The organism is Ottowia flava (genome assembly GCF_008017535.1).
GTDB classification, from domain to species: domain Bacteria; phylum Pseudomonadota; class Gammaproteobacteria; order Burkholderiales; family Burkholderiaceae_C; genus Ottowia; species Ottowia flava.
In genome coordinates, this window is record NZ_VRUA01000008.1 from 56,116 (window position 1) to 113,786 (window position 57,671).

At 67.6% G+C, this 57,671-nt stretch carries 41 protein-coding genes and 1 pseudogene (2 of these 42 only partly in view); 19 read left to right on the forward strand and 23 right to left on the reverse strand.

All coding sequences use genetic code 11. The features are described 5' to 3' along the window. Both FVQ98_RS09995 and FVQ98_RS10000 read right to left on the reverse strand, forming a co-directional pair. Nucleotides 1–99 carry the 5' end (the start) of a 2Fe-2S iron-sulfur cluster-binding protein gene (locus FVQ98_RS09995; RefSeq protein ID WP_147913295.1) on the reverse strand. It extends 1,026 nt beyond the left edge of the window, so 99 of the gene's 1,125 nt are visible here — the first part of the coding sequence; its start codon is at nt 97–99; its stop codon lies off the left edge, out of view. A gap of 194 nt (nt 100–293) precedes the next feature. Then, nucleotides 294–1,391 carry a DUF1566 domain-containing protein gene (locus FVQ98_RS10000; protein WP_147913369.1) on the reverse strand — a complete coding sequence of 366 codons (1,098 nt, stop codon included), beginning with the start codon at nt 1,389–1,391 and terminating at the stop codon, nt 294–296. 447 nt (nt 1,392–1,838) lie between these two features. On the opposite strand from FVQ98_RS10000, the gene FVQ98_RS10005 reads away from it, so the two are divergent. Beyond that, entirely contained in the window at nt 1,839–2,471 is a 633-nt protein-coding gene (locus FVQ98_RS10005; RefSeq protein ID WP_370512946.1) for a LuxR C-terminal-related transcriptional regulator, read from the forward strand. A gap of 63 nt (nt 2,472–2,534) precedes the next feature. Then, the gene (locus FVQ98_RS10010; protein WP_255507725.1) at nt 2,535–4,658 is read left to right on the forward strand and encodes a sensor histidine kinase; all 2,124 of its coding nucleotides are present in this window, start codon (nt 2,535–2,537) and stop codon (nt 4,656–4,658) included. A 152-nt stretch (nt 4,659–4,810) separates the two neighbouring features. Here FVQ98_RS10010 and FVQ98_RS10015 read toward each other — a convergent pair whose 3' ends face one another. Both FVQ98_RS10015 and FVQ98_RS10020 read right to left on the reverse strand, forming a co-directional pair. Continuing rightward, nucleotides 4,811–5,284, reverse strand: a complete 474-nt coding sequence (locus FVQ98_RS10015) for a cyanophycin metabolism-associated DUF1854 family protein (protein ID WP_147913297.1) — start codon at nt 5,282–5,284, stop codon at nt 4,811–4,813. Next, on the reverse strand, nt 5,281–7,605 hold the full coding sequence (locus FVQ98_RS10020; RefSeq protein ID WP_147913298.1) for a cyanophycin metabolism-associated ABC transporter: 2,325 nt from the start codon (nt 7,603–7,605) through the stop codon (nt 5,281–5,283). Before FVQ98_RS10020 ends, FVQ98_RS10015 begins: the two co-directional genes overlap by 4 nt. Nucleotides 7,606–7,835: 230 nt before the next feature. Here FVQ98_RS10020 and FVQ98_RS10025 point away from each other — a divergent pair, with 230 nt between their 5' ends. Then, complete coding sequence (locus tag FVQ98_RS10025; RefSeq protein WP_147913371.1) at nt 7,836–10,007, forward strand: cyanophycin synthetase; 2,172 nt, start codon at nt 7,836–7,838, stop codon at nt 10,005–10,007. Between the two features lie 50 nt (nt 10,008–10,057). Then, entirely contained in the window at nt 10,058–12,730 is a 2,673-nt protein-coding gene (gene cphA / locus FVQ98_RS10030; RefSeq protein WP_147913299.1) for a cyanophycin synthetase, read from the forward strand. A gap of 293 nt (nt 12,731–13,023) precedes the next feature. On the opposite strand, the gene FVQ98_RS10035 is transcribed toward cphA, so the two are convergent. The 8 genes from FVQ98_RS10035 to FVQ98_RS10070 all read right to left on the reverse strand — a co-directional run bounded on the left by FVQ98_RS10035 (nt 13,024) and on the right by FVQ98_RS10070 (nt 22,756). Continuing rightward, complete coding sequence (locus FVQ98_RS10035; protein WP_147913300.1) at nt 13,024–14,316, reverse strand: hypothetical protein; 1,293 nt, start codon at nt 14,314–14,316, stop codon at nt 13,024–13,026. A 237-nt stretch (nt 14,317–14,553) separates the two neighbouring features. Then, on the reverse strand, nt 14,554–15,510 hold the full coding sequence (locus FVQ98_RS10040; protein WP_147913301.1) for an NAD(P)H-dependent flavin oxidoreductase: 957 nt from the start codon (nt 15,508–15,510) through the stop codon (nt 14,554–14,556). Nucleotides 15,511–15,628: 118 nt separating this feature from the next. Next, complete coding sequence (locus FVQ98_RS10045) at nt 15,629–17,407, reverse strand: acyl-CoA dehydrogenase (RefSeq protein WP_147913302.1); 1,779 nt, start codon at nt 17,405–17,407, stop codon at nt 15,629–15,631. A gap of 114 nt (nt 17,408–17,521) precedes the next feature. Beyond that, on the reverse strand, nt 17,522–18,454 hold the full coding sequence (locus tag FVQ98_RS10050) for an electron transfer flavoprotein subunit alpha/FixB family protein (protein WP_147913303.1): 933 nt from the start codon (nt 18,452–18,454) through the stop codon (nt 17,522–17,524). Nucleotides 18,455–18,577: 123 nt separating this feature from the next. Beyond that, nucleotides 18,578–19,327: an electron transfer flavoprotein subunit beta/FixA family protein gene (locus FVQ98_RS10055; RefSeq protein ID WP_147913304.1), complete on the reverse strand. Its 750-nt coding sequence runs from the start codon at nt 19,325–19,327 to the stop codon at nt 18,578–18,580. 149 nt (nt 19,328–19,476) lie between these two features. Beyond that, complete coding sequence (locus FVQ98_RS10060; RefSeq protein ID WP_255507727.1) at nt 19,477–20,859, reverse strand: mechanosensitive ion channel family protein; 1,383 nt, start codon at nt 20,857–20,859, stop codon at nt 19,477–19,479. After that, nucleotides 20,838–21,647 (reverse strand): enoyl-CoA hydratase, encoded by an 810-nt coding sequence (locus tag FVQ98_RS10065; protein ID WP_147913305.1) that lies wholly within the window; start codon nt 21,645–21,647, stop codon nt 20,838–20,840. Before FVQ98_RS10065 ends, FVQ98_RS10060 begins: the two co-directional genes overlap by 22 nt. A gap of 155 nt (nt 21,648–21,802) precedes the next feature. After that, nucleotides 21,803–22,756: a histone deacetylase family protein gene (locus FVQ98_RS10070; RefSeq protein ID WP_187265692.1), complete on the reverse strand. Its 954-nt coding sequence runs from the start codon at nt 22,754–22,756 to the stop codon at nt 21,803–21,805. Nucleotides 22,757–22,807: 51 nt separating this feature from the next. Here FVQ98_RS10070 and FVQ98_RS10075 point away from each other — a divergent pair, with 51 nt between their 5' ends. From FVQ98_RS10075 to mltB, 4 genes are all read left to right on the forward strand, one after another. Beyond that, the gene (locus FVQ98_RS10075; RefSeq protein ID WP_147913307.1) at nt 22,808–23,728 is read left to right on the forward strand and encodes an AAA family ATPase; all 921 of its coding nucleotides are present in this window, start codon (nt 22,808–22,810) and stop codon (nt 23,726–23,728) included. Between the two features lie 776 nt (nt 23,729–24,504). Then, the gene (locus FVQ98_RS10080; RefSeq protein WP_147913308.1) at nt 24,505–25,488 is read left to right on the forward strand and encodes a DUF58 domain-containing protein; all 984 of its coding nucleotides are present in this window, start codon (nt 24,505–24,507) and stop codon (nt 25,486–25,488) included. Then, the gene (locus tag FVQ98_RS10085) at nt 25,482–27,560 is read left to right on the forward strand and encodes a transglutaminase family protein (protein WP_147913309.1); all 2,079 of its coding nucleotides are present in this window, start codon (nt 25,482–25,484) and stop codon (nt 27,558–27,560) included. The genes FVQ98_RS10080 and FVQ98_RS10085 overlap by 7 nt, the downstream gene beginning before the upstream one ends. Nucleotides 27,561–27,568: 8 nt before the next feature. Then, nucleotides 27,569–28,666 carry a lytic murein transglycosylase B gene (gene mltB / locus FVQ98_RS10090; protein ID WP_147913310.1) on the forward strand — a complete coding sequence of 366 codons (1,098 nt, stop codon included), beginning with the start codon at nt 27,569–27,571 and terminating at the stop codon, nt 28,664–28,666. Between the two features lie 438 nt (nt 28,667–29,104). Here the strand turns inward: mltB and FVQ98_RS10095 are convergent, their stop codons facing one another. Continuing rightward, the gene (locus FVQ98_RS10095) at nt 29,105–30,094 is read right to left on the reverse strand and encodes a hypothetical protein (protein WP_147913311.1); all 990 of its coding nucleotides are present in this window, start codon (nt 30,092–30,094) and stop codon (nt 29,105–29,107) included. A gap of 559 nt (nt 30,095–30,653) precedes the next feature. Between FVQ98_RS10095 and FVQ98_RS10100 the strand changes: the two genes are divergently transcribed. The 10 genes from FVQ98_RS10100 (at nt 30,654) to FVQ98_RS10145 (ending at nt 45,318) form a co-directional block, all read left to right on the forward strand. Further along, nucleotides 30,654–32,177 (forward strand): hypothetical protein, encoded by a 1,524-nt coding sequence (locus FVQ98_RS10100; protein WP_147913312.1) that lies wholly within the window; start codon nt 30,654–30,656, stop codon nt 32,175–32,177. Nucleotides 32,178–32,360: 183 nt separating this feature from the next. Beyond that, entirely contained in the window at nt 32,361–34,130 is a 1,770-nt protein-coding gene (locus tag FVQ98_RS10105; protein WP_147913313.1) for an alpha/beta hydrolase, read from the forward strand. 29 nt (nt 34,131–34,159) lie between these two features. Beyond that, nucleotides 34,160–35,995: an alpha/beta fold hydrolase gene (locus FVQ98_RS10110; RefSeq protein ID WP_147913314.1), complete on the forward strand. Its 1,836-nt coding sequence runs from the start codon at nt 34,160–34,162 to the stop codon at nt 35,993–35,995. Between the two features lie 340 nt (nt 35,996–36,335). Continuing rightward, nucleotides 36,336–36,701, forward strand: coding sequence for a hypothetical protein (locus FVQ98_RS10115; RefSeq protein ID WP_147913315.1), 366 nt, complete (start codon nt 36,336–36,338; stop codon nt 36,699–36,701). A gap of 120 nt (nt 36,702–36,821) precedes the next feature. Further along, a complete protein-coding gene (gene dinB, locus FVQ98_RS10120) occupies nt 36,822–37,994 on the forward strand; it encodes a DNA polymerase IV (protein WP_147913373.1) in 1,173 nt (390 codons plus the stop codon). 49 nt (nt 37,995–38,043) lie between these two features. After that, a complete protein-coding gene (locus FVQ98_RS10125; RefSeq protein WP_147913316.1) occupies nt 38,044–39,036 on the forward strand; it encodes a 2-hydroxyacid dehydrogenase in 993 nt (330 codons plus the stop codon). An 82-nt stretch (nt 39,037–39,118) separates the two neighbouring features. Beyond that, a complete protein-coding gene (locus FVQ98_RS20115) occupies nt 39,119–42,256 on the forward strand; it encodes a class I SAM-dependent DNA methyltransferase (RefSeq protein WP_187265693.1) in 3,138 nt (1,045 codons plus the stop codon). A 66-nt stretch (nt 42,257–42,322) separates the two neighbouring features. Then, nucleotides 42,323–42,574: a hypothetical protein gene (locus FVQ98_RS10135; protein WP_147913317.1), complete on the forward strand. Its 252-nt coding sequence runs from the start codon at nt 42,323–42,325 to the stop codon at nt 42,572–42,574. A 46-nt stretch (nt 42,575–42,620) separates the two neighbouring features. Then, on the forward strand, nt 42,621–44,039 hold the full coding sequence (rmuC, locus tag FVQ98_RS10140; RefSeq protein ID WP_147913318.1) for a DNA recombination protein RmuC: 1,419 nt from the start codon (nt 42,621–42,623) through the stop codon (nt 44,037–44,039). 76 nt (nt 44,040–44,115) lie between these two features. Further along, nucleotides 44,116–45,318, forward strand: a complete 1,203-nt coding sequence (locus FVQ98_RS10145; RefSeq protein WP_147913319.1) for an MFS transporter — start codon at nt 44,116–44,118, stop codon at nt 45,316–45,318. A 112-nt stretch (nt 45,319–45,430) separates the two neighbouring features. Here FVQ98_RS10145 and ntrC read toward each other — a convergent pair whose 3' ends face one another. The 6 genes from ntrC to FVQ98_RS10175 form a co-directional block, all read right to left on the reverse strand. Then, a complete protein-coding gene (gene ntrC / locus FVQ98_RS10150) occupies nt 45,431–46,957 on the reverse strand; it encodes a nitrogen regulation protein NR(I) (RefSeq protein ID WP_147913320.1) in 1,527 nt (508 codons plus the stop codon). A gap of 71 nt (nt 46,958–47,028) precedes the next feature. After that, nucleotides 47,029–48,051, reverse strand: a complete 1,023-nt coding sequence (glnL, locus tag FVQ98_RS10155) for a nitrogen regulation protein NR(II) (RefSeq protein WP_147913374.1) — start codon at nt 48,049–48,051, stop codon at nt 47,029–47,031. A 134-nt stretch (nt 48,052–48,185) separates the two neighbouring features. Then, nucleotides 48,186–48,716: a hypothetical protein gene (locus tag FVQ98_RS10160; protein WP_147913321.1), complete on the reverse strand. Its 531-nt coding sequence runs from the start codon at nt 48,714–48,716 to the stop codon at nt 48,186–48,188. Between the two features lie 150 nt (nt 48,717–48,866). Beyond that, entirely contained in the window at nt 48,867–50,282 is a 1,416-nt protein-coding gene (glnA, locus tag FVQ98_RS10165) for a type I glutamate--ammonia ligase (RefSeq protein WP_147913322.1), read from the reverse strand. 233 nt (nt 50,283–50,515) lie between these two features. Beyond that, entirely contained in the window at nt 50,516–51,340 is an 825-nt protein-coding gene (locus FVQ98_RS10170; protein ID WP_147913323.1) for a competence/damage-inducible protein A, read from the reverse strand. A 222-nt stretch (nt 51,341–51,562) separates the two neighbouring features. After that, entirely contained in the window at nt 51,563–52,432 is an 870-nt protein-coding gene (locus FVQ98_RS10175; protein ID WP_147913324.1) for an EI24 domain-containing protein, read from the reverse strand. A 132-nt stretch (nt 52,433–52,564) separates the two neighbouring features. Here FVQ98_RS10175 and FVQ98_RS10180 point away from each other — a divergent pair. Continuing rightward, a pseudogene (locus FVQ98_RS10180) lies at nt 52,565–54,112 on the forward strand (MATE family efflux transporter). Between the two features lie 228 nt (nt 54,113–54,340). Here FVQ98_RS10180 and FVQ98_RS10185 read toward each other — a convergent pair. From FVQ98_RS10185 to FVQ98_RS10200, 4 genes are all read right to left on the reverse strand, one after another. Further along, nucleotides 54,341–55,258 (reverse strand): bestrophin family protein, encoded by a 918-nt coding sequence (locus FVQ98_RS10185; protein ID WP_147913326.1) that lies wholly within the window; start codon nt 55,256–55,258, stop codon nt 54,341–54,343. 199 nt (nt 55,259–55,457) lie between these two features. Further along, nucleotides 55,458–55,832: an iron chaperone gene (locus FVQ98_RS10190; RefSeq protein WP_147913327.1), complete on the reverse strand. Its 375-nt coding sequence runs from the start codon at nt 55,830–55,832 to the stop codon at nt 55,458–55,460. Between the two features lie 48 nt (nt 55,833–55,880). Beyond that, nucleotides 55,881–56,891 carry a sterol desaturase family protein gene (locus tag FVQ98_RS10195; RefSeq protein ID WP_370512947.1) on the reverse strand — a complete coding sequence of 337 codons (1,011 nt, stop codon included), beginning with the start codon at nt 56,889–56,891 and terminating at the stop codon, nt 55,881–55,883. A 4-nt stretch (nt 56,892–56,895) separates the two neighbouring features. Continuing rightward, nucleotides 56,896–57,671, reverse strand: the 3' portion of a protein-coding gene (locus tag FVQ98_RS10200; RefSeq protein ID WP_147913329.1) for a polysaccharide deacetylase family protein. Its footprint extends 31 nt past the window's final position; 776 of the gene's 807 nt are visible here — the last part of the coding sequence; its start codon lies beyond the right edge, outside the window; its stop codon occupies nt 56,896–56,898.

Sequence of the window (57,671 nt, forward strand, 5' to 3'; positions counted from 1 at the left end):
GAACGGCGCATCGATCCCGACGCGCAGCAGCGCGTCGAGCACGGTTTCACCCTCCCACGGCTCGACCGATTGGCCCCCGAAGTTCAAAGAAGCAGGCATGGCACCTCCCACAGGTCAACAGTGACAGCCTTAAATATTAGTACTTTCGTATTTATTTACAGTCAGGGTTTGACCTGTGTCACCCAGCAGGACGACGTATTGCACTGGCAACGAACGCATTTCGCCCGCGCGACCGGGCTGCGCCCCGCCCAGCGCGCAAGCGGCCACGGTCGGCGTCTGCCCCGAGCGCTGACTCAAGCGCGTGCGCGGCGGCGCATGCCCAGGGCACCCAGTGCCGCAGCCAGCAGCCCGGTCAGCATCAGGCCCCATTCACCCATGGTCGGCACCGCCACGGGCGCGACCGCCGCAAAGCGCGCCGACACGGTGACATTGGAAGTGACGGCCGCCACGCTGCAGCTGGCGCTGGTGCCAGACGCAGCACAGGCGTCGCCCCAGCCGGCCAATTGGTAGCCGGCAGCGGGCGTGGCCGTGCAGGCGAGCGGCTGGCCGTCGCTCACGGTCGCGGGGCAGTTGATGCTACCGTTGGTCGGCGCAGTCACGTTCACCAGCCAGACGCCTGGAATTTGCTCAAACGCCGCCTCGACGGCGCAGCTGGCGGTCGGCTCGCGCACCGTGATCGCCGTTCTCGACGCATTGGTGCTGACGCCGCTGGACGAAGCGCCGCAGCTGCCGCCGACGGCGCTGACCAACCGATAGCCCGGCTGCGGGCTGACCGTGACATAGCCTGTGCCGCCCGAACTGGCAGTTTGCTGCGACGCCGGACTGACGCTGCCGCGCCCGGCCGAGCCGGCTGCCACGCTGGCGCTGATGGTCAGCGTACTGCCGGCGGCGCCTCCGCGCACCAGGCGGACGTTGTAGTCGCCCCGCCCAAATAGCCCGAGCGTGGGGTTACCGGTGACGAAATCGATCGCCATCGGAAAAATCATGGTGGGCGGCTGGCTGGCTGTCCAGAATGTGCTCGCCGGCGCACCGGGAAACGCCGTCGCGTTGATCGCGGGCGTGCTGCCAGCCTCCACCAATCCCTGCAGTTCCTGAAAACTGGGCACGCGCCAGTCACTGAAGCCGCCCAGCGCATCGGCGTTGGCTTCTGCCGCCGTGGCGAGCGCCACTGTCCAGGAGTTGTAGACGGCGGCGGTGCCAGTGCAGGTTGCGCCGTCCCAGCTTTGGCCCAGGGCGCAACGCTGCCAGATCATCTGCGTGGCACCGTCCGTCACCACTGCCCCGTTGGGCGTAAAAGGCGCAGCCCACGCAGCGCTGCTGACCAGGGCGGATAGGCCCAACAGGGCGATGGCGACAAATTGGCGCAGCGAGGAAGGTGCGTTTGGCATCATGAAGTTTTTCGATAAAAGTGCTGTCAGCCTTACAAGGACGTGCGCGGACAGCTATGGTTTCAGGATCGGCGGCATCACGCACCGCAAGTGCCTGATGACTGGGAGAAATCGAATGTTCTGCTTACTAAGCGTGTCGATTAAACCGACTCGCCGCCGATGTTCATATCCCTGAAACTGGGTATTTTTCGGAGATTCATGCCCAGCGCGCGGCGACCGGGGCGCGCGGCGGCTGGCCCGGATGCGTGACTTCTGACCTGCGGGCCGGTGTGCATTGGGCCGGCAGCCCCTGGCGTTCGCCGATCCCTCACATACCCCGCGAAATACCTGAGTTCAGGGATGTTCAAATCGGGCGCGTTGCCGCAAAGTCGCGCTATCTTTCTACTGATTGGCCCGCCCTCCCAAGTGAACCCACCCCTCCTTTCCGCCGAAACCACCCTGCCCGCCCCCGTGTTGGTGGTGGAGGACGAGCCGCTGATCCGCCAGCGCCTGCGCGATGTGCTGCTGGGCCTGGGGTATGCGCCCGATGCGCTGAACTTCGCCGCATCGCTGGCCGAGGCGCGCGGCTTCATGGCCACCGAGCCGGTGGCGTTGGCGCTGGTCGACCTTGGCCTGCCGGACGGTAGCGGCATTGACCTGATCGCCGAGTGGCGCGCGGGCGATGCGGCGCTGCCGATTCTGGTGATTTCGGCCTGGAGCACCGAAGACGCCATCCTGGCCGCGCTGCGCGCCGGGGCGACGGGCTATGTGCTGAAGGAGCGTGACGACCTGGAGGTCAGCCTGTCGATCCGCAGCGTGCTGCGCGGCGGCGCGCCGATCGACCCGTTCATTGCGCGCCGCATCATCGCGGAGCTGCAGCCGGTGGCGAGCCCGGCCGCGCAACTGGACGAGCCGCTGAGCGCGCGCGAGCAGCAGATCCTGTGCATGGTGGCCGATGGCATGAGTAACCGCGAGATCGCAGACGGGCTGAACCTGTCGCGCCACACGGTGGAATGCCACGTCAAGCACGTGTACCGCAAGCTGGCGGTGAACTCGCGCGTGCGGGCGATCAGTGAAGCGCGCAGCCGCGGGCTGCTGGGTTGAAGCCAGAATGCCGGGTGTGCCCGGCGTGGCGCGCCCGGCGATATTTTCAATGAAATTGGCAATTTGCCCTACAACCACCTGCGCTGGCAGCTATTGTTTTTGATGCGCATGGTGTCGATGTTTTGCTCGTTGTCCCGCCTGTTCGGCGGGCAACGCCTGGCGGCGTTCGCAGGCGTCGCTGGGCCGCGGCTGTGCGGCGCGGCAGCGCTGGCCTGGGCGGGGATGGTGGTTCTTGCGGCGCTGCTGCACACCCTGCCAGCGCAGGCGCAGGGTGCCCATGGCTCGGGTACCGCACCTCGCACGGCCCCGCAGGCCAGCGGCGCGGCCGCAGGCTGCGCGCCGCAAATCACCGACGTGCACGCCGTGCGCGGGCAGGACCCGGGCGACGTGCGCCGCGGACCGCCCACCCGCCTGCCTGCTTCGGCCTGGACGCCCGTCACGCTGCCCGATCGCTGGAGCGACCCGCACCGCTGGCCGCATTTCGACGGCGAGGTCTGGTACCGCATCGACTGGCGGCTGCCCTGCCCGTCGGCGCCCGGTGCAGCGGCGACCGATGTGGCGTTGTCGCTCGACTCCCTGAACATGGCGGGCGAGGTGTGGCTGAACGGCACCTTGCTGTGGCGCGACCGCCACCTCACGGAGCCGCTGTCGCGCAGCTGGTTCATGCCGCGCTACTGGCTGCTGCCGGCGCACCTGCTGCGGCCAGACGCCAATGCCGTGTGGGTGCGCGTGCTGGGCCTGCATGTGCAGTCGCCTGGCCTGGGCGGTGCGCAGATCGGTCCGGCCGACGGCGTGTTCGCGGCGTACCAGAATCTTCTGTGGCGCCAGCGCACGCTGCTCACGCTGAACCTGGCGGTGTCTGGCACGTTGGGCGTGCTGTTCTTCTTCGCCTGGGCCATGCGGCGCAGCGAAAAGGCCTATGGCTGGTACGCCCTGGCGGCGTTCACCTGGGTGCTGTATGCCGCCAGCCTCCTGGCCACCGAGACTTGGCCATTCCGCGATTCGGTGATGGCCGCGCGCGCGAATATGACGGCGCTGGTGCTGTACGTGGCGGCCTTCAGCGTGTTTACCGCGCGCTTCGCCGCCCGCCCTACGCCCAGGATGGACAAGGCGCTGGCCCTGCTGGTGTTCGCCATGGTGGCCATGGTGTGGCTGTGCACGGTTTCCGCCCTGGACCATGTGCTGCTGGCCGCCTTCCTTGGCGCGGCCCTGATCTACCTGTTGGCCTGCCTGCGCTTTGTGGTGTGGGCGCTGCAGAGCCGCCAGGCCGACCAGCTCATGCTGGCCGCCTGCCTGACGGTGTTCGCCGTGGTCGGCGCCCACGACGTGCTGATCCTGGTGCGCCTGCTGCCCGACGCCGTGCCGTGGACGCCCTACAGCAGCCTGGCCGTCACGCTGTGCATGGCGCTGGTGCTGGGCTGGCGCCTCGCGCACACCATGCGCCGCATCGAGCGCTTCAACGTCGAGCTGACCCACAGCGTGGCGCACGCCCGCGCCGAGCTGCAGACCACCATGGCGCGCGAACACGCCCTGGTGCTGCGCAACACCCGCCTGAACGAGCGCCTGGGCATCGCCCACGAGCTGCACGACGGGCTGGGCGGCTCGCTGGTGCGGTCGATCGCCATGGTGGAGCAAGCGCGGGCGCCGCTGGAAAACCGCCAGGTCCTGTCAATCCTGAAGCTGCTGCGCGACGACCTGCGCCAGATGATCGACAGCGGCTCCAGCACCGGCGTGACGGTGCCCGCCACACCTCAGCAGTGGCTGGCGCCGCTGCGCCACCGCTTCACGCGCCTGTTCGACGAGCTGGACATCCGCTCCAGCTGGCACTACCCGCCCGACTGGCAGCAGCCGCCCAACGCCCTGCAATGCCTGGCGCTGACGCGGGTGGTGGAAGAGGCGCTGACCAACGTCATCAAGCACAGCCGCGCCAGCCAGGTGGACGTGACGCTGGCCCATGGCGACGACCAAGACGTGGTGCTGCGCATCGAGGACGACGGTGTGGGCTTCGACGTGAACGCCGTGCAGGCCGCTGGCGTCAGCGTGGGCATGCGCAGCATGCAGGCGCGCATAGCGCGCGTGGGGGGCGAGCTGTACGTGCAGTCGGTGCCCGGTGGCACCGTGCTGACGGTGCACCTGCTGCCCGCCCTGATGCCGGACAGTGCGCCGGCGCCGCTGTATCGCGATTGAACGGCGGCCGCATGGGGGTGCGATTCCCCCGTTTTTTTGCTACCTAAAGAATAGCTGTCCGCGCAGATGGCTGTAGGACAAAAAGCCAAAAACACCAAGAATCAGACCTGGAAGCCGGCCCAGGGCGTCTGGCCACCGTCGGCCAGCCCCTGTCACAGGAAGCGGTCGAGCAGCTTGCGGCTGTGCCGATCCATCGCCTGCAGGTCGCGAATCAGGTACTGCACGCCGTGGTTGTCGTTGACGATCAAGAGGCCGGGGCCCAGGCGGCGGATGTCTTCCTCGCCTTTCAGCACGAAGCTGGTGGCACCGCGGTCGGTCTCGACGTCCCAGGTGCTGGGCGTGCCGAAGCTGCTGACGCTTTTCAGGCGCTGCAGCACGGGCATGAATTCGCGCTGCTCCAGCGCCTGGGCGACCAGGGCGCGGGTCGGCTCGGGCAAGGCGGACAGGCGCTCGACCCAGGCCAGCTCGTGCCCGTCGACGTCCAGCAGGCTGATGCCTTCGTCCGGCGCGGCAATGGGGAAGGCGCGCACGGCGACCACGCCTTCGTGGCGCTGGCCCTCGCCGTCGGTCAGCACGAGACGGCCGAAGGCGTCGCGCTCCAGATCGAACACGGTGTGCACGCTCATGGCTGGGTCTCCTCGGCGGCGTCGGGTGCGCCGGGCTCGGCGCGGTGGCTGTGGGGCATCGGGGGTGGCGCTGGCGCGGGCTGCAGGCTGGCGTCGTCCACTTCCAGCATGCGGTCGCGCTCGGCCTTTTCCTGGCGCGCCTGCGCTTCGTACAGGCGCCAGTAGGCGCCGCGCCGGGCGATCAGCTGCTCGTGCGTGCCCTCTTCCACCTTGTCGCCCTTGTCCATGACGACCAGGCGGTCGGCCTTGCGCAGCGTGGACAGGCGGTGGGCGATGGCGATAGTGGTGCGCCCGCGCACCAGGTTGTCCAGCGCCTTCTGGATCTCGCGCTCGGTTTCGGTGTCGACCGAGGCGGTGGCCTCGTCCAGGATCAGGATGCGCGGGTTGATCAGCAGCGCCCGCGCGATGCTGATGCGCTGGCGCTCACCGCCCGACAGGCCCTGGCCACGCTCGCCCACCAGCGAGTCGTAACCCTGCGGCAGGCGCAGGATGAATTCGTGCGCGTGGGCGGCGCGCGCGGCCGCCACGATCTCTTCGCGCGTGGCGTCGGGTTGGCCGTAGGCGATGTTCTCAGCGATGGTGCCGAAGAACAGGAACGGCTCCTGCAGCACCAGACCGATGTTGCGGCGGTAATCGGCCACGCGCACGTCGCGCAGATCCACCCCGTCCACCAGGATGGCGCCCTCGGTCACGTCGTAGAAGCGGCAGATCAGGTTGACCAGCGTGCTCTTGCCCGAGCCGCTGTGGCCCACCAGGCCGATCATCTCGCCCGGCTCGATGGTCAGGTTCAGCCCGCGGATGACCGAGCGGTTGCCGTAGCGCAGCGCGGCGTCTTTCACTTCGATGCGGCCTTCCACATGCCCCAGCGGGACCGGGTTTTTGGGCTCGGGCACGCTGGAGACGTGGTCCAGGATCTCGAAGATGCGCTTGGTGCCCGAGGCCGCCTTTTGCGTGACCGAGACGATGCGGCTCATCGAATCCAGCCGGGTGTAAAAGCGCCCGATGTAGGCCAGGAACGCGGTGAGCACACCGACGGTGATCTGCTGCTTGCTGACCAGCCAGATACCGCAGGCCCAGACCACCAGCAGGCCGATTTCGGTCAGCAGCGTGACGGTGGGCGAAAACAGCGACCACAGCTTGTTCAGCTTGTCGTTGACGGCCAGGTTGTGGCGGTTGGCGTCCTTGAAGCGGCCCGCCTCGCGGTCTTCCTGCGCGAAGGCCTTGACCACGCGGATGCCGGGGATGGTGTCGGCCAGGACGTTGGTCACTTCGGACCAGACGCGGTCGATCTTCTCGAAGCCGGTGCGCAGACGGTCGCGCACGACGTGGATCATCCAGCCGATGATGGGCAACGGCACCAGGGTGACCAGCGCCAGCGTCGGGTTGATGGTGAACAGGATGATGGCCGTCATCACGATCATCAGCACGTCGGTGGCGAAGTCCAGCAGGTGCAGCGACAGAAAGACGTTGATGCGGTCGGTTTCCGAGCCAATGCGCGCCATCAGGTCACCCGTGCGCCGGCCGCCGAAGTACTCAAGTGAAAGCTTGAGCAAGTGTTCGTAAGTTGTTGTTCTTAAATCGGCGCCGATCCGTTCGGACACCAGGGCCAGGATGTAGGTCTTGGCCCAGCTGAGCACCCAGGCCAGCAGCGCCGAGCCCAGCAGGCCCGCCAGCAGCATGGCGACCAGACCGGTGTCGATCTGCTGACCGGCCTGGAACGGGATCAGCACCTTGTCCATCAGCGGCATGGTCAGGTACGGCGGCACCAAGGTCGCTGCCGTGGCCGCCAGCGTCAGCAGGAAACCGGCCAGCAGCTGCCAGCGGTACGGGTGGGCAAAGCGCCACAGGCGAAACAGCGTCCACGTCGAGGGCGGCTTGTCCTCGACAGCGGTGTCACCATCCTCGATCAGGGCGGCCGGCAGGTCGGCCGCAAGCGCGGGTGTGGCGAGAGCGGCCGCGGCCGGGTCGGCCTGGAGCGCTTCAAACTGGTTCAAAAGGCGCAGGGCGGCCGGGTTCTGCCCCAGCGTGAAGCGCCAGACCGCCAGCTGGCCGTCTGAGTCGCGCAGCGCCAGGGCGCCGACGCCGGCGTGGTCCGTGTGCGAGAGGGTCAGCCCAGGGCGCAAATCCCAGCTTTGCCACCCTGTTTCATCCGGAAACCGTGAAATAAGCCGTTGATTTGTAATGAGCACGGCGCCGCTGCCAAAGCGCAGTTGCGCGTCCAAGTCAACTTCTAGCACCCCCAGCACGTTTTCAGAGGGTCGCAGCGGCGCTCCTTCTGCCAGTGCTTGTGTCATCGGGAAGGGGGAAATCTGTTGCGACATGGAATGCATACGTAGCGGGCCGAATACCTCTGGGCAATTCGGCCCCGATCACCAGAAATTCAAGGAAAGCGAGCGCACTCCCCATGAGGCGAATCGATCAAAGCGAGCGTGTCGCCACCAAAGGTGGCGGATTGTATCCGCGGCCTTTGCTGGCCTCGACACTGGCATCAGCCGACAACGGCGTCGAATCCACGCCGGCGCCCGCCGCCGTCGCACGCACCTTCCCCGACATGGTGATCCGCCAGATGACCCACCTGCGTGGGCCCAACATCTGGACCTACCGCCCGGTGATCGAAGCCATCGTCGACATCGGTGAGTTGGAAGACTTCCCCTCCAATACCCTGCCCGGTTTTTACGAGCGTCTGACCACGTGGCTGCCCGGCCTGATCGAGCACCGCTGCAGCGTCGGCCGCCGCGGCGGCTTCCTGATGCGCTTGCGCGACGGCACTTGGCCCGGCCACATCCTGGAGCACGTGGCGCTGGAGCTGCAAACCCAGGCCGGCATGAAAACCGGCTTTGGCAAGGCCCGCATGACGCACGAGCACGGCGTCTACAAGGTGGTGATCCGCACGCGCGATGAGGTGATTGGCCGCCTGGCGCTGGAATCGGCGCGCGATCTGGTGATGGCCGCCATCAACGACCGCCCCTACGACCTGGCCGCCACGCTGGCCAAGATGACCGATCTGGTTGACCGCCGCTGCCTGGGCCCGAGCACCGCCTGCATCGTGGACGCCGCGGGCGAGCGCGGCATCCCGTCCATGCGCCTGAACGAAGGCAACCTGGTCCAGTTGGGCCAGGGCGCCGCCCAACGCCGCATCTGGACGGCCGAGACCGACCGCACCAGTGCCATCGCCGAAGGAATTTCGCGCGACAAGGACCTGACCAAGCAGCTGTTGTCGGCCGCTGGCGTGCCCGTACCCGAGGGCCAAACGGTCGAAAGCGCCGACGAAGCCTGGGACGCAGCCGAAAGCGTGGGCCTGCCCGTGGTGGTCAAGCCGTCGGACGGCAACCATGCGCGCGGCGTGTCGCTCAACCTGAAAACCGAGCAGGAAGTGCGCGACGCCTTTGTCGCGGCGGAAAAAGAAGGCTCCGAGGTCATCGTCGAGCGCTTCATCCCCGGGCACGAACACCGCCTGCTGGTGGTGGGCGGCAAGGTCGTTGCGGCGACGCGCGGGGAGATCACCCGCGTCAGCGGCGATGGGCGTTCCACGATCACGGAGCTGGTGCGCACCCAGGTCAACACCGATCCGCGCCGTGGCGAGGAAGAGCAGTTTCCGCTGGACGTCGTACGCATGGACGATGCCGTCGTCCTGTTGGAACTGACCCGCCAGGGCCTGACACCCGACAGCGTGCTGCAGCGTGGCCAGTCGGCCGTGGTGCAGCGCACCGGCAACATGGCCAACGACGTCACCCAACAGGTGCACCCGGACAACGCTGAGCTGATGGGCCTGGCGGCGCGGGTGGTGGGTCTGGACATCGCGGGTATCGACCTGGTGGTCGAGGACATTTCGAAGCCCATGGAGGCGCAGGGCGGTGCCATCGTTGAAGTCAACGCCGGCCCTGGCCTGCTGATGCACCTCAAACCGGCCGTGGGCCGCGCCCAGCCGGTGGGCGACGCGATCGTCAACCACCTGTTCCCTGCCAACGAGTCCGGCCGTATTCCCATTGTCGGCCTGCTGGGTACGGGCGACAGCTCGCTGGCGGCCCGGCTGGTGGCTTCGATGCTGCAGCTACACGGCTGGCAGACCGCCCTGGCATGCCGCGACGGCCTGTTCGTTGGCGCGCGCCAGCTGTCCACCAGCGACGCCCGCCGCTACGACGATGGTGAGCGGATGCTGATCAACCGCACGGTGCAGGCCGCCGTCCTGGAGACCACACCGCGCCAGATCCTGACCGAAGGCCTGCCCTACGACCGCTGCCAGGTGGGCGTAGTGATGGCCATGCCGGGCGCCGATGGCCTGGCGGACCTGTACATCACCGAAGCCGACCAGCTGCCCAACATCGTGCGCACCCAGGTCGACGTGGTGCTGACCGGCGGCGTGGCGGTGCTGAACGCCGACAACGCCGAAGTCGCCGATCTCGCCGATTACTGCGACGGCGAAGTGCTGTTTTATGGGCTGGACCCGGAAAACGAGACGCTGGCCGCCCACCGCGCCCGCAAGGGCCGCGCAGTGATCGCGCGCGACGCCAGCATCGTCCTTGCCTCCGGCCCGGACGAAACGCCGCTGATCAACCTCTCAGCGCCCATTTTTGCGCCGATCACCAACGAACCCCCAGCGGACGTCCGCCCCCAAGTGCTGGCGGCCGTGGCGGCCGCTTGGTCACTGGGTGTTTCAGCAGACCTGATTCGAGCGGCTTTGTTGCGTTTTGGCGAAGCTCATCACAACTTGGCTGTCCACTGATTTCGCCCGCGGCACGTTAGTCACTTCGTATTCCCACTTCAGGACCATTCATGGAAGTCACCCGCATTCGCGCGCTGCGCGGCCCCAACCTCTGGAGCCGCCACACGGCCATCGAAGCCGTGGTCACTTGCGACGGGGCCGAGCGCGACCTGCGTGCCACCCCGGCGTTCGAAAAGCGCCTGCGTGAGCTGTTTCCTTCGGTCGGCGCCCTGCACGCCAACAAGCCCAGCACCCCGATTTCCATGGCGCACGCCCTGGAGCTGGTCGCACTGGCACTTCAGGCCGAAGCCGGCTGCCCGGTGACTTTCAGCCGGACGACCGAAACCGAGATTCCCGGCACCTTCCAGGTCGCCGTGCAGTACACCGAAGAAGCTGTCGGTCGCCTGGCCTTGGAAAAGGCCGAGCAGCTGTGCGCTGCCGCCGCGGCCGGCGCCGATTTCGACGTGCCCGCCACGCTGGCCGAACTGCACGAGCTGGACGAGGACGAGCGCCTTGGCCCGTCCACCGGCGCCATCGTGGACGCGGCGATCGCGCGCGGCATCCCGATCAAGCGCCTGACCAGCGGCAGCCTGGTCCAGCTGGGCTGGGGCAGCCAGCAGCGCCGCATCCAGGCCGCCGAAGTGGACGGCACCAGCGCCATTTCCGAATCGATCGCGCAGGACAAGGACCTGACGAAGAAGCTCCTGCACTCGGCCGGCGTGCCGGTGCCGCTGGGCAGCCCGGTGACCGCGCTGGAAGACGGCTGGGCCGTCGCACAGGAGATCGGCTTCCCGGTGGTGGTCAAGCCGCAGGACGGCAACCAGGGCAAGGGTGTCACCGTCGGCATCACCGACCGCGCCCATTTCGAGATTGCCTACGAAGCCGCCGCCAAATACGGCGTGGTGATGGTCGAGCGCTTCCTGCCCGGTCACGACTTCCGCCTGCTGGTGGTCGGCAACCGTCTGGTGGCCGCCGCGCGTCGCGACCCGCCGCTGGTCATCGGTGATGGCCAACTGACGGTGCGTGAACTGGTGGCCGAGGTCAACAAGGACCCCCGCCGCGGCGAAGGCCACGGCACTTCCCTCACCAAGATCCGCATCGACACGATCGCCGAAGCCCGTCTCGCCGCCCAGGGTTTGACGCCCGATTCGGTGCCCGAGCTGGGCCAGCGCGTCGTGCTGCGCAACAACGCCAACCTCTCGACCGGTGGCACCGCCACCGACGTGACCGACAGCGTCCACCCTGAAGTGGCCGCCCGCGCCATCGAAGCCGCCCAGACCGTCGGCCTGGACATTTGCGGCGTCGACGTGGTGTGCGAAACCGTCATCAAGCCGCTGGAAGCGCAAAACGGCGGCATCGTTGAAGTCAATGCGGCGCCTGGCCTGCGCATGCACCTCAGCCCGTCGTTCGGCAAAGGCCGCGACGTCGGCGGCGCGGTGATGGACCTGATGTACCCGAACGGTGGCAACGGCCGCGTGCCCGTGGTCGCCGTCACCGGCACCAACGGCAAGACCACCACGGTGCGCCTGACCGCCCACCTGTTTAAGGCCCAGGGCCTGCGCGTCGGTATGACCAACACCGACGGCGTGTACGTCAACGGCCGCCAGATCGATTCGGGCGACTGCTCCGGCCCGCGCAGCGCGCGCAACGTGCTGGCCCATCCCGACGTGGACGCTGCCGTGCTGGAAACCGCCCGCGGCGGTCTGTTGCGCGAAGGCCTGGCCTTTGACCAGTGCGACGTGGCGATCGTCACCAACCTGGGCGCTGGCGACCACCTGGGCCTGAACTACATCACCACGCTGGAAGACCTGCTGGTGCTCAAGCGCGTGATCGTGCTGAACGTGGCGCCCACCGGCACCGCCGTGCTGAACGCCGCCGACCCGGCCGTCGCCCGCATGGCGCCGCACTGCCCGGGCAAGGTCACCTTCTTTGCCCAGGACGGCAACCACCCGGTCATCGAAACCCACCGCGCCCAGGGCAGGCGTGTGGTCTACGTGGACCGTGGCGACATCGTCTGCGCCGAAGGCGGCTTTATCAAGCGCTTGCCGCTGTCCCGTGTGCCGCTGACCCGCCAGGGCCAACTGGGCTTCCAGGTCGAGAACGCCATGGCTTCGGTCGCCGCCGCCTGGGCCGTGAACGTGTCTTGGGACGCCATCCAGAAAGGCCTGGCCAGCTTCATCAGCGACTTGCACGGCGTGCCCGGCCGCTTCAACGTGTTCGACTACCGCGGCGCGACGCTGATCGCCGACTACGGTCACAACCCGGACGCCATTGCCGCCCTGGTCGGTGGCGTGGAAAACATGCCCTCGGTGCGCCGCTCGGTCGTCATCAGCGGCGCCGGCGACCGCCGTGACGAGGACATCACCGCGCAGACCCGCATCCTGGGCGCGGCGTTCGACGACGTCATCCTCTACCAGGACGCCTGCCAGCGCGGCCGCGCCGACGGCGAAGTGCTGGGCCTGCTGCGCGACGGCCTGAAGGGCGCCACCCGCGCCCGCCACGTCGAGGAGATCCACGGCGAATTCACCGCCATCGACCACGCGCTGGAGCGCCTGAACAAGGGCGACCTGTGCCTGATCCTGATCGATCAGGTGGAAGAGGCCCTGGCCCACATCCGCCAACGCGTGGAGCAGGCCAAACCCGCAGCGCCCCGCCGCACCCGTGCGGCCGCCAAGCGCACCAAGACGGCCGCCGCCAAGCGCGAACCCGCGCTGGCCGGCGAACGGCAGCACGCGCACTGGTAAGCCGTGGCTTCAGTGGCAGCCCCAGCGCCGGCCACCGCCTAACGTCTGCCTACTTGCCCAACAAAAAAGCCCGCCCGGCATTCGCCGGCGGGCTTTTTGCTATTCAAACAGGAGCTGGCTGCGCAGCACCATACAGGGCCACGGCACGATTAAGCTCGCAAAAATAGAGTGCACCTTTCGGCGCCCAGGCAGGTCTATCGCCAAGCTGTGCAGATCGCTACGGCCGTGTCCTCACCCAGCCGTTACGAATCTGCACCAATGGCTCCTGGTTCATTGGCAAAGGACAGCCGATCTCATTTCACCGCTTTGGCCAGCGTTGGCGCCTTATTCCCCGATACGACGAAGGTCGAGGTCTCATACATGTTCTTGATCGCGGCGCCCTTGGTACGGATGGTGGTGACCACGTCAAACTGCGGCACCGGCGCGTTTGCAGGGCCAGCATTGGCAAGGGTGCTGATCTCCGCATCCACGTTGAGCTTGGCGCCCACCCCTTTGGCCGAAGCATCTTCTACGTTGAAGTAGACCGTGGGCAACCAGGCGCCACCAAAATTGGGGTGCCGGGCACTGTGGTACGCCACCACGTTGAATTTCGCGATGAACTGGTGGGTGTGCCACCACTTGTCGCCACGCTGGAAACGCACCGACACCGATTGGCCGCGCTGGGCGTTGCCGTAGTTCAGCGGGTTCTTGTCGGCCACCGCCAGCACCGAGGTCTTGGCGCCTCCCACGTCGGTTTGCGGCGCGCCGTCCTTGATGATGTCCCACAGCATCTTGGAGGCATGGATCGCCAGATCGTATTGGTTGGTGCCTGCCGCCGCCTTGGTGCCCGCTCCGCTCACATAGCCTGCGACGAAGGCGGTCATCGACGTCCCTGCTTGCGCGCTGCTGTAGGCCACGCGCATGTCGTTGAACGTGTGCTGACGCCCTGCCATAGTGTCCAAAAAAACGCGCCAACTCAGGCCGTTGGCCTGCACTGCAGCCAATAGACCGGCTTCGTTGGTGCCCGCAGCCTCCACGAAAGTGCTGACTTGCCGCTCGGCCTCTTCCTGGGCCGCAAAAAAGGGCACATCGTCCAGCGTTTCGTAGAAATCAACGAAGCTGGCCATGCTCATTCCGCTGTGCTGGTAGGCGGCGTAGATCTTCGGAACCATCTGATCGAAGTCGTCGATGGCGTCGACCAACATCGACGCAGTAGCTTCCAGCCCGTGGCGCTGCTTCAGCGCGTTCCAGAGCTCGGTGTAGAAGGCCTTGGCAATCGCTGGGTCGATCTGCTGCGCCGCTGACGCAGAGACCAGGTTGCTGTCGTACACCTTCAGCGATTCGGTGATCGGGATCAGGGTCCCAGGTACGGTGCTGGCGTCTTCGGCCGACACCAATTCGCCCTTGGCCGACACGGCATACAGCACGTCGTCGCGTTCCATGACCAGTTTGTCGTCCACCATCATGGTGGTGGTCAGCGTGTCGCCCGCGCGCTGCGCAGACGCGTCGGTGCGGTCGTCATCGCCGCCGCCGCAGGCGGCCAGCAGCAGGCTGGTGACAGCCAGGGCGGTGCGGGTTTTGGCATGTTTGTTGGCGGAATGGCGCACGGGAACTCCTTTTTAAGATCGTTGGTTAGTGGCTCGCCCTGCTCGCCGCCCAACTGACCTGCTGGCCCGGTTCGACTTCGGTCACAGAGAGGACCCGCCTTGATTGGAGGTTTTTCGTGTCAATTTGCATATCCCTGAAACTGGGTATTTCGCACCCCAGAAACAAAAAAACCTGCTCAAGCTGAGCAGGTTCTCAAGGCGCCCCGGTACGCCAGGACCCAGTGAGACCGACAGACGCTACAGCGCCAGCCGCGCCCGCGCTTCGGCGTACTCGCGCTTCAGCCGCGCGATCAGCTCGGCCGCCGGCATCACCTCCTTCACGGCGCCGATGCCCTGGCCACAGCCCCAGATGTCCTTCCAGGCCTTGGCGGTGCTGTCGCCGCCAAAGTTCATCTTGCTGGGGTCACTCTCGGGCAGGTTGTCCGGGTCCATGCCGGCGTTGCGGATGCTGCCCTTGAGGTAGTTGCCGTGCACGCCGGTGTAGAAGTTGCTGTAGACGATGTCGTCGGAATTGCAGTCGACGATCATCTGCTTGTAGCCTTCCACCGCCCTCGCCTCTTCGGTGGCGATGAAGGCTGAGCCGATGTAGGCGAAGTCGGCGCCCATGGCCTGCGCGGCCAGGATGGCGCCGCCGCTGGCGATGGCGCCCGACAGCGCCACCGGGCCGTCAAACCACTCGCGGATCTCCTGGATCATGGCGAAGGGGCTCTTCACGCTGGCGTGGCCGCCGGCGCCAGCCGCGACCGGGATCAGGCCGTCGGCGCCCTTCTCGATCGCCTTGCGGGCAAACACGTTGTTGATCACGTCGTGCAGCACCACACCACCCCAGCTGTGCACGGCCTGGTTGACGTCTTCACGCGCGCCCAGGCTGGTGATGATGATCGGCACCTTGTACTTGGCGCACAGCTGCATGTCGTGCTCCAGCCGGTCGTTGCTCTTGTGCACGATCTGGTTGATGGCAAAGGGCGCGGCCGGGTTGTCGGGGTTCGCCTTGTCCCAGGCGGCCAGGGCTTCGGTGATTTCGGCCAGCCACTCTTCCACCTGCGAGGCCGGGCGAGCGTTGAGCGCCGGCATGGAGCCGACCACGCCCGACGTGCACTGCGCGATCACCAGCTTTGGGTTGCTGACGATGAACAGGGGCGATCCGATGACGGGAAACTTCAGGCGCTGGAGCACCGGGGGCAACTTGGACATGCGCAGGCTCTTTCAGGAACGTGAATTGGGGAATTTGAAAGAAATCAGGCCGCAGCCCTACGCCCATCTGCGCAGGCAGCTACGGTAAAGATAGCAATCAACCGATGAAGCGCGAGCGTCAGAACGCCTCGGGCGCCAGCGCGGTGACGCTGGCCGCGCCTTCGACGATGGCGTCGCGCAGGCCAGGGGCGCGCGTCAGGATGTGGTCGGCGTAGAAGCGCGCGGTCACGGCCTTGGCCTTCATGAAGGCATCGTCGCCGGCGGCTTCGGCCACCAGCAGCGCACGGCCCAGTTGCCAGCCGGCGACCAGGTTGCCGGCCAGCAGCAGGTAGGGCACGCTCCCCGCGTAGGCGGCGTTGGGGTCGCTCTTGGACTGGGCGGCGATGTACTCGGCCGAATCGACGAAGGCCTGGCGCGCGGCGGCCAGGCGTTGGGCCACGGCCTTGGCGTTGTCGGTGCCGGACGCGGTCAGGGCCTTTTCGGTCGCGGCGATCTGCTCGGCGATGGCCTTGGCGCCCTGCGCACCATCGCGCGCGGTCTTGCGGCCGACCAGGTCGTTGGCCTGGATGGCGGTCGTGCCTTCGTAAATGGTCAGGATCTTGGCGTCGCGGTAGTACTGGGCGGCGCCGGTTTCCTCGATAAAGCCCATGCCGCCGTGCACCTGCACGCCCAGGTCGGTCACTTCCAGGCTCATTTCGGTGCTGTAGCCCTTGACCAGCGGCACCATGAATTCGTAGAAGGCCTGGTTTTGCTTGCGCACCTCGGCGTCCGGGTGGTGGTGCGCAGCGTCGTAGGCGGCGGCGGCGGTCAGCGCCATGGCGCGGCAGCCTTCGGTCAGCGCGCGCATGGTCATCAGCATGCGGCGCACGTCGGGGTGGTGGATGATGGTGGCGGCGCCCTTCACGCTGCCGTCCACCGGGCGGCTTTGCACACGCTCCTTGGCGTAGGCCAGCGCGTGTTGGTAGGCGCGCTCGGCGATGGCGATGCCCTGCACGCCCACCGCGTAGCGGGCCGAGTTCATCATGATGAACATGTATTCCAGCCCGCGGTTTTCTTCGCCCACCAGGTAGCCGGTGGCGCCGCCGTGGTCGCCAAACTGCAGCACGGCCGTGGGCGATGCCTTGATGCCCATCTTGTGTTCGATGCTGACGCAGTACACGTCGTTGCGGTCGCCCAAGGCGCCGTCGTCCTTCAGAACAAACTTGGGTACGACGAACAGGCTGATGCCCTTTACTCCCTCGGGCGCGCCAGCCACGCGCGCCAGCACCAGGTGGACGATGTTGTCCGCCATGTCGTGCTCACCGTAGGTGATGAAGATCTTGGTGCCGAAGACCTTGTAGGTGCCGTCGGGCTGCGGCTCGGCCTTGGTGCGCACCAGCGCCAGGTCGGAGCCGGCCTGCGGCTCGGTCAGGTTCATGGTGCCGGTCCATTCGCCCGACACCAGTTTCTCGAGGTAGGTGGCCTTCAGTTCGTCGCTGCCGGCGGTCAGCAGCGCCTCGATGGCGCCATCGGTCAGCAGCGGGCACAGGGCAAAGCTCAGGTTGGCGCTGTTGAGCATCTCGATGCAGGCCGCGCCGATCGCCTTGGGCAGCCCCTGGCCGCCGAAGTCCGTCGGGTGCTGCAGGCCTTGCCAGCCGCCTTCGGCGAACTGTTTGAAGGCCGCCTTGAAGCCCGGCGTGGTGGTGACCACGTGGTCCTTCAGGCTGGACGGGTTCAAGTCGCCCGGCACGTTCAGCGGTGCGACCACGCCTTCGTTGAACTTGGCGCACTCTTCCAGCACCGCCTGCGCGGTCTCCAGGCCCGCGTCCTCGAAACCGGGCATCTTGGCCACTTCTTCGATGCGGGCCAGGTGCTCGATGTTGAACAGCATGTCCTTGACGGGGGCTTGGTAGCTCATGGGCTGACTCCTGAAAACGGGCGGGTATGACGTGAAAAAGGGCATCGCGCGCGATGCCCTTGCGTGGAGCGCTCTCCTAAGTAGAGCAACTCCGTCGATTACAGGGCGCGGCGCTTACAGCGCCTTGACCAGCTCCGGCACGGCCTGGAACAAATCGGCCTCGAGGCCGTAGTCGGCCACGCTGAAGATCGGCGCTTCCGGGTCCTTGTTGATCGCCACGATCACCTTGGAGTCCTTCATGCCGGCCAGGTGCTGGATGGCGCCGGAGATGCCGGCGGCGATGTACAGCTGCGGCGCGACGATCTTGCCGGTCTGGCCGACCTGCAGGTCGTTGGGTGCATAGCCCGCGTCCACCGCGGCGCGGCTGGCACCGATGGCGGCGCCCAGCTTGTCGGCCAGCGGCGTCATCACTTCGTTGAACTTCTCGGCGCTGCCCAGGGCACGACCACCGGAGACGACGATCTTGGCGGCGGTCAGCTCAGGACGGTCGTTCTTGGCGATCTCGGCGCCGACGAAGCTGCTCTTGCCACTGTCGGCGGTGGCGGTGACGGTTTCGACGGCGGCGCTGCCACCCGTGGCGGGCGCGGCGTCAAAGCCGGTGGTGCGCACGGTGATGACCTTGGTGCCGTCGGCACTTTGCACGGTGGCGATGGCGTTGCCGGCGTAGATCGGGCGCTCGAAGGTGTCGGGGCTGTCGACCTTGGTGATATCGCTGATCTGGGCCACGTCCAGCTTGGCGGCCACGCGCGGGGCGATGTTCTTGCCGCTGGCGGTGGCCGGGAACAGGATGTGGCTGTAGTTGCCGGCCAGCGCCAGCACCTGGGCGGCCACATTTTCGGCCAGGCCGTGGGCGAAGGCTTCGCTGTCGGCGTGCAGCACCTTGGCCACGCCCGCGATTTGCGCGGCGGCCTGGGCCGCGGCGGCGGCGTTGCTGCCGGCCACCAGCACGTGGACGTCGCCACCGCAGGCAGCGGCGGCGGTGACGGTGTTGAGGGTTGCGCCCTTGATGGCGGCGTTGTCGTGTTCGGCGATGACGAGTGCAGTCATGGTTTGTGTCCTCGGAATTTCTGTGGGCAGACCTGCCTTGCCCAGGGAACCTGCGGAGCTGGCTTGGCCAGGCTGCTGGGTTCGTCCCCTGGGGGAAGGCGGCCGTAAGGCCGACTCAGGGGGTCAGATGACCTTCGCTTCGTTTTTCAGCTTGTCGACCAGGGTGGCGACATCCGGCACCTTGATGCCGGCCCCGCGCTTGGGCGGCTCGGCCACTTTGAGGGTCTTCAGGCGCGGCTTGGCATCAACGCCCAGGTCCTCGGGCTTGACGGTGTCCAGCTGCTTTTTCTTGGCCTTCATGATGTTGGGCAGCGTGACGTAGCGCGGCTCATTCAGGCGCAGGTCGGTCGTGATGACGGCAGGCAGGCTGATGGACAGGGTTTCCAGGCCGCCGTCGACTTCGCGCGTGACCTTGGCCTTGTCGCCCTCGACTTCGACCTTGCTGGCGAAAGTCGCCTGCGGAAGGTCGGCCAGCGCGGCCAGCATCTGGCCGGTCTGGTTGGCGTCGTCGTCGATGGCCTGCTTGCCCAGGATGATCAGTTGGGGCTGTTCCTTGTCGACCAGGGCTTTGAGCAGCTTGGCGACGGCCAGGGGCTGCAGCTCTTCGCTGGTTTCGACCAGAATGCCGCGGTCGGCGCCGATGGCCATGGCGGTGCGCAGGGTTTCCTGCGCTTGCGTGGGGCCGCAGGAGACGGCGATGATTTCGGTAACGACACCTTTTTCCTTCAGACGGACGGCCTCTTCGACGGCGATTTCGTCAAAGGGGTTCATGCTCATCTTGACGTTGGCGATGTCCACGCCAGTTCCGTCGGACTTCACGCGCACCTTGACGTTGTAGTCCACCACGCGCTTGACCGCGACGAGTGCTTTCATTCCTGGATCTCCTGTTGTAAACGGCTCCCACACCTGGCGGCCTGGCCGCCGGCGGGGTCAAAAATGATTCTAGTGCACCGCAGCACCTGCCAAGGTCGCGGCCGGCACAGGCCTGGGCGGCCCGCGTGCAGTCCGGCTGAGCAAAAAAATTATAGGGGCCCCGTCGCCGATCCTTCCCCCTCTCCCTCTGGGCGGGCTGCCGGTGCGGGGGTGGTCGACGCCGCCGTGTGGACCACGCGCTGCGGGAACGGGATATCGACGTTGTTGGCGCGCAAGGCGGCCAGGATGGCGGTGTTGACCTCCGAGCGCAGGCCCAGCTGGCCGGCCTCAGGCTCGTTCATCCAGTAACCCACGGTGAATTCCAGCGCATCCGCGCCGAACGCCGTCAGCATGGCGGACGGTGGCGGTTGGCGCATGACGCGCTCGCAACTGAAAGCGGCGTCGCGCAGCAGCTTCTTGACCAGCTCCACGTCGCTGTCGTAACCCACGCCGACTACGGTCGACTGCCACACGCGGCGGTCGGCCAGGGACAGGTTTTCGATGCGCTGCGTCACCATCATCTCGTTGGGCACGATGGATTCGCGCCCGGTGGAGCCGCGGATCACGGTGTAGCGCGCCCGAATGTCGCTGACCTGCCCCTCAAACCCGTCCACCCGCACGATGTCGCCAATGCGGATGGCGCGCTCGGCCAGCACCACGTAGCCCGACACGTAGTTGGACGCCAGCTTCTGCAGGCCCAGGCCGATGCCCACGCCAATGGCGCCGCCCAGCACCGACAGCGCCGTCAGGTCGATCCCCACCGCCGACAGCGACACCAGCACCGCGATGAACATCAAAATGGCGCGCAAGCCGTTGGCCACCATCTTGCGCATCGACAGGTGCTCGCCCACCGCGTGGCGCAGCAGGCGGGATTCGATGGCGGACGACAGCCACAGCGCCAGCAACAGGGCCACGCCGACGTTGACGCTGCCTTCGATGATCGCGCGCAACGTCAACGACACCCCGCCCACTTTCCAGCGCACCGTTTCCGACTCTTCCAGCAGCACCGGCAACAGGCCGCTGATCCAGAGCACGGCAATGATCCAGATGCCCCAGGACAGCGAGCGCTCCAGTACGCTGACGCCCTGCGCGTCCGGGAAGGCCGAGCGCAGCACGCGCGCGCCCAGACGGATCACCAGCAGCGCGATCAGCGCCGGCAGCGCCACCCGAAACAGCGGGATCGGCAACGCCATGGCCAGCAGGATCTGTCGCCCGGCCACGGCCAACATCAGCCACAGCGCGGGAAACAGGGCGCCGTCGTAGCCGTGATTGCCAAAAATGATCGACTTGTTGGGTGGCAGCTTGTGCCATCGGCGCGCTCCCGCGCGCGACAGGAACCAGGCCAGCACGCCGCTGACCACGATCGCCACGATGGCGGCCAGCGCTGTCGGCTGGGTCACGGCGGCCCACCAAGCCTCCCAGTCGTCGATGCGCAGGCCGGCGCTGCGCGTCAGTCGCGCACCGGCTTCGCTCAGGGACGGGGCGTCCGCCACGATGGCTCGCGTTTCTCGATGAAGGCCTGCACGCCTTCCTGCGCCACGTCCAGCACCATGTTGCAGGCCATGCTCTGGCCAGCCAGCTGGTAGGCCGCTTCCATGCCCAGTTCACGCTGCTGGTAGAACAGCTGCTTGCCCATGGCCACGGACTGGCGCGGCTTGGTCAGGATGGCGTTGACCAGCCGATCGACTGCAACGTCCAGTTCGGCCTCCGGCACGACATGGTTGACCAGGCCGCGCTGCTGCGCTTCCTGCGCGCTGATAAAGCCGCCGGTCAGCAGCATTTCCATGGCCTGCTTGGCGCCCATGTTGCGCACCAGCGGCACACTGGGCGTGGCGCAGAACAGGCCGACGTCGATGCCGTTCACGCCAAAACGCGCGCTGTCCACCGCCACCGCCAGGTCGCACTGCGCCACCAGCTGGCAGCCGGCCGCGGTGGCCAGGCCCTGCACACGGGCGATCACCGGCACCGGCAGTTTCTGGATCGACAGCATCATCTTGCTGCACTGGGCGAACAGGCGCTGGTAATAGTCCAACTGCGGGTGGGCCTTCATCTGCTTCAGGTCGTGCCCGGCGCAAAAGGCTTTGCCCTCAGCCGCAATGACCAGCACGCGCGCGCCCTCGTCGCCGGCGATGGCGTCCAGCTGGCGCTGCAGCTCGGCCAGCGCGGCTTCGCTCAGCACGTTGAAGGCCTTGGGCTGCGCCAGCGTGAGGCGGTGCACGCCACGGGCGTCGCTCTCGTGGCGCACGGGCAGTTCGGTGTCGGCAGGAGTGGCTGTGTTCATCGTGGCAAAACGGGTAGCGGGTACACCAACGGCGGGTCAGACGGTGTTTTCTACCTGGCCCAGTCGGCGCCTGATGACTATGATTTCAGTAGCTGCTTGCGCTGATGGTTGTAGGGCTTGAGGCCAATTTTCCTTGAAATCGACCAGCCCAGCCGTCAGACGTCGGCCAGCACGCGTACGTGCGCTTCCACGCTGCGCGCCAGGGCGTTCAGGTTGTAGCCGCCCTCCAGGCAGCTGACGATGCGGCCCTTGGCAAAGCGCTGGGCAATGTCCTTGATGCGCTGCGTCATCCAGGCGTAGTCCTGGTCGTTCAGGCCGAGCTGACCCATGTCGTCTTCGCGGTGGGCGTCAAAGCCGGCGCTGACCAGGATCAGTTCGGGCTGGTGGGCTTCCAGGCGCGGTATCCACATCATCTCGACCAACTCGCGGATGTCCATGCCCTTGGTGTAGGCCGGCACCGGCAGGTTGACCAGGTTGTTGTCGGTCCTGGTGGAGCCGCCTTCCGGGTAGAACGGGTGCTGGAAGAAGCTGACCATCAGGATGCGCTCGTCGCCGGCGACGATGTCTTCCGTGCCGTTGCCGTGGTGCACGTCGAAGTCGACGATGGCCACGCGCTTGACGCCGTGGCGCTCGCACGCGTACTTGGCGGCCACCGCCACGTTGCTGAAAAAGCAGAAGCCCATGGCCTGGTTGCGTGTGGCATGGTGGCCGGGCGGGCGGGTGCAGCAGAAGGCGTTTTCCAGCTCGCCGGTCATCACCGCGTCGACCGCGTCGATGGCCGCGCCCGCCGACAGCAGGGCCGCGCGGTAAGTGTGCTGGTTCATGGACGTGTCGGTGTCCAGCGAATAGTGGTCGGGGCCACCGGCCTGCATCTCTTCGATCAGAATGTCGTTCAACCCGCGCAGCGCGGCGACGTGGCGGCGGCCGTGCCCCAGCAGCAATTCGCCCATGGCGGCGGGGGTGGGTTCGCGCCGGTCCAGCGCGTCGGCCACGCCGGTGATCAGCAAACGGTCCTCGATCGCGTCCAGCCGCTGCGGGCATTCCGGGTGCCCCGCACCCATGTCATGCTTGCGGCAATCGGGATGTGTGAAATACCCGGTTTTCCCCACGCTTGTCTCCTGTTTCGCCATACGGTATCGAATATCCGTTACCTTCCTTGCATGAACGTGACACAGAAAATCAAGACCGTTCTGGATCAGCTTAACACGGTGATGGTAGGCAAATCGACCCAGGTGCAGGACGGCGTGGCCTGCCTGCTGGCCGGCGGCCACCTGCTGATCGAGGATGTGCCGGGCGTCGGCAAAACCACGCTGGCGCACGCCCTGGCGCGCACCTTCGGGCTGCAGTTTTCGCGGGTGCAATTCACCGCCGACCTGATGCCCAGCGACCTGTCCGGTGTGTCGGTGTACGACCGCGGGCAGGAGCGCTTCGTGTTCCACCCCGGCCCCGTCTTCGCCCAGGTGCTGCTCGCCGACGAGATCAACCGCGCCAGCCCCAAGACGCAAAGCGCGCTGCTGGAGGCGATGGAAGAAAAGCAGGTCACCGTGGAAGGCGAAACCCGCCCCCTGCCCTGGCCCTTTTTCGTGATCGCCACCCAGAACCCGCACGACCAGCTGGGTACCTACGCCCTGCCCGAATCGCAGCTGGACCGATTTCTGATGCGCATCAGCCTGGGCTATCCCGAGCGCAGTGCCGAACGCGAGCTGCTGTCGGGCAACGGCCGCCGCGACATGCTGGAGACGTTGCCAGCCGTGCTGTCGGTGCAGGATTTGACGGCACTGCAACACGCCGTGGGCGCCGTGCACGTCGCGCCGCCGCTGCTGGACTACGTGCAGGATTTGATCGCCGCCACGCGCAACGGCCGGTGGTTCCTGCAAGGCCTGTCGCCACGCGCCGGCATCGCCCTGATGCGCGCCGCGCGCGCCCAGGCCCTGATCGCCGGGCGCGATTACGTCGCCCCCGACGACGTGCAAGCCATCCTGCCGCAGTGCGTGGCGCACCGCATGGTGCCGGTGAGCGATGCCGGGCGTGGCGCGGTGGAGCAGGTGCGGGCGATGATTGATGCGGTGCCGCTGCCTTGATCTTCGCGTTGCAGCGGGGAATTTTTTGAGAGGAATACGGCTCTGGCCCTTATGGAGATTGCGCGGTCAGCTATGCAATTGGTAGTTTTGGGGGCCATGGTCAAAGGTCGCTGGCCGGGTCTCGGCCCGGCGGCCGAGGTACTTTTCTTTGCTTCGCCAAAGAGAAGTACCCAAAAGAAAGGCGACCCCACGTCTGCGACCCCTGCGCGGTGGGCAGGGGCAAACCTGCGTCGCGGCTCTGTCGGGGTGGGCCGCAGAACTCACTGCGCGCTCTTTGAGCGCTCCGTTCAAACAGCCGCGGCCAGTCAGAGCACGAAGCGGCTGCATGCTGCGCTGCAGCCGCCACCCCGCCAGAACCGCACCGCAGGCGCAGCCTCAAGGGGTGTTGAACAGCCACACAGGCCATCGCTGCGCTCGGCCCTTGGGTCCCCAGGGCCGAGCGCAGCGATGCCCCGACTCGTCTTCACTCCCCTGTGGACGTGCCGAGAAGCGCAGAGCGGGCGGTGGGCGCGGGCACCGAAGGATGACCGCGCTTTGTGCTCTGACTCGCTGCAGTTGTCTGAGCGGCGCTGCGCAGCAGCAAAGCGAGTTCTGCAGCGCCACCGCCCGATCGAGCATCGCAGGTTGCCCCGCAGCGCAGCGAAGGGGACACGTCCAGTGGGGTCGGCTTCTTTTGCCGCCGGGCGCACGTCCCGGCCTCTCACGCCAGCCAGGCACGCGCCGCACCATTCAAAAGAAACCGTCTCCCGGCCCTACAGCCACCTGCGCCACCAGCTATGAAACCCGAAGCACTCCCCCTCCCCTGGTGGGCCTGGCGCGCCAAGGCGCGGCGGCGGGTGCAGGCCTGGTGGCACCAGCGCATCCCGGCGCTGGACACGCGCACGCTGACGCAGCGCTGCGTCTACATCCTGCCCACGCGGGCGGGGTGGATGCTGGCATCCACCCTTGTCGTGCTGTTGATCGGCTCCATCAACTACCAGCTCAACCTGGGCTATCTCCTGACCTTCCTGCTGGCCGGCTGCGCCGCCGCCGGCATGGTCGTCAGCCACAGCACCTTGCGTGGGCTGACCGTGCAATTGGTGCCGCCGCAACCGCTGTTCGCCGGCGCGCTGGCCACGCTGGACGTGCGGCTGATCAACGCCCGGCGCACGCCGCGCTACGCCATTGGCGTGGCGCTTCTGGACAACGACGCTTGGTCCTGGGCCGATGTGCCGGCGGGCGGCCAAAGCACGGTGCAAATCAGCTTTCAGCCGCCGCGCCGCGGCCTGCACCCGGTGCCGCTGATCCGGGCGGAGACGCGCTTCCCGCTGGGCACCTTCCGCGTCTGGACGGTGTGGCGGCCGGCCTCGCAGATCCTCGTCTATCCCCAACCCGAAGCGCTGCCGCCGCCGCTGCCGCCGGGCGAGCCGCGCGCCGGCACGGGCGTGGCCGGCAACGCGCGCAGCACCGGTGAATTCGACGGCGTGCGCGCCTACCAGCGCGGCGACCCGATGAAGCTGATCGTGTGGAAGAAGTTCGCCAAGTCGGGCGAACTGGTGTCGCGCGACACGCAGCACATGCAGCGGCAGGAGCTGTGGCTGGACTTTGCCCGGGCCGGTTCGCTGGACGTGGAAGCGCGCCTGTCGCGCCTGACGGCCTGGGTGCTGGCGGCTGACGCGCAGGACCTAGACTACGGCCTGCGCGTGCCCGGCATCGAAATCGCCCCAGCGCACGGCGCCGCGCACCGCCTGCGCTGCCTGGAGGTGCTGGCCACATGCTGAACGCTCCTGCCGCTGGCGCCAGAGCGCGCCGCCCGTCCTTCTTGGCGCGCCTGCAGCACCTGCCGCGCGACACGCGCGACACGCTGTTTCTGCTGGTCGTGATCGGCTGGGTCATCCTGCCGCAAATCGCGCATTTGCCGACCTGGTGCGTCGGCTTGGCGGCTGGCGTGCTGGTGTGGCGCGGCTGGCTGGCGCTGCAGAACAAACCGCTTCCTTCGCGCTGGTGGCTGGCCGGGCTGCTGGTCGTCACGCTGGTGGCGACTTGGGCGTCGCACCGCACGCTGCTGGGGCGTGACGCGGGCGTCACGCTGGTGGTCGTGCTGCTGGCGCTCAAGACGCTGGAGCTGCGCGCGCGGCGCGACGCGCTGGTGGTGTTTTTCCTGGGCTTCTTCGCGATGCTCACCAACTTCTTCTATTCGCAGTCGCTGTTGACGGCCGCGGCGATGGTGATCGCCCTGCTCGGCCTGCTGACGGCACTCATCAACGCGCACCGCCCGGTGGGCCAGCCCAGCCTGCGCGAATCGGCGCTGATGGCCGGCAAGATGGCGCTGGCCGGCGCGCCGGTGATGCTGGCGCTGTTCGTCTTCTTCCCGCGCTTTGCGCCGCTGTGGGGTCTGCCCAGCGACGCTCTCACGGGCAAGAGCGGCCTGTCGTCGCAGATGGAAGTGGGCGCCATGGCCAAGCTGGCGCTGGACGAGCGCGTGGCCGCGCGCGTTAAGTTTGACGGCGCCCCGCCGGTGCAAAGCCAGCTGTACTTCCGCGGCCCGGTGCTCAGCCACTTCGACGGCCGCAACTGGACGGCCAACGGCACCGCCGACGGCATGGCCGCCACCATCGCCCCCGGCCCGGGCGACCTGCAGGTCAGCGGCGAGCCGATCCGCTACCAGATGACGATCGAGCCCAGCCAGCAACCCTGGCTGCTGACGCTGGACGTCGCGCCCAAGGCGCCCGAATTGCCCGGCAACCAGCGCGCCCGCATGACGGCCGACATGCAGTGGCTGGCCTACCGCCCCATCACCGACCTGCTGCGCTACCGCACTGAAAGTTATGCCGACTTCCAATACGGCCTGAAGCGCTGGGATGGCCGCCCGGCCGACATGCGCGAATACCTGCGCCTGCCCAGCGGCTTCAACCCGCGCACGCAAGCCATGGCCGACGATCTGCGTGCGCGCCTGGGTGATGCCGACGCCATGGCCTACGTGCGCGCCGCGCTGGAGCGCCTGCGCACCGGCGGCTACGAATACACGCTGGAGCCCGGCGTGGCCGGCCGCGAAACGGCGGACGAATTCTGGTTCGACACCAAGGCCGGGTTTTGCGAACACATTTCTTCGGCCTTCGTCGTGCTGATGCGCGGCGCCGGCGTGCCGGCCCGCATCGTCACCGGCTTTCAGGGCGGCGAGATGAACAACGTCGACGGCTACTGGACCGTGCGCAACGCCGACGCCCACGCCTGGGCAGAGGTCTGGACGGCCGAGCGCGGCTGGGTGCGCGTCGACCCGACAGGCGCCGTGTCCCCCGGGCGCGTCGGCCAGTTCCAGCGCCTGCGCGCGCCCGACGGCATGGTCGCCGGCGCGCTGGGCACGCTCAGCCCGACGCTGCTGGCCCAGCTGCGCGCCACCTGGGAGGCGGTCAACAACCGCTGGAACCAGTGGGTGCTGAACTACACGCAAAGCCGCCAGTTCGACCTGATGGAAAAGCTGGGTATCTCCAATCCCAGCTGGGAAGACCTGGCCAAGGTGCTGGCCGGCCTGCTGATCGTCGCTGCGTTGGGCGGCATGGTCTGGGCGCGCTGGGAACGCAGCCAGCACGACCCGTGGCTGCGCCTGCTGCACAAGGCGCGCCAGCGCCTGGCAGACGCCGGCGTCAGCGCCCCGCCCCAGGCGCCCCCGCGCGAGCTGATGCGCGCCGTCGAGGCCAGCGCGCTGGCCGATCCGCTGCGCGCCGAACTGCTGCGCTGGCTGCAGGCGCTGGAACGCCAGCGCTACGCGGCCGCCGGCAGCAAGGGCGCGGCGACCAGCCTCGCTACACTTGGCCGCGAGTTCCAGCAAATGGCGTGGCCCCGCCCCGCCTGACCCCGATCATGCGCAGTCTGTCCCGCCGCGGTCTCTCCGGCCTGGCCTTGTCCACTCTTTTTTTGGTAGCTGCCGGCGCAGTTCCCTCTAGGGCCGCAGCCCAGAATCGTTCCAGGCGCCGCAGCGCAGACCTGCCGGACGAACCCTACGCCCTGCGCCCTGAGGCCATGCGTTTCGCCGACGACCTGGCCGCGCGCCGCGGGCTGGACCCGCTGTGGGTGCGCGGCGCCATTGGCCAGGCCGTGTTCCTGCGCAACGTGCCGCGGCTGATGCTGCCGCCCGCGCGCGGCACGGCCAAGAACTGGCGCGTGTACCGCAGCCGCTTCATCGACGCCGTGCGCATCCGCGCGGGGGTCGACTTCTGGCAGCGCAACGTCGCCAACCTGGCGCGCGCGCAGGCGCAGTTCGGCGTGCCGCCCGAAATCATCGTCGGCATCGTCGGTGTGGAAACCATCTACGGCCGCAACGTCGGCAACATCCGCGTCATCGACGCGCTGGCCACGCTGACCTTCGACTTCCCGCGCCAACACCCGCGTGCCGAGGCGCGTCAGGCCTTCTTCCAGGACGAGCTGGAACAGTTCCTGACCCTGTGCCAGCGCACCGGCATGGACCCGATGGCGCCCTTCGGCAGCTACGCCGGCGCCATGGGCCTGCCGCAGTTCATGCCCTCCAGCTGGACCAAATACGCGGTCGACTTCGACGGCGACGGCCGCGTCGACTTGTGGAGCAGTGAAGCCGACGTCATCGGCTCCGTCGCCAATTACTTCAAGGGTTACGGCTGGCAGCCCGGCCTGCCCACACACTACCCGGTTCGCCTGTCGCCCGAAGCGCAGATGGACGCTCTGCTGGCGCCCGATATCCTGCCCAGCTTCACCCCCGCGCGCTTCGTAGAACTGGGCGCCCTGCCCGTCGGCGGCACCAACCACCCGGGCCAGCTGGCGCTGGTCGAGCTGCAAAACGGCGACCCGTCCGTGCCCGGCAACGAGCCCGAATACATCGCCGGCACCGAGAACTTCTACGTCATCACCCGCTACAACTGGAGCAGCTACTACGCCATGTCGGTGATCGATTTAGGCAATGAGGTGGCGCGAGCGATGGGGCGGTGAAGGGGCAGCTCAGACGTACCTGAAGGCAGACGCCGGCAAGGGGCGTGCTGTCGATCCATTCCAATGGTCTCGAACGCCTGCGCGCTGGCGGCGTACCCGTCTGTCATCTGCTCGGTCGGTGCAAAAAAGCCGGGCGCGGCGCGCATCGGCATCGGTGAGTGCGCAGGACCGGTGCCGGCCGCGGCCTCAGGCTTCCAAAACTTCTGTTTCAATAGCTGGCAGCGTCTGCTCTGCAAGGGCTGGAGGCCTAAAAGGCTTCAAAACCTCGTCGATCAGACCCGCCGCGCCGCCGCCAGGCGGAGCGGCTGTTTCAGCTCCGTTCCTGGCCGGTTCGGCGCTCGTGCCGGGCGACGGTTCGATCCCGCCGCCCCTGGGGCCGCGCGCCCAACGCCGCTGCGTGGAACGCCCGACTGGATCCCGTGCCCGACCTGCCTGCAGTCAAGACACGGGGGTAGGCCAAGCACTCAATCGCTGCGCGTGATGGTGGCGGTTCTGGCGTCTGGGAGGTCCCGGGCGATATTGAGGCTCACTATCAAGGCCTGAGTGCGTCGTCGGAGCAGGTCCTGCATGCGGAGATACGCCAATTGCAGAATCGAGTCCAGGCTGTCGATCATCGCCTTGGCCCTGGTGGCCATCGTCTCCCCAAAACGGCTCTCGGCGGCCCCCGTGCAGTCGATGTTCAAATGCCATGCACAGTAGGTGCGCCAGCGCTGGTCGTCCCAACCGTTCTGCGCCAGGGCCTGATTCCAGGCGGCGGTGCGTGCCATGTTCGCCTTGATGGCATCCTCCACAGCCCTGATGTCCGAGTCCAGTCGGTCCATGCGCTCCAACTGCACTTGCGTTGTTGGCAAAGGCGGGCATCTCGTCCAGCAGGTCGTAGAACGCGAGGTATTGAGGCAACGTCACGCCTGAGGCGTCCACGTCGTCCATGAGGTCCACGACGCGCCCGTCCAGGTCGTCGATCTCAGCCAGGATGGCCTGTGGGTCGCGCGTGCCTTCGCGCTCGGCCACCGCGTCCCAGAGCTGCTGGTAGAACTCGACCTGAATCCGCTGGAGCTTGGTCGGGTCGAGGATCTTTGCCTGCTCCTGCGGGGCAGCCAGCGTGTCGGAGCGGCGGCCATCCCGCTCGACGAACTCGAGAATCGGCACGCGCTCGCCGGCCAGCAGGTCGGGCTGGTCGCTGTCGACCAGCGCCCCTTGGGGCGTCACGCCGTAGACCACATAGTGGCTCACCTGGCTGCCGCCTGCCAGCAAGGGTGTTTCCGTGGCGAACTTCTCACCCGGACGCATCTCACTGAGGGGCGTGACGGCGGCACCTCCATCTCGATCGCCGTCGCCACCGCAGCCCGCCATGGCCCCCGCCACGAGCGCTGCCGCGCACCAATTGGCCCACCGCGCCATGCTGTCACCTTTTGCCATGAAGTTCATGGCAAGGCGATTGAAACCAAAACGGAATGCCCTGCCTATCCCTGAAACTAGGTAATTTGCGGGCGGCGCTGCGAGGGTGAAGCGAAAGTAGCCGCGTGCCGATCAGGTCAGTGCGATCTGCATCCCACCGGCCAAGGCCAAGGGGCCGGCCCCTGAGCTGCACGGGTATCCCGTGAGCCCCGGCGCGTGGAGCGCCAAGGCCCAAGTTCAGCCTAAGACGGGGCCTGCGCGTGAGGGTGTGAATGGCTTTCTGAACCGCCCACCAAACATCTTCAACACGACCGAAAGCAGCCGCGCGTTCGAATTCGACGCTTTGGGCACCGCCCACAGTTGCGGTGAACGGACGAGGCTGACGTGGGCACTGCCGCACCATCTTTTCGCTATCTTTTCAGAAGCTACCAGCGCATATGCAGGCTGCCTTCAGAAGCGTTTTTAGCCTGAATTTCCGCACAGGTGCACCGCGGCAAAATACCCAGTTTCAGGGATATGCAAAGTCACCAATAAAACATCCAATTACCTCTCTGCCCCAATGTTCATCTGTTTTTAGGTCCTTTGCCCCATGTCCCTTGCTGCCCGCCCCGCCCACCATGTTTTCCGTCTGAGCGCCCTGGCCGCCGCCACCGCGCTGTCGCTGGTCGCCTGCGGTGGCGATGACGGCGATACATCCGTCACGCCCCAGGCCAGCGCGCTGAAAGTCGGTGACCAGTACACCGTCGCCGTGCAGGTGGGCGATCAGGCGCCCAGCAGCGAAAGCTTTCGCGTCTACGGCATCACCGATCAGCTGGATGTGGTCAGCACCGACAACGGCAAGCTAATCCCGGGCAGCCTGTTCGCGCTGCCGGATGCGCCAGCAGCCAAACAGGCCGGTCAAATAGAAGACTCGTGCGACCAAAACACCGCCTGGGGCCGATTAGAGTGCTACATGATGGTGACGGCGCAGCTTGAGGCGCAGATTCAGGCGCTGCTTAGGGCCCAGTTCGAAGCCATGAAAAGAGTTCAGCTGAGCAAGGACTTCAAGAACGCCGAAGCGGTCGACCCGGCGGCGGTGCTGCACCAAATCGCCGACCTCGACATCGACCTGCCCACCGTGATGGCCGACCTGTCGCGCTCAGGCCTGACGCCGCTGGAATACGTCGAGTTCTACGACACGTTGGACGTCGCGCCCGGCTTTGCGAGCCAGCAAGATGCCGAAGGCCAGTTGATCGGGTTCTTTCAGAGCGTGCAGGAAGAAGTCGAGCAAGGCTACAGCTGCGGCAACATCAACCCGGCACGCAACCGCTGTGGCCCCACCAAAGCCGCCGCTGCAGCTGAAGTCAGCGCCACGCCCGCCGTAGCCTACGTGCCCAACCAAAAGGACTTCCTGGCTGCGCTGGCCGCACAGGGCATGAGCTGGAAGGACTTTCTGGCCCGCATGAATGCACGTGGTCAGGACTTCGCCCACTTGCTGCTGGCTTTCCACGACTGGGCCGTCGCCACCTCGCCCGCCACCGACGCCACCCTCTTCCCCGCCTTCATCACCGCCTATTTGGCGGGCGAGGTCGGCAAGACCGCCGCCACCGTGCAGCCCAAGAACGCCGCCGCCGCCGGGGCGGTGATGCAGGGCGTGGGCTCGCTGCTGTCGGTGGCCTGGGACATCGTCAAGAACAGCCGCCCCGTAGTGGACGCCGAAAGCACGCAGAACTTCGTGCTGTCGCAGCAAGACGCCGACCCGATGCACTACGCCGGCGCCACCAAAGACAAGACGAGCACCGTCACCGTCAAGTTCACCAGCCCCGGCGTGACCTGGGCCGAAACGCAGTTCCGCCTGGACGGCTACTACAACGCTACGCACAAGACGCTGGCGGGCCGCTGGATGCCGCAGCTCAATTTCGAGGTGTTCCAGGCCAGCGCCAAGCCCAGCATCTCGCTCAAGGTGCGCGCCAATGTGACCAGCGTGGTCAACGTCGGCACCCACGACGCGCCCATGCCAGAGACCGAGGTGCGCGTGGACATCACGCAGGGCAGCCTGTTTCAGAGCAAGCTCAAAAAGGTGTGGTTCCGCGCCCACGGCGCCGAAGGCTTCAGCATCGTTGAAAAGAAGTAAGCCAGCCGGGTACGCCGCCGGGGGCCTTGCGTTCGGCACCCAGGAATTACTCTTTTTTTGATAGCTGCTTGCGCAGGTGGTTCTAGGGCCACAGGTGCATTTCGTCTGAAAATTTTGCGAACGCGGCACCCGCATTCGACGTGGGGCGCCCATCGGCCGGCCCGCCTCCGCTGTCCAACGCCCATGAAACACCTGCTCGCCCCGCTTCGTCTCACCCTGGCGCTGACCGCCGGCGCCCTGCTCGTCGCCTGCGGCGGCGGCAATGACCACAACGGCGCCCCGCTGCCCGACCCGCTGGCCAGCTACCGCACGCAAACCCTGCAGTGGTCCGCCTGCGCCGAGGACGCGCTGGGCGAGAGCTTCGTGCCGATGATGCAGGCCGTGCTGGCGCAGTACGGCGAGCGCCTGCGCTGCAGCCTGATGCGCGCGCCGCTGGACTGGCAATACCCGGCGCGCGGCGACATCGTGGTGGCCGTGTCGCGCCTGGCCACGGCGCGGCCCGAGGCGCGGCGCGGCGCGCTGCTGACCAACCCCGGCGGCCCGGGCGCTGACGGCATGCTGGTCGGCAGCCTCAAGCTGGCCGACGGCCTGGCGCGCAGCGCGGCGGCCAGTGCCGACGGCACCGCCAGCGCGCAGCAGGGCGTGCTCGACGCCTACGACCTGGTCGGCTTTGCGCCCCGCGGCACGGGCCTCGGCACGCGACTCGAATGCAAAAGCAGTGCGCCCGCGCAGGCGGTGGACTGGAGCGCCGCCGACTGGGACACACCCGAAAACCTGTCCCGCGCCGCGGCCAACGACCGTCTGGCCGCCGAAGCCTGTCTGCAGCAGCCGCTGGCACCACACGTCCACAGCGAGGCCAACGCGCGTGACATGGACCTGCTGCGCGGCCTGCTGGGCGAAGACAAGCTCAACTTTGTCGGCTATTCGTACGGGAGCTGGCTGGGGGCCTGGTACGCCGGCCTCTTCCCCGACAAAGTCGGGCGCATGGTGCTCGACGGCGTGGTCGACTTCACCAGCAGCTTCGAGCAGGTCATGGTGCTGCAGGCGCCCGCGCGCCAGCGCCTGTTTGACGAGGTGCTGGCGCCTTACGCCGCGCGGCACCCGGCGCACTTCCAGCTGGGTGACAGCGCGGCTGCGGTGCGTGGCGTGATGCCTGCGCTCAGCCCGCGGGTGCAGGCGGTGCTGTCCCAGCAATTGGCCGATGTGGTTTACGCCGCTGACGACGCCGACGTCTTGCTGAGCTTCGTCGCAGCCGCCCAAGGCCTTGACCAGGTGCTGCACCGCACAGTGCCTGAGCAGAGCGACGCGGTCGAGCAGGCGCTGGAGGCCCAGGTGTTCGCTGCGCAGAACGGGACGCGAGACGCGGTGCTGCGCATGTACGCGAAGACGCTCTACCAGCGTTACCGCGCCACGTGGGTGCTGCCGTCCACGGGCAACGCCGGCCTGAGTCCCTTCCTTTCGGTGTACTGGGCCACCCTGTGCAACGACACGGCCGCCACCACCGACGCCGCCGCCTGGGCCCACACGCTGCGTGGCATCGCCCAGCAGGCGCCGATGTTCTTTGCAGACAACGCCCGCAACGTGTGCGCCACCTGGGGCGGCCCGCACGTGCAAAAGCCCGCGCTGGCACCGCTGCAGTCGATGGACCTGCTCTTCGTGCAGGCCCAGTACGACGGCGCCACCCCGGCCGAAGGCGCCGACCGCTTTTTCGCCCAGCTGCCGCAGGCCCGCCGCGTGAGCGTGCAGGGCAGCTACCAGCACGGCGTTTACCCCTACAACGATCGCTGCGTCGACCCGCTGGTCAGCCGCTACCTGCTGGGCCAAACGCCCACGGCGCGCGACACCGCGTGCGCCACGCAGGCCTTGCCACAGGACCGCGCCACGGCCGCCGACGAGCCCAGCGCAAAAGCCCTGGCGCTGCGCGCGCTGGCGCGACTTGGCCGCATTCATTGAACACACCATTGACCTACCCCAAACAAACCATGCTCTTTGCACAACCACACCACCACTTGCTGCCGCGCCTGGCGCACCTGTCGCGCCTGGCGCTGCTCCCTTTGGTCGCTGCGCTCACGGCCTGCGGCGGCGGGGATGACGAAGCCCCCGACCCGCTGGCCAGCTACCGCACCCAGACGCTGGACTGGGCGGCGTGCGACCCCGCGATCCTGGGCGAAGCCATCAGCAACCAGACCCGCGCAGCCTTCGAACAACTTCAACCGAGCGAGCGGCTGCGCTGCGCAAAGTTGCGCGCGCCACTGGACTGGTCGCAGCCGGGGCGCGGCGACGTCAGCGTCGCCCTGATGCGCCTGGCCTCAGCCGAACCTGCGCAGCGCCGCGGCGCTCTGCTGTTCAACCCGGGCGGACCGGGCACCGACGGCCTCAGCCTGGCGTTGCGCCTGTTTGCCGCATTCGGCATCAGCGACGCCCAAACGCCGCAGGGCGCACTGCAACTGCGCCTGCTGAATGCTTACGACATGGTCGGCTTCTCCCCGCGCGGCGTGGGCGCCAGCACGCGCCTGTCCTGCGACAGCGACGCCATGGCGCAGCCGGTGGACGAAACCGTCAGCGGCTGGAGCACGCCAGACAACCTCAAGACGCTGGACCACAACCGCGCCCAGCTGGCCGAAGCCTGCCGAAAAAACCCGCTCACGCCCTACATCAACAGCGACGCCACCGCGCGCGACATGGAGCTGATGCGTGTGGTGCTGGGCGAGGACAAACTCAACTACCTGGGCTATTCCTACGGCACCTGGCTGGGTGCCTGGTACGCCAGCCTGTTCCCCGAGAAGGTCGGGCGCATGGTGCTGGACAGTGCCGTCAATTTCAGCCTCAGCTTTGAGGCGGGTGTGGAGCTCCCGCAGCCGGCCGCCCGCGCGCGGCTGTTCGACGAGGTGCTCGCCCCCTACGCTGCGCGACACTCCGAGCGTTTCCAGCTGGGCGCCAGCGCAGACCAGGTGCGTGCCGCCGTGCCGGCCCTGAGCGAGCGTATGCAACCGGTGATGGGCCGGGTGTTGAGCCACCTGGGCTACGGCTCAAGCAACGCCGACGCCTACTTGGACGCGATGGCGGCCGGCCAGGGCCTGAACGCCGTGCTGAAAGCGCTGGGCGACCCAATCGACGAAGACGCCGCCGAGGCGGCGCTGGACGCACAGGTCTACGACCCACTCGACCCCCGGCGCGATGCCCTGCTGCGCGACTACGTCGCCGAAACCCTGCTGCCCCTCTATGCGGCCCTGTGGCTGGAGCCCCAGCCCAACGCCATCGCGCTGGCTGGTGCCACCGGCCAGGCCGTGCGTTGCAACGACACACCCGTCACCACCGACTGGGCCAGCTGGAGCCCCGTTGTGCGCAGCGCCGCCGCTGCCGCGCCGCTGTTCTTCTCCACGCTGCTGGACAGCCGCGTCTGCGCGTTCTGGGGCGGCCCCAGCGTGCAAAAACCTGACTGGACGCCGATGAAGGCGCTGGACATCCTGTACGTGCAGTCCGAATTCGACAGCGCCACCGCCACCCCCAGCGCCACGGCCTTCTTCAACCAGCTGCCCGGCGCGCGCCGCGTCTACGTGCCCGGCGAATACCAGCACGGCGTGTACCCCTACACCGACGACTGCGTGGACCCCACCGTGAGCCGCTACCTGCTGGGCGAAACCCCCACGCAGCGCGAGACGGTGTGCAGCGCCAAGCCGCTGGCGCTGGACGCGCCGCAGGTGGCCAAAGCCCACCGCGCCAGCGCTTACCTCGACCCGGCCGCCGCCGCCGAGCTGATCGATGCCTTCAAGCGTGGCCTGATCCCGGCGCGCCGCCTGCCGGGCGCCGGGCACTGACCAAGGTCGGGGAGCGTGGTCATGCGCGCTTCTCCGCTAGATGAATGCTCCTCTTTTCGGAGCTTCTCGCGCAGATTGCACCAGGGTTTCAGCCACTTTTTATACCTGAAACCGGGTGGGCATGCGCCGAGGTCTACGACACGCTGGACCAGATTCTGGCGTTCGCGTCGGCGGACGACGCAGAGCTGCGGGCGATGCGCTTTTTTGACGATGTCGAAGAATACGAGCTGCAGGCGCGGCCTGCGCGACCCTGCTTCGACGACGGGGATGGGAAAGCCCGAGGTTTCCTGACTGCAGCCAGAACACCAAGGCCGTCGCCGACGATGCCGCCAGAGACCCGGTGCCGGCGGCCACTCAGCGGGTCTGGCTCGACGCCTTCGCCGCGCTGGGCACCAATTTCCCCCAATTTTTGAGCGCCATGGCTGAGCGCGGCAACGACTTTGCGCGGCTGACGGGCGTGTACGCCAACTGGCGCGGTGCGCACCCTGACGCTACGATGCCGCTGGACTTCATCGCGGCCTACCTGTCGAGCGTCAAGCTGGACGCCATGGCCCGCACCTACGCTTTCCCCGACAGCGCGCGCTTCAAGGTGGAAGCGACGCAGGCCGGTTTGGGCGTGGTGAATGCGCCGCCGGCTGCACCCCAGGAGACATATCTGAGCTACCGTAACGGCTTCGCGGGCGGCACCCGCCAGGCCGGGCCCTGAACACAATGTCTGCCCTGCGTGCATCCGCCAAGTGAGCGGCGCGTTGCGCGTTCAGCAGCGCGGTAAGCTCCGCGCTTGCCTGCCGCCAACCCCGCCTCCCGCCGCATCGCCCACCTCGACATGGACGCGTTCTACGCGTCGGTCGAGTGGCTGCGCTACCCGCAGCTCAAGGGACTGCCGATGGTCATTGGCGGCGGGCGGCGGCGCGAAGACGACCTGATCGGGCGCCTGAACGCGGAGCGCCCAGAGCGCGCCTGGACCGCCGAGCATCTGGCCGAAATCCCCGTCGACTGGTTCCCGCTGCTGAAGGACTACGTCGGCCGCGGCGTGATCACCACCGCCACCTACCCGGCAAGGCAATTTGGCGTGGGCTCGGCCATGGGCCTAATGAAGGCCGCCAAGCTGTGCCCGCAGGCGATCCTGCTGCCGGTGGACTTTGACGAATACCGGCGCTTTTCGCGCGCCTTCAAGACGGTGGTCCGCGACATCGCTCCGGTGATGGAAGACCGCGGTGTGGACGAGGTCTACATCGACTTCACCGAGGTGCCCGGCGGCCAGCGCGAAGGCGGGCGCGTGCTGGCGCGCCTGCTGCAAAAGAGCATCTTTGACGCGACGGGGCTGACCTGCTCGATCGGTGTGGCGCCCAACAAGCTGATCGCCAAGATGGCGAGCGAATTCAACAAGCCGAACGGCATCAGCATCGTGCACGAAACCGACCTGCAGCCCCTTATCTGGCCCCTGCCCTGCCGCAAGATCAACGGCATCGGCCCCAAGGCCGATGAAAAGCTGCAAGGCCACGGCATCCGCACCGTGGGCGATCTGGCCGCGCGCGAGCGCCCCTGGCTGGTGCAGCACTTCGGCAAGGCCTACGGCGCCTGGCTGCACGACGCCGCCTGGGGCCGCGACGAGCGCCCGGTGGTCACCGAAAGCGAGCCCGTCAGCATGAGCCGCGAAACCACCTTCGACCGTGACCTGCACGCCGTGCACGACCGCGCCGAGCTAGGCGCGGTGTTCACACAGCTGTGCGAACAGGTCGCGGGCGACCTGCAGCGCAAGGGCTACGTCGGCAAGACGATCGGCATCAAGCTGCGTTTTGACGACTTCAAGATCGCCACGCGCGACACCACCGTGGCCGAGCACACGCAGGACGCGCGCCGCATCCGCCAGGTCGCCGGCCAGTGCCTGAAGCGCGTGCCGCTGGAGCGGCGCCTGCGCCTGTTGGGCGTGCGCGTGGGTTCGCTGGTGAAGGTGGGCGAAGCGCCGCCGCCCGAGGCGCTTCCGCTGTTCGAATAGCCAAGACCCAGCGCGCTGGTCGGCGCACCGCGCTCCCTAGAATGCAAGCATGACCGACCGCCCCCGCATCCTCGTTTCGCGCGCCATCTTCCCCGAAGTGCTGGCGCAACTGGCCCAGCACTTCGACGTGGAATCGAACCAGGACGATGCCGCCTGGTCGCGCGAGGAATTCGTCCGCCGCCTGCAGGGCAAGCAGGGCGTGCTGACCACCGGCAGCGAGCGTGTCGACGCCGAGCTGCTGGCCGCCTGCCCCGCCCTCCAGATCTGCGCCAACATGGCCGTCGGCTACAACAACTTCGACGTGCCGGCGATGAGCGCGGCCGGCGTGCTGGCCACCAACGCGCCCGGCGTGCTGACCGAAACCACGGCCGACATGGGCTTTGCCCTGCTGATGGCCGCCGCGCGTCGCGTCACCGAGGGCGAGCACTTCCTGCGCGCCGGTGCATGGAAGCGCTGGTCCTACGACATGCTGCTGGGCCAGGACGTGCACGGCAGCACGCTGGGCATCGTCGGCATGGGCCGCATCGGTCAGGGCATCGCCCGGCGCGGCGCGCACGGCTTCGGCATGAAGGTGATCTACCACAACCGCTCGCGCCTGCCCGAGGCGGACGAGCAGGCGGTGGGCGCGCGCTACGTCGGCCTGGAAGAACTGCTGCGCAGCGCCGACCACGTGGTGCTGGTGCTGCCCTACACGCCCGAGGCGCACCACCTGATCAACGCCGAGCGCATCGCGCTGATGAAGCCCGGCGCCACGCTGATCAACATCGCCCGCGGCGGCCTGATCGACGAGAACGCGCTGGCCGCCGCCCTGCAGGCCGGCCGCATCGCCGCCGCCGGGCTGGACGTGTTCGAGGGCGAGCCCCAGGTCAACCCGGCCCTGCTGGCCTGCCGCAACGTCGTGCTGACCCCCCACATCGGCAGCGCCACCGGACCGACGCGCATGGCGATGGCGCAGCTGGCGGCAGACAACCTGATCGGCTTTCTGACCCAGGGCAAGCCGGTGACGCCGCTGAATGCGGACAGCGTGGCCCACCACGGCTGACCGGCGCTGATTTCATATAAAACATGCCTCCAGCCCTTGCTGGTCAAGCGCGAGCAGCTCTTTTTTTCATAGTCCACCGCCTGTGATCACCGCACCGGAATTCATCGCCAAGTGGGGCCCTGGCGGCTCTGCGGCGCACCTCAACGAAGAACAGGGTGCACAAAGCCACTTCCTTGACCTGTGCGAGCTGCTCGGCGTGCCCAAGCCCGGCAGCCCGGGCCTGGCCGACGAATACCTGTTCGAACGCCAGTCGCTGGTACTGGGCGAGGCGCGCGGCTACGCCGACGTGTTCTACCGCGACCACTTCGCCTGGGAAAACAAGGCCCCCGGCAAGAACCTGGACGCGGCGCTGCGCCAGCTGCAGCAATACAGCCTGAACCTGAGCAACCCGCCGCTGCTGGTGGTGTGCGACCGCCTCACCATCCGTGTCCACACCCAGTTCAACGGCCACCCGAGCGAAACGCACACCGTCCGCATCGACCAGCTGGACCAGCCTGCCCAGCGCGACCTGCTGCGCCGCCTCTGGACCGCGCCCGACAGCTTTCGCCCGCGCCAGACCAACCGCGACATCACCGAAGAAGCCGCCCGCAGCTTTGCCACCCTGGCCGAACAGTTGCGCGGGCGCGGTCACCACCCCGACGTGGTGGCGCACTTTCTGACCCAGTGCCTGTTCTGCTTCTTTGCCGAAGACGTGGGCCTGCTGCCCGGTCGCATGTTCGAACGCCTGGTCGGCAACCGCCAGATCACCAGCGACCGCCTGACCGCCGGCCTGGCGCAGCTGTTCAGCACCATGCAAAGCGGCGGCCTGTACGGCCCTGACGACATCCCCTGGTTCAACGGCGGGCTGTTCCAGCGCATCGACGTGCCCCAGCTGGAAATCCTCGACATCACCGAGCTGCGCAACGCCGCCAGCCTGAACTGGTCCGCCATCGACGTCTCCATCTTCGGCACCCTGTTCGAACGCGGGCTGGACCCCGCCAAGCGCAGCCAGCTCGGCGCGCACTACACCGACCCGGCCACCATCGCCCGCATCGTCGAGCCCGTCGTCACCCGCCCATTGCTACAACAATGGGAGCTGGTCGCGCACGACCTGCAAGCGCTGACGGCCAGAATCAAGCGCCACGGCGACGCCAGCTACCGCAAGGCGCACGCCCGCTTCATCGACTGGCTGGAGAGCCTGCGCGCCTACCGCATCCTCGACCCGGCCTGTGGCAGCGGCAACTTTCTGTTCATGGGGCTGAAGGCGCTCAAGGACATCGAGCTGTTCACCCTGTCCGCCGCCGCCGACCTGGGCCTGGACCGCGAGCAGGACCTGGTCACCGGCCCGCACAACATGCTGGGCATCGAGCTGAACGAATACGCCGCCGAGCTGGCCCGCGTCAGCCTGTGGATCGGTGAGATCCAGTGGCGCATGGCCCACGGCTACCCGCCCAAGACCAACCCGGTGCTGGAGCCGCTGGAGCAGATCGAATGCCGCGACGCGCTGCTGCAGTGGCTGCCCGCCGACCGTCCGGTGCAGGACGCGGCGCAGGCATCGGGGACGGATCCCGATGTGGCGCAGCCAAACCCGGGCGCCGACCCCGATCCCGGCCCGCAAGGCCCCCGCGCCGTCGAAGCGCCGTGGCCCAAGGCGGATGTGGTGATTGGCAACCCGCCGTTCATCGGTGATAAGAAAATGCGCCGCGAACTGGGCGACGCTTACGTCGACGCGCTGCGCAAGACCTTCCAGGGGCGTGTGCCTGGCGGTGCCGACTTCGTGTGCTACTGGTTCGAGAAATCGCGCGCCGCGCTGGTGACGCACGGCCTGGTGGCTGCGGGCCTGGTCACCACCAATTCGATCCGCGGCGGCGCCAACCGCAAGGTGCTCGACGCCATCGTGCGCGACAGCCGCATCTACGACGCCTGGAGTGATGAGCCGTGGGTGAACGATGGGGCGGCGGTGCGGGTTTCGTTGGTGGCGTTTGGGAACGTCGCCCCTCCGATCCATCTCGACGGTCAACAGGTTGACCTTATTCAAAGCAGCCTTGACGAGGGAAGCGCTGGAAATGCTGACCTGACATCCGTCAAGCGGTTGTCTACAAATGGGGGCGCGAGCTTTCAGGGACCGGTACTTGTTGGCGATTTCGAGATACGGTATGCGACGGCGAAGCAGTGGCTCTGGACGCCCAATCCCCATGGTCGACCCAATGCGGACGTTGTTCGCCCACTCATGAACGGCAAGGACATCACCAGTCGCTCTCGTGGCGTGTGGGTGGTGGATTTCAATGCCATGACCGAATCGGACGCCAGCTTGTTCGAAAAGCCGTTCGAATACGTACGCCAATACGTCAAGCCGTTTCGAGACAAAAACCGCGATGAATCACGCAAGAAGCGTTGGTGGCTACACGGACGCCTTGGAACCGATTGGCGGACAGCTACGCGGTCTGTGGATCGATACGTGGCGACCTCACAGGTTTCAAAGCATCGAACGTGGACTTGGCAGAGCGGCGTCGTCTGGCCGCATCAAACCGTTATCGCCATCGCCCGCGCCGACGACACCACCTTCGGCATCCTGCACAGCCGCTTCCACGAGCTCTGGTCGCTGCGCATGGGCACGTCGCTGGAAGACCGGCCGCGCTACACCCCCACCACCTGCTTTGAAACCTTCCCCTTCCCCGCCGGCCTGACGCCCGCCGACACCGCGCACCAGCGCACCGAGGCGCTGCCGGGCGGTGCGTTGATCCCGGCGGGCCTGAGCGACGATTCAGAGCCAAATCGGCCTCCAGACCATTCCCAGACTGCGCCAGCAGCTATCAAAATCATAGAAACCCGGGCCGCTGCCAGCACCATTGCCGAGGCCGCGCACCGGCTCGACGGACTGCGCCAGAACTGGCTGAACCCGCCCGAATGGACGCAGCGCGTGCCCGAGGTGGTGCCGTTGGGCATGACCGCATCGCCCTACCCGGACCGCATCGAACCCAGGCCAGACCTGAGCGAAGCCGACGCCAAGGCGCTGCAAAAGCGCACGCTGACCAACCTCTACAACCAGCGCCCGGCCTGGCTGGCGCAGGCGCACGCGCAGTTGGACGCGGCGGTGGCCGCCGCCTACGGCTGGGCCGACTACACGGCCGACATGCCCGACGACGAGATCCTGCGCCGCCTGCTGGCGCTGAACCTGGCGCGTGCCGCGACAGCGCCGCCGACGCCGTCCGCGCGTGCCGTGACGTCGTCGGCAGATTGATCAAGTTTTTGGCCTGAAACCCTTTCCTGATCTGCGCGAGCAGCTTTCAACTTCATAGCAGAATCCATGAACGCAGCCGCCGCCGACGACGACGATGAAGACCGCATGGTCGACGTGATGTCGCCGGAAGTGCCCGAGGAGATTCGCCAGGCGGTGCTGGCCCGCAACGCGCCCGATGCCACGCTCTGGCGCTGCCCGCGCAGGTCGGGGCTGCGCGGCCCGCTGTCCTGGCTGGGCATCGGGCAACGGCGGGTGATCATCGAGTGGTGGCTGTTGAGCGCCGATGGCGAGCTGATCGAAGCGTTCTGGCTGACATGACACCCCGCGCGGCGCTCGCGCCTGACGCACCCCAACCGACTTATCCATGGCTTCTACGTTTCCCGACTGGTTGATCTGGCTGGCCCTGGCCGGCCTGTTGCTCAACGCCATCCTGCTGATCGTGCTGCTGCTGCGCCGGCCGCAGCGGCCGGACGACGTGGCGTCGCGCGGCGAGCTGCAGGCGGTGGTCGGGCAGGCCGTGGGGCAGCAGCAGGAGCGCCTGGCGCACGGGCTGCGGCAGGAGATGGGCGAGTCGGCGCGCGACGGGCGGCAGGAGCTGGCGCAGACGCTGCTGCGCTTTCAGGACGCGGTGATGCGCCAGGGCGCCGAAGCCACGCGCACGCAGAACACGCAGATCGACGCCTTTGCCCAGCAGCTGGCGCACCTGCGCGGCGGCCTGTCGGAGACGCTGACGCAGCAGCTGACCGCCTTGAGCGAAGCCAACGCGCGCCGCCTGCAGGAAGTGCGCGGCACGCTGGAGCAGCAGCTGGCCGCGCTGCAGGCCGCCAACAGCGCCAAGCTGGACGAGATGCGCCGCACGGTGGACGAGAAGCTGCACGCCACGCTGGAGCAGCGCCTGGGCGAGAGCTTCAAGCAGGTGGCCGAGCGGCTGGAGCTGGTGCACCGCGGCCTGGGCGAGATGCAGCGGCTGGCGCAGGACGTGGGTTCGCTCAACCGGGTGCTGACCAACGTCAAGTCGCGCGGCGTGTTTGGCGAGGTGCAGCTGGCCGGGCTGCTGGAGCAGGTGTTCACGCCCGAGCAGTACGCCGCCAACGTCGAGACGGTGCCGGGCAGCAACGCGCGCGTCGAGTTCGCGATCCGTCTGCCGGGCCGGCGCGAGGACGGCGCGCCGCTGTGGCTGCCGATCGACGCGAAGTTTCCGCGCGAGGATTACGAGCGCCTGCTGGCCGCGCAGGACGCGGCCGACGCGCCGGGCGCCGAAGCCGCGGCCAAGGCGATCGAGGCGCGCCTGCGGCTGGAGGCGCGCACCATCCGTCAGAAGTACATCGCCGCGCCGCACACGACCGACTTCGCCATCCTGTTCCTGCCGACCGAAGGCCTGTACGCCGAAGCGCTGCGCCGCCCTGGCCTGGTGGAGGCGCTGCAGCGCTACCACCGCATCACGCTGGCCGGGCCGACCACGCTGCTGGCGACGCTGAGCAGCCTGCAAATGGGCTTTCGCACGCTGGCGCTGGAAAAGCGCAGCGCCGAGGTGTGGGAAGTGCTGGGCGCGGTGAAGACCGAGTTCGGCAAGTTCGGCGAATTCGTCAGCAAGGTGCGCGGCCAGGCCGAGAACGTGGTCAAGACGCTGGATCAGGCGCAGACGCGCACCAACATGATGAACCGCGCGCTGCGCCAAGTGGAGGCGCTGCCCGACGAGGCGGCCGGGCGGCTGTTGCCGGGCGGCGGCGCGGGGATGGACGCCCCGCCGGACACGTCGGCGCCACCATCGCCTGCGCCATGAACGCTATACCTTTAGTAGATGTTTGCGCAAATGGTTGTAAGGCCAGTGGCCCATTTTCCTTGAAAGACGGACTTTCATGACCGGGCGCGAGCTGCTGCGCCTGATGCTGGCGCAAATCTGTGTGCACACCGCCATGACCGGCACGCGCCTGGCCGCGCCGCTGTTGGCGCTGCAGCAGGGTTACAGCGCGGCGGCGGTGGGCGTGTTGCTGGCGCTGTACGCGCTGTCGGGCGTTTTTCTGGCGCTGCCGGCGGGGCGGCTGGCGGACCGGCGCGGGCTGCACCTGCCGATGCAGCTGGCCGTGGGCGCGGCGGTGCTGGGCGCGGGGATGGCGGCGGCGTTTCCGGTGTACAGCGTGCTGTGCGTGTCGGCGCTGCTGACCGGCGCATCGGCCGGCGCGATGCAGATCGCCATGCAGCGGCACGTGGGGCGTTCGGCGCGCGGGCCGGACGAGTTGAAGCACCTGTTCAGCTGGATCGCCGTGGCGCCGCCGACGGCCAACTTTCTGGGGCCGTTTGCGGCGGGGTTGCTGATCGACTTTGCCGGTCCGCAGCCGGCGGACATGGTCGGCTTTCGCGCGGCGTTTGCGCTGATGGCGCTGCTGCCGCTGGTCGGCTGGCTGCTGGCGCGCGGCGCGCCCGAATCCGAGGCGCTGGCCGGCAGCGCGGCCGAGCAGACCAAGAGCTCGGCCTTTGAGCTGGTGGCGCTGCCGGGCATCCGCCGCCTGCTGTTCGCCAACCTGCTGCAAGCGGCAGCGTGGGACGCCCACACCTTCGTGCTGCCCATCCTGGGCCATGAGCGCGGCATGGCGGCATCGACCATCGGCGTGCTGCTGGGCTCGTTCGCCGTGGCGGCCGCGGTGGTGCGGGTGGCCCTGCCGCGCCTGACCGCCAACGTGCCGGAATGGCGCGTCATCTACTTCGCCACGCTGGTGGCGGCGGTGGCGCTGCTGGTCTACCCGCTGATGCCTGACGCCTGGACCATGGGCATGTGTTCGGTGGTGCTGGGCCTGGCGCTGGGCGCCGTGCAGCCGATGGTGCTGGTGCTGCTGCACCGCGTGGCGCCGCCAGCGCGCCAGGGCGAGGCCATGGCGCTGCGCATGATGACGATGAACTTCTCCAGCTTCCTGCTGCCCATGCTTTTCGGCTCGATCGGCGCGGTGACCGGCGTGGCCGGCCTGTTCTGGCTGGTGGCGGGCGTGGTGGCGATCGGCGCACGCGAGGTACCGGGGTTGCGGGAGGTGGACGCGCCGGGTACCCCGCCATCCAGCAAGATATGAACGAAATCGGCCTCCAGCCTTACAACCACCTGCGCAAACAGCTCCCGATTCAATAGCACACAGCATGGGCGACGCGGTGGCAAAAGGATGCCCGAGCCGCGCCGCAGCGTGTTCAGTCTTCCAGACCCAGGTCCTGAATCTTGCGCGTGATGGTGTTGCGCCCGATGCCCAGGCGCTGCGCCGCTTCGATGCGGCGCCCACGGGTGCTGGCCAGTGCGGCCTGGATGAGGCGCGCTTCGGCGCGGTGGATCAGCCGGTCCCACACGTCTGGCAGGCCGGCTTCCAGCAACTGGGCGGCTTCGGCCTCCAGCGCGCCCTCCCAGCCGTTCGCGGCGTCGCCGCGGGGGCCGGGGTCGAGGGGCAACGCCGCCAGCGGTGGCGCGGCGATGCCATGCTCCAGCACCTGGCCACCGCCGCCATCGGCCAAGGCGGGCGCCTGGACCGGTGCCGCACCGGGCGGCGCCTCGGTGCGCGGGGGCACTGCCAGCACTTCGGGCGGCAGGTCCTTCAACTCGACCACCTGCGAGGGCGCCATGACGGTCAGCCAGTGGCAGATGTTTTCCAGTTGGCGCACGTTGCCGGGGAAGGGAAAACCTTCCAGCCGTGCCAGCGCCGGGGCCGATATCTGCTTGGGCTGCACGCCCAGCTGGCGGGCGCTCTGCGCCAGGAAATGGCGGGTCAGCGACGCGATGTCCTCGCGCCGCTCGCGCAGGGGCGGCAGGCGCAGGCGGATGACGTTCAGGCGGTGGAACAGGTCTTCGCGGAAGGCACCATCGGCCACGCGCTGCTCCAGGTTCTGGTGCGTGGCGGCGATCACGCGCACATTGGCCTGCACCGCCTGGTGGCCGCCGACGCGGTAGAACTGCCCGTCTGACAGCACGCGCAGCAGGCGCGTCTGCAAGTCGAACGGCATGTCGCCGATCTCGTCGAGGAACAACGTGCCGCCCTCGGCCTGCTCGAAACGGCCGCGGCGCAGCGTCTGCGCGCCCGTGAAGGCGCCGCGTTCGTGGCCGAACAGCTCGGATTCGAGCAGGTCCTTGGGGATGGCCGCCGTGTTGATGGCGACGAACGGCCCGCCTGCGCGGCTGGAATGCTTGTGCAGCGCGCGCGCCACCAGTTCCTTGCCGCTGCCGGATTCGCCGGTGATCAGCACCGTGACCTGGCTGTGCGACAACCGGCCAATGGCGCGGAACACGTCCTGCATGGCCGGCGCCTGGCCCAGCATCTCGGGCGCCACGGTCTGCGGCGCTTCGGCCACGGCTTCGCGCTGGCTTTCGGTGACGGCGCGCTGAATCAGCTCGACCGCCTGCGGCACGTCAAACGGCTTGGCCAGGTAGTCGAACGCGCCGCCCTGAAAGGCCGAGACCGCGCTGTCCAGATCGGAAAACGCCGTCATCACGATCACCGGCAGTTGCGGCAACCGCTGCTTGACGGTGGCCAGCAGCTCCAGCCCGTTGCCGCCGGGCATGCGGATGTCGCTGACCAGCACGCCGGGCGCGTCGGCGCCCGACGCGTCCAGCGCGCTCAGCACTTCGCGCGGGTTGGCAAACGAGCGCGTGGGCAGCGCGGCACGCGCCAGCGCCTTTTCAAGGACGAAGCGAATGGACGGGTCATCGTCGACGATCCAGATCGGCTTCATGGGGGTATCGCTCCTGCAAACTGAAAGGCATGGGCACGGGTGTCCGGACAACCCCTGGCCTGGCCAGCAGCTCAGGGCAAGGGGATCAGGATCCGGAAATCCGTCTTTCCGGGCTCGCTGGCCAGCTCGATCAGGCCGCCGTGCTGCTGCACAAAGGTTTGCGCCAGGGTCAGCCCCAGCCCGCTGCCTCCGTCGCGCCCTGATACCAGGGGTTGAAACACTCGGTCCTTGATCGCGTCCGGCACACCGGGCCCGTTGTCGATGACATGCAATTCCAGTGCCAGTCTATAGCGCTGGCGCCCGAAAGTGACCTGGCGCAGCACGCGCGTGCGCAAGGTGATCTGCGCATCGCCGGCCGCGATGCGCTCGGTCAGCGCCTGGGCGGCGTTGTGCACCACGTTCAGCACGGCCTGGATCAGCTGTTCGCGGTCGCCGCGCAGTTCGGGCAGCGAGGTGTCGTAGTCGCGCACCACCTTCAACCCGCGCGGGAATTCGGCCAGCACCAGCGAACGCACGCGCTCGCACACCTCGTGGATGTTGACTTCGCCCAGCACCTGGCGGTGGCGATGCGGCGCCAGCAGGCGATCGACCAGCAGCTGCAGGCGGTCGGATTCGTGGATGATGACCTGGGTGTACTCGTGCAGGCTGCGGTCGCTGATCTCCATTTCCAGTAGCTGCGCCGCGCCGCGGATGCCGCCCAGCGGGTTCTTGATCTCGTGCGCGAGGTTGCGAAACAGCTCCTTGTTGGCCTTGGCCTGATCGGCCAGGCGCTCTTCGCGCTCCTGGCGCGCCTGCTGCTCCAGCGGCAGCAGCTCGACGATGATTTCGCCAGCGCGCTCGGTCTGGGCCACGATCGCGTGCACGGCCAGAGGTTCGCCGCTTTGGGGTTTGAGTTGCGCGTCGTAGCGCAGGGCGGCGAACTGGTTGCCACGCACACCCTCCAGCGCGTGCTGCAATGTGTCGGCCTCGGCGAAGTACTGCGCCAGGCCCGTGCCTTCGATGCTGCGCCAGGACAGGCCGATGGCGTTTTCCAGCGCAGCGTTGGCGAACAGCACGGTGCCGTCCTGCGCAACCACGGCCACCAGCGTCGGCAACAGGTCAAAGGCCTGAAACCGGGCGGGGTGCGGTCGACGGGCGGCGCCCAAGGTGACGGTGGGATCAAGAAAGCGAAAGGCGCCGTGGCGCCATCAAGTGGGCACGGCGACAAGCACCGCGCCCACGGGAGGTATCAGCGGAAGCGGCCCAGTTCGCGCTTGATGCCGTCGATGTCCGACTGGTTGCGGGCGATCGAAGCCTTCATCTCGGCCACGCGGTCCAGGTACTTCTGGTAATTGCGTTCGTTGCCCTGGCGCTCGGGCTCGCCGTTGTTGTATTCCTTCTTGAGCTCGGCCTGGCGCGATTCGGCGCGGCGCAGCTCCTGCTCCAGAATGGCTTTGGCGTCGGAATCGCGGGCGCGCTGGTCGGGTGTGTCGATGCGCGGCGCGGCGGGAACGCTGGCCACGCGAGGCGCTGCGGGCGCATCTGACGAGTTGCTGCTGGAGCGCGCGACCGGCGCGGACTGGGTGGCTGCCGGGGCGGTGCCGCGCACCACTGTCACGTTGCCGCCTTCAACCGCCTTGCAGCCGGAGCGGCCCTTGATCTGGTTGGTGTACTCGTTGCCGCAGCGGTAAATGCGCTCCTGCGCGGCAACGGGCAGCGCTGCGCCGACCAGGCTGGCCGCCAGAACCACTGAGGAAATCAACAGGGAAGCTTGGGTCATCGTCGGTCTCCAGAGTCGGCCAGCAGCCGGCGCCGGGGATCAAAAGTGGAAGTATCGGCCATGTAGAGTCGGATCACCACCCGGTGTTCCCGCCCACGAACGCAAAAGGCGGCACAAAGGCCGCCTTGTTGCACTTCCGTTGCGATCAGGTCACAGGGAATAGTACATGTCGTACTCGGCCGGATTGACCTGCACGCGGATGCGGTTGACCTCGGCCATCTTCAGCTCGATGAAGGCGTCGAGCATCGAATCGGAGAACACGCCGCCTTTGGTCAGGAAGGCGCGGTCCTTGTCCAGCTCTTCCAAAGCCTGGTCGAGGCTGTGGCAGACGGTCGGCACCAGCTTGTCCTCTTCAGGCGGCAGGTGGTACAGGTCTTTCGTGGCGGCTTCGCCCGGGTGGATCTTGTTTTCGATGCCGTCCAGACCGGCCATCAGCAGGGCCGAGAAGCACAGGTACGGGTTGGCCATCGGGTCGGGGAAGCGCGCCTCGATGCGGCGGGCCTTGTCGCTGGCCACGTGCGGGATGCGGATCGAAGCCGAGCGGTTGCGGCTGGAATAGGCCAGCTTGACCGGCGCTTCAAAGTGCGGGACCAGGCGCTTGTAGCTGTTGGTGGTGGGGTTGGTGATGGCGTTCAGCGCGCGGGCGTGCTTGATGATGCCGCCAATGTAGTGCAGCGCCGTGTCCGACAGGCCGGCGTAGCCCTTGCCCGCGAACAGGTTCTTGCCGCCCTTCCAGATCGACTGGTGCACGTGCATGCCGCTGCCGTTGTCGCCGTGGTAGGGCTTGGGCATGAAGGTGGCGGTCTTGCCGTAGGCGTCGGCCACGTTCCAGACCACGTGCTTGAGGCGCTGGGTCCAGTCGGCGCGCTCGACCAGGGTGCTGAACTTGGTGCCGATTTCCATCTGGCCAGCGCCCGCGACTTCGTGGTGGAACACCTCGACCGGGATGCCCATGGCTTCCAGCAGCAGCACCATTTCAGCGCGCATGTCGTGCGTGCTGTCGACCGGCGCCACGGGGAAGTAGCCGCCCTTGGTGGTCGGGCGGTGGCCGCGGTTGCCGCCTTCGAGCTTGGCGCCGCTGTTCCAGGGTGCCTCGTATTCCTCGATCTCATAGAAGCTGTGGCCGGGCTCGCAGCTCCAGCGCACGCCATCGAACACGAAGAATTCGGGCTCGGGCCCGAAGTAGGCGGTGTCGCCCAGGCCGGACGCCTTCAGGTAGGCCTCGGCGCGCTTGGCCAGCGAGCGGGGGTCGCGCTCGTAGGCCTTGCCGTCGCCCGGCTCCAGCACGTCGCAGGTCAGCACCAGGGTCGATTCTTCGTAGAACGGGTCGATGTGGGCCGTGGACGGGTCGGGCATGAGCAGCATGTCCGACGCCTCGATGCCCTTCCAGCCGGCGATGGACGAGCCGTCGAAAGCGTGCCCTTCACTGAACTTGTCTTCGTCGAAGTGCGAGACCGGCACCGTGACGTGCTGCTCCTTGCCGCGGGTATCGGTGAAGCGGAAATCGACGAACTTGCACTCGTCTTCCTTCACCATTTTCATCACGTCTGCGACCGACTTGGCCATGGAAATCTCCTGAGCGGGGTATGGGGTCAAACAAAAAAGGTTTGCGCAGTCATTTGCAGCTTCCGTGCCAGCCACCGCCGCAGCGGGTGGACCGACAGCACCGCAGTGGCGCATGACCGTGATTGTGCCCTTGCTTGGCGGGCGTGCTGGAGCGCCGTGCACAGAATTCGTGAAGCCGCAGCCGGCCCGCCGCACCGCATCGGTGCATAACGCGGTTTTGCACCGTTTTGGTGCTAAGTCGCGCGCACGATTTCGGGGCCGTATTGCAGAGCGAAGGGCGCGAGCCAGCGGCGCAGGTCCGCGTAGGCGGTTTCGACCGCGGCCGGTTCGCCCTTGACGCCCAGGTCGATGTGGGCGCCGTACTCGGGGTGATCCACGCTCGGCAGGCTGAACACCTTGACGCCCGGATGCGCGGCTTCGACCCGTTCCATCACCGGGGTCAGCGTGCCTTCCATCGCGCCCAGCACGATCACGGACTTTTCGACCCAGGCGTTCTGGCGAAAGCACTGCGACCAGTCGGTATCCAGTGCCCAGGCCATCATGGGCCATGCCATCACCGGGAAGCCCGGTGCAAAATAGATAGCTGCCCGCGCAGGTGTATCTAGGGCAAAACCGGGAATCTTGTTGTAAACGTTGGGCATCAGGCGCGCCCCTTCGGGGAACATGCCCATGTTCAGCCGGTGCAGGTTGTCCGGCCGGTCGGGCTCGTAGGGCAGGCCCTTTTCACGCGCAGTGTCGGCGATGCGCTCCTGGATCAGGCGCTTGGCCTCGGGGTGCAGCACCAGCGGCCGCCCGAACGCCGCCGCCGCGCACTGGCGGGTGTGGTCGTCCGGCGTCGCGCCGATGCCGCCGGTGCAAAACACCACGTCGCCCGAAGCGATGGCCCGCCGCAGGGTGGCGGTGATGCGCGCCGGATCGTCCCCCACGTACTCGGCCCACGCCAGTTGCAGGCCGCGCTCGCCGAGCAGTTGCACGAAGTACGGTAGATGCTTGTCGGCGCGCTTGCCGGAGAGGATTTCGTCACCGATGACGATCAGGCCGAAGGCAGGGCAATTCATGGGTTTTGTGTGAAAACACAGCGAAGGAGGCTTTCTCAACATTCGCCCTCTGATGGGCGCGTCTGCCGCATTGGCCGCTGTAAACATGAAACATGGGCAGATATCACCTTTGACTGTCAATCAATCGACTCAGGGAGCCTACATGTCAAGAGACAGCCACCATCGTACGGTCAGCGGATCGCCTTGGCTGCTGCGTTTGACCGCGCCCGATCCTGACCCCGCTTACAAGGCGGGCGGCGGCAGAGTCGGCGGGGCTGCCTCTTCGGTACCGCCAGCCTCCACCAAAGGCCGCTCGCCCTGCCCTGCCCGCTGCGCCTGCAGCGCTGCCAGGCAATAGTGGGCGAACCAGAGCGACGAGAAGATGAACACCAAGGTGTAGATCCAGATCGCCACCGGGATCAGCAGCGCGAAGGCCACCGCAAACAGCGCAAACGACGCCCACACCACCCCCGGCGCGGCGCCCAGGTAGCCGCAGACCACGCCGATGGCCAGCAGCCGGGTGCGGTGATTCTTCATCAGCGTGCGGCGCTCTTCGGGGCTGGCGTGCTCGCTCAGCGCATCAAAGCTCATCACGCGGTAGGTGAGCCAACCCCAAATCAATGGCGGCAGCAGCAGGATCAACGGCGGCACCAGCCACAGCGGCACCGACACCAGCAGCGCGACCAGCGCCACCGCCGTGCTGCCCAGGGACCAGGCGACCGCCGCAACAAACGAGCCCGTGCCACGCCGCGCCAGATCGGGAAAGCGCCGCGCCGTCACCAGCTTGAGCACGGCCGGTGTCAGCATCAGCGCCACCAGCAGCAGCGCGCCCACCACGATCAGCGGCGTGGCCAGCAGCACCAGCAGGACCGGCGCCAGCACTTCGCGCAGGGCATGGGCGCCGAGCGTGTCGAGCCAGCCCGTCAGCGTGCCCATCACGGAAGATCCGTCCAGCCACTGGTTGAGCGCCGCCAGCCACGGCGTCCAGAAAAAGTAGCCCAGCACGCCCACCAGAATCAGCATCACCGCCAGCGGCAGCAGCGACAGCGCGATCACCCGCGGGTTAAGGCAGTACGCGGCGGCGCGCCAGAACGAATCGAGCACCAGTTTCATAGTTGGACAGCATAAACGGGCGCCGCGCCGTGCACATGGCGCCGTGCGCCCACGCCGGTCCGGCCGGGCGCCGACGCTCGCTGTCGGACTGGGCTGGCACCGCCCGCCCGCGCGGCTGCGCACAATGCGCGGATGCCCGATGAACCCCAGCCGGTATCCCCGCCGTCGACCGTCCCTGCGCGCCCATCGCCGGTGCGCGACCTGACGCAAGGGCCCATCGCTTCCACCCTGCTCGTTTTTTCCCTGCCGATCCTGGGCGGCAACGTGCTGCAGTCGCTTAACGGCTCGGTCAATGCGGTGTGGGTCGGCCGCCACCTGGGCGAGGCGGCGCTGACGGCCACGGCCAACGCCAACAACGTGATGTTTGCGTTGATCGGGCTGATCTTCGGCATTGGCATGGCGGCCACGATCCTGGTTGCCCAGGCCATGGGCGCCCACAACCTGGCGCAGGCCAAGCGCGTGATGGGCACCAGCGCCACGGTGTTCGGCCTGGCGTCGGTGGCCATGGCGGCGGTGGGCTGGCTGCTGTCGCGCCGCATCCTGCACTGGATGGGTACGCCCGAAAACGCGCTCGACCTGGCCGAAGCCTACCTGCGCGTGATCTTCCTCGCCATCCCACTGCTCTACCTGTTCGCGTTCGTGCAGGCGGTGCTGCGCGGCGCGGGCGATTCGCGCACGCCGTTCATCTTCCTGGCGCTGGTCGTGGTGCTGGACATGGCGCTCAACCCGCTGTTCATCTTTGGCTGGGGGCCGGTGCCGGCGCTGGGCATCACCGGCTCGGCGGTGGCCACCTTCGTCGCCAACGCCATCAGCCTGGCCGCCCTGCTGCTGTGGCTGCGCAAACGCCACCATCCGCTGTGGATCGGGCGTGGCGAGCGCGCGCTGTTCCGCCCCGACATGGCGCTGGTGCGCACGCTGATCACCAAGGGCCTGCCCATGGGCGTGCAGATGGTGATGATCTCGATGGCGATGATCATGATGATCTCCATGGTCAACGCCTACGGCGTGGCGATGGCCTCGGCCTACGGCGCCGCGCTGCAGCTGTGGACCTACGTGCAGATGCCGGCCATGGCCATCGGCGCGGCCTGCTCGACCATGGCGGCGCAGAACGTCGGCGCCGGACTGTGGCAGCGTGTGGACGCCACCGCCCGCGCTGGCGTGCTGTGCAACCTGCTGCTGACGGGTGCGATGGTGGCGGTGATGCTGCTGGCCGACCGCCACGTGCTCGGCTGGTTCCTGCCCGACGGCAGCCCGGCGCTGGAGAACGCGCGGCACCTCAACCGCATCGCCATCGGCTCCTTCATCTTCTTTGGCGTGACCTTCGTGCTGTCGGGCGTGGTGCGCTCAACCGGCGCCGTGGTGCCGCCGCTGATCATTCTGGCGGCCGCGATGTGGGGCATCCGCGTGCCGGTGGCGCGCTGGCTGCAGCCGCTGTGGGGCGCGGACGCGATCTGGTGGAGCTTTCCGATCAGCGCTGTGTGCGCCGCGCTGATGTCGCTGGCCTACTACGTCTAGGGCGGTTGGCGCAGCGCGCGCATGCTGCCCGGTCAGGCGCCTTGCGTGGGCTGCCCGGCCGAAGTGGGCGGTCAGCCGCCGGCGCCGGTGGCCGCTGCGGTCACGCCAGGGACGACCGATTTGCCGTTGGATCTGGACAGCGACGCGCAACCTGCGGCGGCGTGACGGCGGAAGGCGTGGCCTGCGCGCGGCCAGCGCGCCGCATTGGGCGCCCGGGGGGCGGGCCTCACCCCGAAATGGCAAATTCAAGACAAATCAGCCTCCAGCCCTAGAACCACCTGCGCGACCAGCTATCACAATCGTAGTAATTGTTGCCCACACCCCATCGCTTTGTCACCGTGGCCCACGCACTGCGCGCCATGGTTGCGGCCCCTGCCGTCACCGCGCGCCTGCTCAGCGCAGCACGTAGTCCACGGCCTGCGGCTCGGGCGTGCGCGGCGGCTCGTCGATCAGGCGCAGCAGGCTGGCTTCGATGCCGTGAGACAGCGCGTCCAGCGGCAAATCGTTCGGCTCGGTGCCAAACGGGTCTTCCAGCTCGGCGCCCACCGCCTCCAGCGCGAGGAAGGTGTAGGCCACGAAGCAGACCATGGCCGGCGTCATCCAGCCCAGCGTGTCCACCAGGCCGAAGGGCAGCAGCAGGCAGTACAGGTACACGCTGCGGTGAATGATCACGGTGTAGGTGAAGGGGATCGGCGTGCTGGCGATGCGCTCGCAACCGCCCAGCGCATCGGCCAACTGCGCCAGGCCGCGCTCAAACACCGGCACCACGGCGGGCGCGATCTGGCCGCGCTGCTGACGTTCGCCCACCCAGGCGTGCAGCTGCAGCAACAGGCGCGACGTCGGCTGCGGCGCGCCGGCCAGCGCCCGGGCCTCGCCTTCGGGCAGGAACTGCGCGAGATCGCCCGCCGCATCACCGCCACGCAGCTGGTGCTTCAGCGCGTGGGAGAAGGCGCACAGACGGTGGATGAAGTCGCGTGCACCCGCCGGGTCGGCCGGCTGCGGCAGCGTCAGGGTCTGCGCGGCCAGCGTGCGCGAGGTGTTCAGCAACTCCCCCCACAGGCTGCGCGCTTCCCAGAACCGGGCGTAGGCCGTGCTGTTGCGAAAGCTGAGAAAGATCGCCAGCGTCAGGCCGATCAGCGAAAACGGCACGAAGGTCAGCGACACCTTCCAACTGAGCAACTGGCCGTGCACCACCGTGACCAGCACCGCGAGCAGCGTCACGCCCAGCAGGCGCGGCGCGATCGACGGCAAGACCGAACCGCGCAGCACGAACAGCAGCGGAAACCAGTGGAGCTTGGGGCGAACGATCATGCGACGCGGGTCAAGAAGAAGCAGACACGGCTGACGGGTAGAGCGTCCCACGCCACACCCTGGGATTCAGAGAAAAACGACCTCTGGCCCTACAACCACCTGCGCAGGCAGCTATACCAATCATAGTAGACCATTCAGGCTCGCGCGCCCCGGGACGTCGCCTGGGTCCGTCGGTGGCAGGCCCAGGTCGGCCTGCGGCTCACCAGAAGGCGTCGTCCGTGCGTGCCCGCACGCGCGCCAGCTGCGCCAGCGCCAACTGCCGCACCAGCGCTTCGGGCACGGCCCGCGTGTACCGTACCTGCAGAAAATTCGCCGTGGTCGGCCAGCCGGCCAGCGCCTGGCGATGGTCCGCTAGGACCGCCGCGGACGGCGCGAAGTTCAGATGCGCCCGGGTTGCGGCGAACGAGAAAAGAAAGCGCGGCTCCACGAAAAACGGCACCTTCCATTTGATGCACTGCTGCGCCTGCGGCGCCACGTCCTGCAGGATGTGGTGTAGGGCGCGCAGGTGCGGCTGCGCCGCGCCGGGCGCTGCGGCGATGTACTCAGCGACCGAGTGGACCGGTAGGGCAGGCACTGGGCTGTCTGGCGCGCTGGCGGCATCAGGGCGACGCCGCTGCGCACCTCAGGGTGTGTCGGTCTTGGGCGTGGCGCCAGCCGACCGTTCGGGCTGGCCGTAGTGCCCGCGCAGCAGCCGCTTCAGGCCCAGCCACTGCTGCGCCCAGAAGCCGCGCCCGTAGTCGCGCCCGGCGAGCACCTGGTCTTCGATGCCGGTGGGCTCGGTGCCGGGGCGCCAGTCGGCGCTGCGAAACAGCATGTCCCACCACGGGAACAGCACGCCGAAGTTGCCGCCGTAGGGCAGGCGCGCCACGGTACCGGGCTCGTGCCCCAGGCTGAGCGCGTGGTGGCGGCGGTGAAAGCTGGGGCTAATCAGCAGGCGTTCGCCCACGCGGCCCCAATGCCAGCGCAAGTTGGCGTGCTGCAGGCTCTCCAGCAACTGGGTGACGGCGACCAGGGCGACGAACTGCGCCGGCGCGACGCCGATCAGGATGGCGACGACGACGAAGACCGTGTCGGTGATGACGGAGTCGAGCAGGTGGTTGCGGTTGTCGCTCCACATCGTCATCTGGCGCTGGCTGTGGTGCACGGCGTGCAACTGCCACCACCAGTGCCAGTGGTGCTGGGCGCTGTGCACCAGGTAGCCGATGAAGTCGAACACCACCAGGTAGAGGGCGAAGCTGACCCAGGCGTTGTCGGTCACGCCGGGCCAGATCTGGTCGATCTGCAGCGTGTGCAGACCGTGCGCGCGCAGCCAGCCGATGCCGTTCGTCAGCCATTCCTCGACGCTGAAGAACATCATCAGCTTGAACAGGCCCAGCTTGTGGAGCAGCGTGTAGAGCACGTCGATGAAGATGGCGTGCCGGTCGCGCACCGGCTCGGCCGGCCACAGGCGCTGCAGCGGGCCGATGAGCAGCACCATCAGCACGATCTGGACCACGCCGACCAGCAGCCAGCCGGTGGCGGTGAAACCGTCTTCCAGCAGGTTGCCCGAGCCGGCCCAGAAGGCGAAGGGCACGATCAGCGTCTCGAACACCCATTGCTGGGCGCTGGCGAAGGCGTCGGTGATGGTGGTCAGCACATCATCCCCCGTGCTGGGCGATCCATGCCTGGTACTTCGGGTGCTCGCGCAGCGTGCGAAAACAGAAGCCGCGCGCCTTCAGCCCGGTGACCAGCGGCTCCAGCACCGCCGGGGCCCACGCGTCCTGGCGCGACCAGATGCCCAGGTGGGCCAGCAGGATGTCGCCCGCGCGGATGTCGGCCAGCGCTTTTTTGAGCAACGCCTCGTTCGGGTACTGCGCGCTGGGCAGCTCGTCACCCAGAAAGCCCGCCGGCGACCAGCCGACGTGCTGGTAGCCGCAGGCTTCGGCCGCCGCCAGCAGTTGGGGCGACGTCTTGCCGCCCGGCGCACGGAACAGCGGCAGCGGCTTCTTGCCGGTGACCGAAGCCAGCCGGTCGGCCGCCAGGGCGATCTCTTCGCAGTACTGGCGTGCCGACCAGACCATGCGCTTGCCCGCCTGCGGTCCGGCCGAGGGCTCGATGCGAAAGCGCGGCTGACCGTCCTGCGCCTTGGCATCGCCGCGCCAGTACGCGTGTTGCCAGGTGTGCGATGCGAATTCGTGCCCTTCGGCGGCGCGCGCCTTCCACCATGGCGCCCAAGTCTTGCCCAGGCTGCCGTCGCCTTCCTTGGTGCGTTCGTTGGCGGCGAAAAAGGTCACGCGCACCTGCTGGCGCCGCAGCACGTCGGCCACCAGCGGGGCGACGCCCATGTGGCCGGTGTCGAACGTCAGGTACAGCGGCTTGTCGCAGGATTCAGAGGGTTTTAGCGCCTCAGCGCAAGCCCCACCTGCGCAGGCAG

What these genes read in the sequence shown, in the direction of transcription:
- FVQ98_RS10000 (WP_147913369.1), bottom strand. Translation starts at nt 1,391, where the DNA reads ATGATGCCAAACGCACCTTCCTCGCTGCGCCAATTTGTCGCCATCGCC.
- FVQ98_RS10015 (WP_147913297.1), bottom strand. Translation starts at nt 5,284, where the DNA reads ATGAGCGTGCACACCGTGTTCGATCTGGAGCGCGACGCCTTCGGCCGT.
- FVQ98_RS10020 (WP_147913298.1), bottom strand. Translation starts at nt 7,605, where the DNA reads ATGTCGCAACAGATTTCCCCCTTCCCGATGACACAAGCACTGGCAGAA.
- FVQ98_RS10025 (WP_147913371.1), top strand. Translation starts at nt 7,836, where the DNA reads ATGGTGATCCGCCAGATGACCCACCTGCGTGGGCCCAACATCTGGACC.
- cphA (WP_147913299.1), top strand. Translation starts at nt 10,058, where the DNA reads ATGGAAGTCACCCGCATTCGCGCGCTGCGCGGCCCCAACCTCTGGAGC.
- FVQ98_RS10040 (WP_147913301.1), bottom strand. Translation starts at nt 15,510, where the DNA reads ATGTCCAAGTTGCCCCCGGTGCTCCAGCGCCTGAAGTTTCCCGTCATC.
- FVQ98_RS10045 (WP_147913302.1), bottom strand. Translation starts at nt 17,407, where the DNA reads ATGAGCTACCAAGCCCCCGTCAAGGACATGCTGTTCAACATCGAGCAC.
- FVQ98_RS10050 (WP_147913303.1), bottom strand. Translation starts at nt 18,454, where the DNA reads ATGACTGCACTCGTCATCGCCGAACACGACAACGCCGCCATCAAGGGC.
- FVQ98_RS10055 (WP_147913304.1), bottom strand. Translation starts at nt 19,327, where the DNA reads ATGAAAGCACTCGTCGCGGTCAAGCGCGTGGTGGACTACAACGTCAAG.
- FVQ98_RS10065 (WP_147913305.1), bottom strand. Translation starts at nt 21,647, where the DNA reads ATGAACACAGCCACTCCTGCCGACACCGAACTGCCCGTGCGCCACGAG.
- FVQ98_RS10075 (WP_147913307.1), top strand. Translation starts at nt 22,808, where the DNA reads ATGAACGTGACACAGAAAATCAAGACCGTTCTGGATCAGCTTAACACG.
- FVQ98_RS10080 (WP_147913308.1), top strand. Translation starts at nt 24,505, where the DNA reads ATGAAACCCGAAGCACTCCCCCTCCCCTGGTGGGCCTGGCGCGCCAAG.
- FVQ98_RS10085 (WP_147913309.1), top strand. Translation starts at nt 25,482, where the DNA reads ATGCTGAACGCTCCTGCCGCTGGCGCCAGAGCGCGCCGCCCGTCCTTC.
- mltB (WP_147913310.1), top strand. Translation starts at nt 27,569, where the DNA reads ATGCGCAGTCTGTCCCGCCGCGGTCTCTCCGGCCTGGCCTTGTCCACT.
- FVQ98_RS10095 (WP_147913311.1), bottom strand. Translation starts at nt 30,094, where the DNA reads ATGAACTTCATGGCAAAAGGTGACAGCATGGCGCGGTGGGCCAATTGG.
- FVQ98_RS10100 (WP_147913312.1), top strand. Translation starts at nt 30,654, where the DNA reads ATGTCCCTTGCTGCCCGCCCCGCCCACCATGTTTTCCGTCTGAGCGCC.
- FVQ98_RS10105 (WP_147913313.1), top strand. Translation starts at nt 32,361, where the DNA reads ATGAAACACCTGCTCGCCCCGCTTCGTCTCACCCTGGCGCTGACCGCC.
- FVQ98_RS10110 (WP_147913314.1), top strand. Translation starts at nt 34,160, where the DNA reads ATGCTCTTTGCACAACCACACCACCACTTGCTGCCGCGCCTGGCGCAC.
- dinB (WP_147913373.1), top strand. Translation starts at nt 36,822, where the DNA reads ATGGACGCGTTCTACGCGTCGGTCGAGTGGCTGCGCTACCCGCAGCTC.
- FVQ98_RS10125 (WP_147913316.1), top strand. Translation starts at nt 38,044, where the DNA reads ATGACCGACCGCCCCCGCATCCTCGTTTCGCGCGCCATCTTCCCCGAA.
- FVQ98_RS10135 (WP_147913317.1), top strand. Translation starts at nt 42,323, where the DNA reads ATGAACGCAGCCGCCGCCGACGACGACGATGAAGACCGCATGGTCGAC.
- rmuC (WP_147913318.1), top strand. Translation starts at nt 42,621, where the DNA reads ATGGCTTCTACGTTTCCCGACTGGTTGATCTGGCTGGCCCTGGCCGGC.
- FVQ98_RS10145 (WP_147913319.1), top strand. Translation starts at nt 44,116, where the DNA reads ATGACCGGGCGCGAGCTGCTGCGCCTGATGCTGGCGCAAATCTGTGTG.
- ntrC (WP_147913320.1), bottom strand. Translation starts at nt 46,957, where the DNA reads ATGAAGCCGATCTGGATCGTCGACGATGACCCGTCCATTCGCTTCGTC.
- FVQ98_RS10160 (WP_147913321.1), bottom strand. Translation starts at nt 48,716, where the DNA reads ATGACCCAAGCTTCCCTGTTGATTTCCTCAGTGGTTCTGGCGGCCAGC.
- glnA (WP_147913322.1), bottom strand. Translation starts at nt 50,282, where the DNA reads ATGGCCAAGTCGGTCGCAGACGTGATGAAAATGGTGAAGGAAGACGAG.
- FVQ98_RS10170 (WP_147913323.1), bottom strand. Translation starts at nt 51,340, where the DNA reads ATGAATTGCCCTGCCTTCGGCCTGATCGTCATCGGTGACGAAATCCTC.
- FVQ98_RS10175 (WP_147913324.1), bottom strand. Translation starts at nt 52,432, where the DNA reads ATGAAACTGGTGCTCGATTCGTTCTGGCGCGCCGCCGCGTACTGCCTT.
- FVQ98_RS10185 (WP_147913326.1), bottom strand. Translation starts at nt 55,258, where the DNA reads ATGATCGTTCGCCCCAAGCTCCACTGGTTTCCGCTGCTGTTCGTGCTG.